This is a genomic window from Janthinobacterium sp. SUN033, assembly GCF_030397595.1.
Taxonomy (GTDB): Bacteria; Pseudomonadota; Gammaproteobacteria; order Burkholderiales; family Burkholderiaceae_D; genus Janthinobacterium; species Janthinobacterium kumbetense.
On record NZ_JAPQNV010000008.1, the window covers coordinates 1 to 57,671 of the forward strand.

49 protein-coding genes (1 of these 49 running past the window's edge) are annotated in these 57,671 nt (G+C 62.9%); 27 read left to right on the forward strand and 22 right to left on the reverse strand.

What is annotated here, in order from left to right:
* Window positions 1-238 precede the first annotated feature (238 nt).
* From OX460_RS26765 to OX460_RS26785, 5 genes are read right to left on the reverse strand one after another with little or no spacing between them, the layout of a single operon-like run.
* Window positions 239-967, reverse strand: a complete 729-nt coding sequence (locus OX460_RS26765; RefSeq protein WP_289900474.1) for a DUF2135 domain-containing protein — start codon at window positions 965-967, stop codon at window positions 239-241.
* 29 nt (window positions 968-996) lie between these two features.
* Window positions 997-2,697 carry a DUF2300 domain-containing protein gene (locus OX460_RS26770; protein ID WP_289900475.1) on the reverse strand — a complete coding sequence of 567 codons (1,701 nt, stop codon included), beginning with the start codon at window positions 2,695-2,697 and terminating at the stop codon, window positions 997-999.
* Between the two features lie 5 nt (window positions 2,698-2,702).
* Window positions 2,703-7,238, reverse strand: a complete 4,536-nt coding sequence (locus OX460_RS26775) for an alpha-2-macroglobulin (protein ID WP_289900476.1) — start codon at window positions 7,236-7,238, stop codon at window positions 2,703-2,705.
* A gap of 8 nt (window positions 7,239-7,246) precedes the next feature.
* Window positions 7,247-7,921, reverse strand: coding sequence for a DUF1175 family protein (locus OX460_RS26780; RefSeq protein ID WP_289900477.1), 675 nt, complete (start codon window positions 7,919-7,921; stop codon window positions 7,247-7,249).
* A complete protein-coding gene (locus OX460_RS26785; RefSeq protein WP_289900478.1) occupies window positions 7,918-9,534 on the reverse strand; it encodes a DUF2138 family protein in 1,617 nt (538 codons plus the stop codon). The genes OX460_RS26780 and OX460_RS26785 overlap by 4 nt, the downstream gene beginning before the upstream one ends.
* Window positions 9,535-9,668: 134 nt before the next feature.
* Between OX460_RS26785 and OX460_RS26790 the strand changes: the two genes are divergently transcribed.
* The 9 genes from OX460_RS26790 (at window position 9,669) to OX460_RS26830 (ending at window position 18,362) form a co-directional block, all read left to right on the forward strand.
* Window positions 9,669-11,189, forward strand: coding sequence for a radical SAM protein (locus tag OX460_RS26790; protein ID WP_289900479.1), 1,521 nt, complete (start codon window positions 9,669-9,671; stop codon window positions 11,187-11,189).
* Window positions 11,190-11,246: 57 nt separating this feature from the next.
* On the forward strand, window positions 11,247-12,380 hold the full coding sequence (locus OX460_RS26795; protein ID WP_289900480.1) for an ABC transporter permease: 1,134 nt from the start codon (window positions 11,247-11,249) through the stop codon (window positions 12,378-12,380).
* Window positions 12,380-13,273, forward strand: a complete 894-nt coding sequence (locus OX460_RS26800) for an ATP-binding cassette domain-containing protein (protein WP_289900481.1) — start codon at window positions 12,380-12,382, stop codon at window positions 13,271-13,273. Before OX460_RS26795 ends, OX460_RS26800 begins: the two co-directional genes overlap by 1 nt.
* Window positions 13,273-14,232: an MlaD family protein gene (locus tag OX460_RS26805; protein WP_099666176.1), complete on the forward strand. Its 960-nt coding sequence runs from the start codon at window positions 13,273-13,275 to the stop codon at window positions 14,230-14,232. Before OX460_RS26800 ends, OX460_RS26805 begins: the two co-directional genes overlap by 1 nt.
* Before the next feature lie 12 nt (window positions 14,233-14,244).
* Window positions 14,245-14,871, forward strand: a complete 627-nt coding sequence (locus OX460_RS26810; protein WP_289900482.1) for an ABC-type transport auxiliary lipoprotein family protein — start codon at window positions 14,245-14,247, stop codon at window positions 14,869-14,871.
* The gene (locus tag OX460_RS26815) at window positions 14,868-16,055 is read left to right on the forward strand and encodes a VanZ family protein (protein WP_099666174.1); all 1,188 of its coding nucleotides are present in this window, start codon (window positions 14,868-14,870) and stop codon (window positions 16,053-16,055) included. The genes OX460_RS26810 and OX460_RS26815 overlap by 4 nt, the downstream gene beginning before the upstream one ends.
* A gap of 40 nt (window positions 16,056-16,095) precedes the next feature.
* Complete coding sequence (locus tag OX460_RS26820; RefSeq protein ID WP_034781335.1) at window positions 16,096-16,413, forward strand: ferredoxin; 318 nt, start codon at window positions 16,096-16,098, stop codon at window positions 16,411-16,413.
* A 35-nt stretch (window positions 16,414-16,448) separates the two neighbouring features.
* On the forward strand, window positions 16,449-17,102 hold the full coding sequence (locus OX460_RS26825; RefSeq protein WP_070280179.1) for an alpha/beta hydrolase: 654 nt from the start codon (window positions 16,449-16,451) through the stop codon (window positions 17,100-17,102).
* 114 nt (window positions 17,103-17,216) lie between these two features.
* Complete coding sequence (locus OX460_RS26830; protein ID WP_251351651.1) at window positions 17,217-18,362, forward strand: D-alanyl-D-alanine carboxypeptidase family protein; 1,146 nt, start codon at window positions 17,217-17,219, stop codon at window positions 18,360-18,362.
* Window positions 18,363-18,432: 70 nt separating this feature from the next.
* Here the strand turns inward: OX460_RS26830 and OX460_RS26835 are convergent, their stop codons facing one another.
* From OX460_RS26835 to OX460_RS26845, 3 genes are read right to left on the reverse strand one after another with little or no spacing between them, the layout of a single operon-like run.
* Window positions 18,433-19,830: a cytochrome c gene (locus OX460_RS26835; protein WP_289900483.1), complete on the reverse strand. Its 1,398-nt coding sequence runs from the start codon at window positions 19,828-19,830 to the stop codon at window positions 18,433-18,435.
* A gap of 14 nt (window positions 19,831-19,844) precedes the next feature.
* Window positions 19,845-21,632, reverse strand: a complete 1,788-nt coding sequence (locus OX460_RS26840) for a GMC family oxidoreductase (protein ID WP_289900484.1) — start codon at window positions 21,630-21,632, stop codon at window positions 19,845-19,847.
* A gap of 38 nt (window positions 21,633-21,670) precedes the next feature.
* Window positions 21,671-22,363: a gluconate 2-dehydrogenase subunit 3 family protein gene (locus OX460_RS26845; protein ID WP_289900485.1), complete on the reverse strand. Its 693-nt coding sequence runs from the start codon at window positions 22,361-22,363 to the stop codon at window positions 21,671-21,673.
* A 230-nt stretch (window positions 22,364-22,593) separates the two neighbouring features.
* On the opposite strand from OX460_RS26845, the gene OX460_RS26850 reads away from it, so the two are divergent.
* Complete coding sequence (locus OX460_RS26850) at window positions 22,594-23,157, forward strand: TetR/AcrR family transcriptional regulator (protein WP_218965297.1); 564 nt, start codon at window positions 22,594-22,596, stop codon at window positions 23,155-23,157.
* Between the two features lie 56 nt (window positions 23,158-23,213).
* Entirely contained in the window at window positions 23,214-24,140 is a 927-nt protein-coding gene (locus OX460_RS26855) for an aldo/keto reductase (protein WP_289900486.1), read from the forward strand.
* Here the strand turns inward: OX460_RS26855 and pssA are convergent.
* Window positions 24,137-24,877: a CDP-diacylglycerol--serine O-phosphatidyltransferase gene (gene pssA, locus OX460_RS26860; RefSeq protein ID WP_289900572.1), complete on the reverse strand. Its 741-nt coding sequence runs from the start codon at window positions 24,875-24,877 to the stop codon at window positions 24,137-24,139. The two genes, OX460_RS26855 and pssA, sit on opposite strands and share 4 nt — an antisense overlap.
* Window positions 24,878-25,146: 269 nt before the next feature.
* Here pssA and OX460_RS26865 point away from each other — a divergent pair, with 269 nt between their 5' ends.
* Window positions 25,147-26,097 (forward strand): CAP domain-containing protein, encoded by a 951-nt coding sequence (locus OX460_RS26865; RefSeq protein WP_354669846.1) that lies wholly within the window; start codon window positions 25,147-25,149, stop codon window positions 26,095-26,097.
* Between the two features lie 108 nt (window positions 26,098-26,205).
* Window positions 26,206-26,841, forward strand: coding sequence for an Hpt domain-containing protein (locus OX460_RS26870; RefSeq protein WP_099666169.1), 636 nt, complete (start codon window positions 26,206-26,208; stop codon window positions 26,839-26,841).
* 9 nt (window positions 26,842-26,850) lie between these two features.
* Here the strand turns inward: OX460_RS26870 and OX460_RS26875 are convergent, their stop codons facing one another.
* Window positions 26,851-27,051 carry a hypothetical protein gene (locus OX460_RS26875; protein WP_077408887.1) on the reverse strand — a complete coding sequence of 67 codons (201 nt, stop codon included), beginning with the start codon at window positions 27,049-27,051 and terminating at the stop codon, window positions 26,851-26,853.
* A gap of 179 nt (window positions 27,052-27,230) precedes the next feature.
* Here OX460_RS26875 and OX460_RS26880 point away from each other — a divergent pair, with 179 nt between their 5' ends.
* Window positions 27,231-28,928, forward strand: a complete 1,698-nt coding sequence (locus OX460_RS26880; protein ID WP_289900487.1) for a M1 family metallopeptidase — start codon at window positions 27,231-27,233, stop codon at window positions 28,926-28,928.
* A 23-nt stretch (window positions 28,929-28,951) separates the two neighbouring features.
* Here OX460_RS26880 and OX460_RS26885 read toward each other — a convergent pair whose 3' ends face one another.
* The 6 genes from OX460_RS26885 to rpmH all read right to left on the reverse strand — a co-directional run bounded on the left by OX460_RS26885 (window position 28,952) and on the right by rpmH (window position 33,419).
* On the reverse strand, window positions 28,952-29,251 hold the full coding sequence (locus OX460_RS26885; protein ID WP_289900488.1) for a hypothetical protein: 300 nt from the start codon (window positions 29,249-29,251) through the stop codon (window positions 28,952-28,954).
* 9 nt (window positions 29,252-29,260) lie between these two features.
* Window positions 29,261-30,640: a tRNA uridine-5-carboxymethylaminomethyl(34) synthesis GTPase MnmE gene (gene mnmE, locus OX460_RS26890; RefSeq protein WP_289900489.1), complete on the reverse strand. Its 1,380-nt coding sequence runs from the start codon at window positions 30,638-30,640 to the stop codon at window positions 29,261-29,263.
* Between the two features lie 184 nt (window positions 30,641-30,824).
* Complete coding sequence (gene yidC, locus OX460_RS26895) at window positions 30,825-32,555, reverse strand: membrane protein insertase YidC (protein ID WP_077408891.1); 1,731 nt, start codon at window positions 32,553-32,555, stop codon at window positions 30,825-30,827.
* Window positions 32,556-32,566: 11 nt separating this feature from the next.
* A complete protein-coding gene (gene yidD / locus OX460_RS26900) occupies window positions 32,567-32,827 on the reverse strand; it encodes a membrane protein insertion efficiency factor YidD (protein ID WP_010401993.1) in 261 nt (86 codons plus the stop codon).
* The gene (gene rnpA / locus OX460_RS26905; protein ID WP_099380766.1) at window positions 32,824-33,261 is read right to left on the reverse strand and encodes a ribonuclease P protein component; all 438 of its coding nucleotides are present in this window, start codon (window positions 33,259-33,261) and stop codon (window positions 32,824-32,826) included. The genes yidD and rnpA overlap by 4 nt, the downstream gene beginning before the upstream one ends.
* Before the next feature lie 23 nt (window positions 33,262-33,284).
* Window positions 33,285-33,419, reverse strand: a complete 135-nt coding sequence (gene rpmH, locus OX460_RS26910) for a 50S ribosomal protein L34 (protein WP_010401996.1) — start codon at window positions 33,417-33,419, stop codon at window positions 33,285-33,287.
* 513 nt (window positions 33,420-33,932) lie between these two features.
* On the opposite strand from rpmH, the gene dnaA reads away from it, so the two are divergent.
* From dnaA to OX460_RS26935, 5 genes are all read left to right on the forward strand, one after another.
* Window positions 33,933-35,327 carry a chromosomal replication initiator protein DnaA gene (gene dnaA / locus OX460_RS26915; protein ID WP_034781304.1) on the forward strand — a complete coding sequence of 465 codons (1,395 nt, stop codon included), beginning with the start codon at window positions 33,933-33,935 and terminating at the stop codon, window positions 35,325-35,327.
* A 141-nt stretch (window positions 35,328-35,468) separates the two neighbouring features.
* Complete coding sequence (dnaN, locus tag OX460_RS26920; RefSeq protein WP_034754341.1) at window positions 35,469-36,575, forward strand: DNA polymerase III subunit beta; 1,107 nt, start codon at window positions 35,469-35,471, stop codon at window positions 36,573-36,575.
* A gap of 81 nt (window positions 36,576-36,656) precedes the next feature.
* A complete protein-coding gene (gyrB, locus tag OX460_RS26925; RefSeq protein WP_099666165.1) occupies window positions 36,657-39,155 on the forward strand; it encodes a DNA topoisomerase (ATP-hydrolyzing) subunit B in 2,499 nt (832 codons plus the stop codon).
* A 144-nt stretch (window positions 39,156-39,299) separates the two neighbouring features.
* Window positions 39,300-40,220, forward strand: coding sequence for a GNAT family N-acetyltransferase (locus OX460_RS26930; protein WP_289900490.1), 921 nt, complete (start codon window positions 39,300-39,302; stop codon window positions 40,218-40,220).
* A gap of 201 nt (window positions 40,221-40,421) precedes the next feature.
* Complete coding sequence (locus tag OX460_RS26935) at window positions 40,422-41,483, forward strand: GGDEF domain-containing protein (RefSeq protein WP_289900491.1); 1,062 nt, start codon at window positions 40,422-40,424, stop codon at window positions 41,481-41,483.
* Here OX460_RS26935 and OX460_RS26940 read toward each other — a convergent pair.
* Entirely contained in the window at window positions 41,462-41,830 is a 369-nt protein-coding gene (locus OX460_RS26940; RefSeq protein ID WP_289900492.1) for a hypothetical protein, read from the reverse strand. The genes OX460_RS26935 and OX460_RS26940 overlap by 22 nt on opposite strands.
* 124 nt (window positions 41,831-41,954) lie before the next feature.
* On the opposite strand from OX460_RS26940, the gene OX460_RS26945 reads away from it, so the two are divergent.
* Entirely contained in the window at window positions 41,955-42,959 is a 1,005-nt protein-coding gene (locus OX460_RS26945; RefSeq protein ID WP_289900493.1) for a hypothetical protein, read from the forward strand.
* Window positions 42,960-43,123: 164 nt separating this feature from the next.
* On the forward strand, window positions 43,124-44,275 hold the full coding sequence (locus OX460_RS26950; RefSeq protein WP_289900494.1) for an AI-2E family transporter: 1,152 nt from the start codon (window positions 43,124-43,126) through the stop codon (window positions 44,273-44,275).
* A 13-nt stretch (window positions 44,276-44,288) separates the two neighbouring features.
* Here OX460_RS26950 and OX460_RS26955 read toward each other — a convergent pair whose 3' ends face one another.
* The 3 genes from OX460_RS26955 to OX460_RS26965 form a co-directional block, all read right to left on the reverse strand.
* Complete coding sequence (locus OX460_RS26955) at window positions 44,289-46,022, reverse strand: methyl-accepting chemotaxis protein (RefSeq protein ID WP_251351665.1); 1,734 nt, start codon at window positions 46,020-46,022, stop codon at window positions 44,289-44,291.
* Between the two features lie 350 nt (window positions 46,023-46,372).
* Window positions 46,373-47,989 (reverse strand): hypothetical protein, encoded by a 1,617-nt coding sequence (locus OX460_RS26960; RefSeq protein ID WP_289900495.1) that lies wholly within the window; start codon window positions 47,987-47,989, stop codon window positions 46,373-46,375.
* A gap of 41 nt (window positions 47,990-48,030) precedes the next feature.
* Window positions 48,031-48,945: a DMT family transporter gene (locus OX460_RS26965; protein ID WP_289900496.1), complete on the reverse strand. Its 915-nt coding sequence runs from the start codon at window positions 48,943-48,945 to the stop codon at window positions 48,031-48,033.
* Between the two features lie 101 nt (window positions 48,946-49,046).
* Here OX460_RS26965 and OX460_RS26970 point away from each other — a divergent pair, with 101 nt between their 5' ends.
* The 3 genes from OX460_RS26970 to OX460_RS26980 all read left to right on the forward strand — a co-directional run bounded on the left by OX460_RS26970 (window position 49,047) and on the right by OX460_RS26980 (window position 51,128).
* Complete coding sequence (locus OX460_RS26970; RefSeq protein ID WP_289900497.1) at window positions 49,047-49,835, forward strand: helix-turn-helix transcriptional regulator; 789 nt, start codon at window positions 49,047-49,049, stop codon at window positions 49,833-49,835.
* A gap of 116 nt (window positions 49,836-49,951) precedes the next feature.
* A complete protein-coding gene (locus OX460_RS26975) occupies window positions 49,952-50,551 on the forward strand; it encodes a MarC family protein (protein WP_077398149.1) in 600 nt (199 codons plus the stop codon).
* Window positions 50,552-50,582: 31 nt separating this feature from the next.
* A complete protein-coding gene (locus OX460_RS26980) occupies window positions 50,583-51,128 on the forward strand; it encodes a DinB family protein (RefSeq protein ID WP_289900498.1) in 546 nt (181 codons plus the stop codon).
* Here OX460_RS26980 and OX460_RS26985 read toward each other — a convergent pair.
* Complete coding sequence (locus OX460_RS26985) at window positions 51,093-52,283, reverse strand: MFS transporter (protein ID WP_289900499.1); 1,191 nt, start codon at window positions 52,281-52,283, stop codon at window positions 51,093-51,095. The genes OX460_RS26980 and OX460_RS26985 overlap by 36 nt on opposite strands.
* Complete coding sequence (locus OX460_RS26990; RefSeq protein ID WP_289900500.1) at window positions 52,280-53,461, reverse strand: serine hydrolase domain-containing protein; 1,182 nt, start codon at window positions 53,459-53,461, stop codon at window positions 52,280-52,282. Before OX460_RS26990 ends, OX460_RS26985 begins: the two co-directional genes overlap by 4 nt.
* Before the next feature lie 124 nt (window positions 53,462-53,585).
* Between OX460_RS26990 and OX460_RS26995 the strand changes: the two genes are divergently transcribed.
* From OX460_RS26995 to OX460_RS27005, 3 genes are all read left to right on the forward strand, one after another.
* On the forward strand, window positions 53,586-54,476 hold the full coding sequence (locus OX460_RS26995) for a LysR family transcriptional regulator (RefSeq protein ID WP_289900501.1): 891 nt from the start codon (window positions 53,586-53,588) through the stop codon (window positions 54,474-54,476).
* 207 nt (window positions 54,477-54,683) lie between these two features.
* A complete protein-coding gene (locus tag OX460_RS27000) occupies window positions 54,684-56,396 on the forward strand; it encodes a methyl-accepting chemotaxis protein (RefSeq protein ID WP_289900502.1) in 1,713 nt (570 codons plus the stop codon).
* A gap of 174 nt (window positions 56,397-56,570) precedes the next feature.
* Window positions 56,571-57,671 carry the 5' end (the start) of an AAA domain-containing protein gene (locus OX460_RS27005; protein ID WP_289900503.1) on the forward strand. Its footprint extends 2,238 nt past the window's final position, so the window shows 1,101 of its 3,339 coding nt (coding positions 1-1,101); it begins with the start codon at window positions 56,571-56,573; its stop codon lies off the right edge, out of view.

Below are 57,671 nucleotides of genomic sequence, written 5' to 3' on the forward strand. Positions count from 1 at the left end.
ACTTATCGACTGTTAATTGTTAAAGAACTGTATTCGGTTACTGCTTTCGCGCTATCGACAAAGCGTTGTGTTTGTCAGCTGCGAAGAAGGAAGAGTATGAAGCAATTTGCTACGTCCGTCAACCCCGTTTTTCAGCGCATTGCGCTTAAAAACTTTTCTCACTTCACGCTGCATTTGCATGCGTCGTTCAGCGAGGGGGCGAATTATAGCCAAGCAACAGCGTGTCCGCAAGAGCCATTTATGGCAAGACGAATGATTTCACCAAGGTCAATTCGCCGGCGGCCCGCATCGGCACCTGGAAGCTCTGCAGCTTTTCACGTGGCGTGCCTTCGTTGGTGATGACCGATATGCGGGCGACGGTCAGCATGGCGGTGTTCTCGCCGCTGCCGTAGTAATTCACATAGACGTGATAATTACCCTTCACAGGCGCCGAACTGGAGAAAATCTCCGGGCCATAGCCGGTGGTCACGTCCACATCCAGCGCGCCACCATCTTTCAGGACGCGATTGCCGTACCAGGCATGGCCGCCATCCGGCGTGACCACGTGCATATCGAGGTCGGTGCCGGCGCTGTCCCAGGACAGCACGATGCGCAGGCGCGCCTGGGTCTTGCCCTGGTAGCTGTCAACAAACTGGGCGCGCGCGCGGCTCCTGCCATCGGGCGAACGCACTTCCACGCTGTTCGAGCCGCTGCCAAAGCCATACGGACGGCCATAGCTGCCATCCTCTCCCACTTCCATCGGCATCGCCACGCCATTGACCACCAAAGTAGCGGGCTTACCCTTGACGGCGCCTGCGATGCGTCCCCGTATCTGCGCCGTCTCGGCCTGGCCCGGCTGCAGGTTGACCGACGCGGCGGGATAGTTGACCGCTTGCGTGTATTGCTCGCTGGCGCCGGCCGAATTGCGCCAGCCGCTCCTGGGGGCGTCGATGGTGACCTGGGCCTGCGCCCAGATTGGCAATAGCATTAGCGGAATCGAGCAGCGGATAGAGAAACTCACAGGGCCTCCAGGTTAAGGTCGACGAGCCGGCGGGCCAGCCGCTCGACATATTCTTCGTCCTGGCCGCGCGGATGGTTGCGCAGGCCAAGATGCAGGTATTCATGGGCCAAGGTGATGCGGTCTTCGCGCGTGGCCAGCGGCCGCATGAAGATACGGTTGCGCGACTGCTCCGAATACGGCGCGCCGCTCTGCAAGGCGCAGACCAGCGGCGCTGGCGACGGCGCCTCGTAGCCGGCCTCCCGCAGCAGCACGCGCTGCCAGCGCAGCACGGACCGCGCCAGCCAGTCCTCGTTCTGCGCCAGGCGCCGGCAACGTGCGCCGGTATTGCCAAAGGTACTCAGCGCGCCGCCAGGATATGCCGCCGCCAGCAATTCATCATAGTGCTTGCCTTGTCTGGCCTGGCGCACCGCCTCGCTCCACGCCATCGTGCCCTCGGACGGCTGGTTACTGTGATAGCGCACGGTGACGCCATCGACGATCAGCTGGTCGGTCCAGCGCGCAATCGCCAGCGCCGCCGGCGTGGCGGGGCTGGGACTGACGCGCTGGGTCGCGCTGCTGTCGGCGATCTGCTGGCAGCCCGCCACCGTCACCGCGTTCTGCTGCAGATACGTGCGCGCGGCGATCGCCAGCGCCTTGGCCGCTTCCGGCTCGCCGGCGTTCGCTTCGCGGTCGAGCACGCGCGCCACATATTCATTGACGCCGAAGCGGCCGCGCAATTGCGGACGGCCGCCCTTCTCCTGCAACAGCATCAATTCGCCCGTGCTGCGCAAGGCGAGGTTCTGGCCATTCTCGAATTGCACATGGTAGCGGCCATTCAGCGGGCCAGCTGCGGCCACGCCACGCTCGCCGCGCACGGCGCGCACGGCGCGGATCGGATAGCGCTTGAAGTAATCGACGACCACGCAGCCGCCATCGTCGGCCGCGCCCACTTTCGGCAAGCTGGCGGCCAGCCTGGGTGCCCACTGTGCGAAGACATTGCTGCTGCCACCCGCGCCGCCAAACCAGATCGGCGTGCCGTCGGCCAGCCAGCCGGCCGCGCCGCCGATACGCTCTTCTGCCTGACCCTTTTTCTGCTCGTGCCAGGAATACGTCTTTACGCGCAGCTGGCTGCCGAACCAGCGCGCCGTACCGGCGCCGCGTCCGTCGAGCACCACGCGCAGCAGCGCTGCCTCGGCATCCACGCGGCTGGCGACCGGGATGCTGTCCAGCGCGCGCAGCAGGCTATCGAGCCGTACCAACCGCCCCGGCGCAAGCTGCGCAGGATCGGATAGCCAGGCAAAGTCGCCTGCCGGCGCGCTCCCCAGGCGGCCGGTCCAGTAGTTGCGCCATGCCGCCGGCGCGATCATCAAGCGTCTGGGCGAGAAAAATGGGCCGCAGGACTGCGCCAGCGCCGCATCGTGACCGATGCTCTGGCCCGCATCACAGCAATACACCTCTTCCGGATCGCGGCCACCGCAGCGGTAATCCGGCATCGCCACCTTGTTATCCGTCGCGTATATATATACGAACAGCTTCCACAGGCTGGCCAGCGGTATTTGCCGCGCGCCGTCAAACGGCGGCGAGAGGGGCTGCGCGGCGCCCCCCTGGCGCAACTGCCGCACTTCCGTCTTACCATCGCGCCACCAGGCCATGTCCAGCGATGCAGACCACGCAGGTACGGCCAGCAGCAGGGTTGCCGTCAATGCAGGAAGTGCCACGCGCATCACTCGACCTTCAGCGCGCGCGTGGTCTTGCCGCCGCCTTCGAAGGCTTTCTGCTCCGGCTGGTACATGCGGTAAAAGCGCGCTGGCGGCAGCACATAGCTGCCCTTCTGCGCAAAGCGCAGCAAATGGCGCACCGTCACGTCGCCGGCCAAAGGCTCGATCGGCACGGCGTAGCCGTCGCGGCGTTCGGTGTGGCGCGCGCGTTCCAGCGCGGCCGGCTTGTCACCCGCCATGACCATGCCCCATGTCGTCGATTCGACCACGGCGCCAGGTGGCAGCGCCACTTCCAGCAAACCAAAGCGGTGCTTCGCTCCCGGTGCAGCCTTCAAGGTGATTTCATCGAGATACAGCGCGTCCGTGCTCAGCGCCTCGCCCGGCTTGACCAGCTCCGTCGTGTAGCCGCCCTTGCCCGCCTTCATGCGCAGGATGCGGCGCTCGACGGCAACCGGCAAGGTTTGCGCTTCGACGGCGTGGCTGTCGTACTGCAGCACGGCCACCGTGCCCGCAGGCGCCGGTGCCGCGAGACGCAGTTTGTCAGGCTGGCCCTTGGCGTCGCTCCAGCGCCAGACCGGCTGGCCGCTGCGACTGTCGCGTTTTTGCCAGGCGCCGTCCAGCGTGACGGCCGGCCCCTTGCCGAACGATGCGCCGCCCAGCTTCTTTTGCACCCACATCAACGTCATCGCGCGGTCCAGGGTCGGCATCTCGGCACGCACGCCAGCCAGCACCGCGTCGGCCTGCGATGGCGGCACTTCGCCGGCCAGCATCAGCAAGGCTTGCGCCACCGGCGCTTTCGATTCGCGCAAGACTTGCCAGGCGCTGGCCACTTGCAGTTGCAGCCCATGCGGCAAGGCGATGCCATTCTGGCCGGCCACCAGCGCCACCAGGCCCAGCGACATCGCTTGCGCTTCGCGGTCAAGGGCTCCGCCCAGCAGCAGGCTGCTACTGTCGCCCGCCTGGCGCGGCTTGCCGCCCAGGACGGCGATGGCGCTGTCGTCCACCAGGCCGGCTGCCAATGTCTGCGTGGGCAAGCCCATTTCGCGCGCCATCCACAGCACCAGCGCGCGGTCGCCCATCGCATCCTTCAAGCCATGTTCGCTGTAGACGGCCAGCAGCTTGTTCCAGTGCTCGGGCGGCAGCTCGATGCGCAGCGCGCGCGCCGCGTACCAGTCGGCGTAATAGGCGTAGGCCGTCATCAAGGCATTGCCGGCCGTGGCGTTGCCCCACCAGCCGAAGACGGCGTTGGGGCCCGCCATCGACACTAGGCGCAGGCGCTGCGCCGTCAGCAGCGTTTGCAGACGCTCACCCGCCGCGCCGGCGTCCGGCCCCAGGCTTTGCGTGGCCAGCGCCAGCGGAATCAAACGGCTCGCCGTCTGCTCCACGCAGCCATATGGATAGTCGATCAGGTCGTCGGCGATGCGCGCGAACTGGCTGGCTGCTCCTTGCGCGAACGAGACGCGGATATTGCGCGCGTCCGTCGGCAGCTTGAGCGGAATATCAGTAGTGGTCCCATCGAGCGGCAGCACCAGGGTGCGCGGACTGCTCCAGGCGGCGGGCAAGGTTTGCATGGCCGTGTCCAGCGCGTCGACCACTTTGCCATTCTGTTTCAGCTCCAGGCGCAGCGGCCCGGTAGCGCCAGCAGCGAGCGGAAACTCGACGTAGTTGACGCCCGGTTTGGCGGACAGTTTTTCCGTCTTCGGCTGCGCCCCGCCGGAGAGAACGACGTCGAGCGCCTGCTCCTTGCCAGTCTGGTTGAACACGGCCACCGAGGCACGCGGCGCATCGCCGGCGCGCATCCAGTCGGGCGCCGTCCACTTGGCATAGAAGTTCTTGTCCGACCGCAGATAGGCCGTGCGCTGGCCCACGCGCCCCTGCTCGTCCATCGCGCGGCCCGTGATACGCCAGCGGGTCAGCGCGTCCGGCATGGTGAAACTCACGCGCGCATTGCCATTCGCGTCGGTCTTGAGCGATGGCGCCCAGTACGCCGTATCGATATTGTCGCGGCGCGGACGTTCGAGCACCTTGACGCCGCGCTCGTTGTAATTGTGGCGCGCGGGCGCACCGGCGGTGCGGCCCTGCGCCATGTCGTAGCTGATGAAAGACAGGCTGGCCGTGGTGCGCACGTTGTTGCGGCGCGGATGGTAGAAGAAGTCGCCGATATCCGGCGCGATTTCCGGCTGCAGCACATAGATCATTTCATCGACCACGCCCAGCGCCACCATGGTGCTCAGCGGCTTGCCGTCGAGGGTGGCCTTGACGTCCAGGGTCACCTTCTCGCCGGGCTGGTAGACCTCCTTGTCGCTCTTGAATTGCAGCGCGATGCGCGGCTCGATCACTTGCAGACCGGCATTTTCGAAGACGAAGTCGCCATTGCGCGTATACGCCACCGAGAACGTCATGTTCGGGCCATGCTCCTCCCTGACGGGGATGCGCACGCGCCACTGCCGCGGCGCCACGCGCTTCGCCTGGTACCAATCCGCGGCGCCGGCCATCAAGCCATGGTGCTCCACCTTGTCGCGTTCGAGCGTCAACAGCGCCTGGTCGACCTTGTCGGAGAACGTGATCAAGGCTTCGGCGGTGTCGCCCGGACGATAGCGGGCGCGGTCGAGCACGATCTCGATGCTGCCCGGCGTCGTTTGCACGCCATCGCCGGCGACCCAGTGGCTGGCGGCGGCCAGCAGGTTGCCCCGTTCGTCGCGCAGCGCCAGCTGATACGAACCCGATGCGGGGAATGTCACGTCCCAACCCTTGGCGTTTGGATCGAATGCGCCCTCGGTCTTGCCTTGTTTTTCCAGCTGCACCATCTCCCAGCGCACGGGCTTGGCCGCGCCCTGGCCGTCGGCCAGCAAGTCGAAGTGCACGGACTGGCCCGGATCGGAAAACTGGCGCGCGGCCTTCAACTGGTAGCTGCTGCTCGAGCGTTCTATCATCAGCTCGCGCGTCGCCTTGACGCGGTAGGCCGCGCCATCGGTCGCCAGCACAGTCAGGATGTAGCGCGAAGGGTCGGCGGCGGGCGGCAAGGTGAAGTCCACATTGCCGCTGCCGTCGCTCGTCACTTCCTCGGTTTTCAAGGCCACCGGGAACAGGCCGCTGTAACGCAACTCGCCCTCGACCATGGTGTTTTGCTGGCCGCGCAGCGACAGGGTCATCTTCGCGTTTTTCACCGGCTTGCCATCGGGGTAGCGCAGCGCGATGCTGCCCTTGACCGCCTCGCCCGTCTTGAACTCCGGCTTCGATGGCTGGACGTTGATTTCAAAGTGCGGCTTGATGTATTCGGCCACGCGGAAGGCCGCGCCATATGCGCCATCCTTGTAATTGAAGCGCAGTTCATAGCCGCCGGCGGTGGCTTCCGTCGGCAGGCGGAAGCGCGTGTCGGCGCCCGTGTCGCCGGACAGCTGCAGCGTTTGCGTCAGCAGCGGCGTGCCATTCGGATTGAGCACGGTCAAGCTTAGCGGCGCGCTGGCCGCCGCCTGCGAGTTGCGCGCCGACGTGAATTCGCGGCCCACAAACTTGACGTTGACCTCGTCGCCGGGTCGGTACAGGGGCCGGTCCGTCACCGCATAAATCTTGGTGTTATAGATTTCGCTGTCATAGTAAAAATTCTCGGACACGAACACGCCGCCGGCACGGTCCTGGCCCAGCACATACGTGTGTTCGGGGCTGCCGCGCTCGAGCGATGCGACACCATCGGCGCCGGTGGTGGCCGACTGCAGCACGCCGGTGCCGTCGGTCCACGCCACGCTGGCGCCGGCCACGGCGGCGCTGTTGTCGCGCCGCGCCGTCCACACCAGCATCTGGCCGGACGATACCTTGGTGACGGCCACCGTATCCGACACGAACACCAGGGTGGTGGCGCGGTGTTCGCCGATGATCGCTTCGATCAGGTACAAGCCAGGCTGGCGTTTGCCCAGCGGAATCATCACGTTACCGGCACCGGCGACGATGAAATCGCTGCTCGATCCATCGAGCTTGACGCCTTTCGGCGGTGTGATGGCCTTGGCTTGCCAGATCGGATAGCGGAAGCTGTCGACCAGCTCCATGCCCTTGATCGGCTTGTATTGCGGATGGTTGGCGAACACAGTGCGCCGGCGGATCGCGTCATTCGTCGCCAATTGCGGCTGTTCCTTCGTTACCGCGAGGCGCGCCTCGCCGGAAAACAGCTTGCGCCAGGCCAGGCGCGACTGCTTCCACCAGCTATCCCACAGAAAGCTCAGGGTATTGGCCAGGCCTTCGCCCTGGTAATTGCCCTCGACCTGGATGCGGTGCAGATTGCGCTGCTTTTTCAGGAATTCCATCGGTTCGGGCACGCGGTAGACGACGATGTCGGCGCCCGAATACGCTTCCAGGTTCATGCGCCCCATGTCGCGGCCCGGCACTTCCAGGCGCACGCGCGCTTCATCAAGACTGCCGTAACTGGCGTCCGACAGCAGGAAGAAGGGTTCGCCCTTGAAGGTGGCGTAGTTGCTCGGTTCGCGTTCCTGCGCCGAGGCGCCGCCAATGAGGACCAACGCCAGCAGGCTGGCAAATAACAGTTTCATGAGAAGCTTCATGACAGGAACGCCAGCCGGAACACACCGGCGAAATTCGGATTGTTGACCACAGGTTGCCACCGCGTGTCCTTCCAGCTCGTAAGTTCTTTGATATCGACGGTCCGCAGACCATTGTCGTCGGGGGTGACGGTGCCGGTGTGGTAGGCGATGCGCGCCCCCATCCAGACCATCAGATGCTGTTCGTCGCCCTGGTCGAAAAACAGCAGGTCGCCGGGCAGCGCCTGGCTGATTTCGCGGGCGATGAAACGGCTGTTGTGCTGCACCAGCGCCAGTGCCGTGACGAAGTGGCCGACCGTGCCATCCGTCTGCACCCAGCGGTTGCGCAGGGCCGCCTGGGCCGCGCTCAATTCCAGTTCGGGCGGCAGGCGCCGGTCGCTGGCGATACCGTTCGCGCGCAGCCATTTCGCATCATGCACGGTGAGCGCCTCATTGACGGCAAAGCGCACGAGGCCCGCGCAATCGCGGTGCGTCCAGCGTGGCGACGGTCCCCGTTCGATCTGCACATTGACAATGCGCAACATCCAGGCCTGGAAGGCGCGGCCCTGGGCCTGCGACAGCTGCACTTGCGGTTCGGCGGCCGCGCGCAGGGCCCACGCCCGGGGCGCAGCCACGGTGGCGGCGCAAGCCGCGAGCCAGCGCAAGGCCGCGCGGCGCGCGTGCCGCACCGTCATCGCGCAGTCTCCTGCCATTCCAGCGCTTCCCATGCGGTGCCGCTGGCTGGCTGCCGCTTGAGCACCATGCGCAGCGGCGGATATTTTTTCAAGGCGTTCAGGCGCGGCACCAGGTGTTCGTTGGCGGCCGCGCGCAGTACCGGTTCGTTATTCGCCGGCAGGGTGTCGAAGGCTTCCAACTGGATCAGCCGGGCCAGCGATGCCGGGGCGATCAGGCCGATGGTATGCGCGCCATCGGGCAGCAGGTCGCTGGCCGCCGGGGCCTGCTTGCGGCGCACGGCCAGCACCTGGTCCACCAGCTTGCCGTCGGCCGAGAAGACAACCGTATTGCCGGCCACGGCCAGCGCCGGCGTGGACTGGCCCAGTGCCGTGGCGACGCTGCGCTCCCAGCGTACGAACTCACCTTTACTATCCTTGCCGGTCGTCTTGCGCACGGGGTCCTTGCCGCCGATGGCCGCCTCGAACAGGCTGCCATATGCAGCGTCATCCCCGGCCTGTGCACTGCGCGTGGCGACAAACACCGGCGTATGCAGGCGCGACGTGCCGTACCAGCAGGCGGCGGCCGGCCCTTGCAAGTGCCCGGCCAGCGGCACCACCGGCTCGGAAGTCTTGCTCCCCAGGCGCTTGAGCACGGGCTGCAGTGCGGCCCAGTCCACCGGCACGCTGAAGCAGGCGCTGGGACTGTGCGGCAGCACGGGCCACAGGGCACTGCTGTCATAGCCGCCGTTTTTCAGCTTGTCGGCATTGAGCAGCACCTTGGACTGCCAGGCGCCCTTTTGAAAATCGAAGCGCAGCGCTTCGAGCGCGCCGAAGAAGGGCTGGTAGCCGAACGACAGGAAGTCCGCCTTGACGGCGATGCTGTGGCCCTCGGGCGGGGCGCCGTCGAGATGGAATTGCGCATGAAAGACGTTCTGTTTGGCGGCTTCCGGCGCCAGCAGGCTGGCCACGGTTTTCTCGGCCGTGCCATCGCCGCTCTTGCCGTCGCTGCCGCCGTACAGCATGCCGGGATGGGACAGGATGACCAGGCGCTGGCCGTGCGCGGCAAACAGCAAGGTGCGCTGGTAGGCGTAATTGAGCGCATACACGGGCACCTGGCCGCCATCGACGCGCAAGCTGCCGGCCACGCGCATTTGCGTATCCTTCAAGGCGATCTTGCCCGCTTCCTCGAGCAGGCGCGTCAGCTGGTTGCGCGATACGGCAATGGCAAAATGCTTGAGCGAGCCATCGGCGTCGCGCCACAGGGCCACTTCCGCGGGCTGGTCCAGCACCATGCGCAGCAGCTGGTCGCCCCAGCCCAGTTCATGTTCGTAGGCGATGCGGCGCAAGCTGCCCTTGAGCCCCAGCCGGTCTTCGCTCTGCTCGTAATAGAACAGGAAATCCTCGCGCAGCACGTCGCGCGCCAGCGGCACCGTCAGCAAGTCGCGCGGCAAGGTCGACAGGCTTTTCGTGCGGACCAGCGCGTCGGGCCTGGATAAGTCCAGCTTCAGGCCGTTGACCGGCCCCAGCATGCCCCAGCCGAAGACCCGGTAACCGACCAGCGCGGCAGCCACCACGGCCACGCCAGCCAGCGCCCCGAGCAGAATTTTCTTATTGAGTACTTTTTTCGCCAGCACCGTATATCCCTTTTACCCGCCGTAGCATTGACAAGTTAGTAATTATTGACAAATGGTAACATGGCATTTGTGGCCGCAGCGCACAGCTGACGCGACAGCGTAAAATAGCGGTTTCGCCGTTTCAATCGCCTCCCATGACCATCCTGCTCTCCACTCTGAACGCCCGCTACACCCACGCCTCGCTGGGATTGCGCTATTTGCTGGCCAATATGGGGCCGCTGCAAGCGCAGACGCGGCTGCAGGAATTCGTCATCGGCACGAAAACCACGGAACTGGTCGAGCGCATCCTGCAAAACAAGCCCCGCATCATCGGTTTTGGCGTGTATATATGGAACGTCGAGGAAACAACGAAGCTGGTGGCCATGCTCAAGCGCGTGGCGCCCGAGGTCATCATCGTGCTGGGCGGGCCGGAAGTGTCGCATGAGGCGGGCGAGCAAGAGATCGTCAAGCTGGCCGACTACCTGATCACGGGCTGGGGCGACGTCACCTTCCCCAAGCTGTGCGGCGAGATCCTCCACGGCCCGAAGCCGCTGATGAAGATCCATGCGGGCGTGCAAGCCCCGCTGGCGGAACTGCAACTGCCCTACTCCCTGTATACAGACGACGATATCCGCCACCGCACGATTTACGTGGAAGCGTCGCGCGGCTGCCCGTTCAAGTGCGAATTCTGCCTGTCGGCGCTGGACAAGACGGCCTGGCCCTTCGCGCTGGAGAACTTCCTGGCCGAAATGGAGTCCCTGCATGCGCGCGGCGCGCGCCTGTTCAAGTTCGTCGACCGCACCTTCAACCTGAACATCAAGACCAGCCTGAAGATCATGCAGTTCTTCCTGGACAAGATCGAGGCGAATCCGGACGATCCGATCTACGCCCACTTCGAGCTGGTGCCCGACCACTTGCCCGACGCCTTGAAGGAAGGCATCGGCAAATTCCCGCCCGGCGCGCTGCAATTTGAAATTGGCATCCAGAGTTTCAATCCGGACGTGCAATCGCTGGTCAGCCGCAAGCAGGACAATCAAAAGGCGGCCGACAACATCCGCTGGCTGTGCGAAGAATCGAACGCCCACCTGCACGTGGACTTGATCGCCGGCTTGCCGGGCGAGGATGAAGCGAGCTTTGCGGCCGGTTTCAACAAGCTGGTGGCCCTGAAACCGCATGAAATCCAGTTCGGCATATTAAAACGGCTGCGCGGCACGCCCATCATCCGCCATACGGAAAACTATGGCATGGTGTTCGACCCGCACCCGCCGTACACCATCCTGGCGAACAAACAGCTCGATTTCATGAGCATGCAGCGCCTCGTGCGCTTCGCCCGCTACTGGGACCTGGTGGCCAACTCGGGCCGCTTCGCCAATACGGTGCAATGGATGCTGGGCGATGCGCCGTTTGAAAACTTCATGGACTTTTCGAACTGGCTGTACGCCCACACGGATGCCACGCACCGCATCGCCATGGAGCGCCTGGCCAAGCTGGTGGCGCAATGGCTGCAGACGCGCGGCATGAGCGCGCTTGAAGCCAATGCCCTCGTGGCCAGCGACTATGCGGGCGGCGCGCAGGCAGCCGCGCACGCCAAGCCAGCCGAAGTGAGTACTAGCAATGCCAAGGTGCGCCCGGACGTCGCCCTGCCGCAGCGGCAGGCGCGCCACCTCGCGTCCTGAGGGGCCGGCGATTGAACAGCGGTGGCGGTCTGCGCCATTCTCCCTTAAACTGGCACGATGCCGACTGTACAATCGCCGAAACTGACCCTCTCCCAGACCAGCTCCCAACAGGGAGCCCTTGTCACTGCCAGCGGCACCTGGCAGGTGCACGCGCTGGCGCATGACAATGCGATCAAGGCCATCGATGCCCAGCTCAAGCCCTTGCAGGGCGATGCGAAGGCGCAATGGGACCTGTCGGCCATCGACAGCATGGACCATATCGGCGCCCAGCTGTTCTGGAATGCCTGGGGCAAGCGGCGTCCCGCGCAACTGACCCTGGCGCCGTCGCAGGAAGAGTTTTTCCGGCGCATCGAGGAAACGGGGCCGCTGGAAACGCCGCCCTCGCGCGCCAACCGCCTCACGCCCGTGATGAAGCTGGGCATGGCTATTTTGCTGTTTTTCCAACATTTGAAGGGTTTTATCGCCCTCGTAGGCCAGGTGACGCAGGATATCGGCCGCTTCGCGCGCCATCCGATGCGCGGGCCGTGGCGCGAAATTTCCGCCAATATCTTCCATGCGGGCTTCCAGGCGCTGGGCATCACGGCCCTCGTCGGCTTTCTGATCGGCGTGGTGCTGTCCTATCTGTCCGCGCAGCAGCTGCGCGCCTTTGGCGGCGACATTTACCTGGTCAACCTGCTGGGCATGAGCGTCATCCGCGAACTCGGGCCGCTGCTCGCCGCCATCCTCGTGGCCGGCCGCTCGGGCTCGTCGATCACGGCCCAGCTGGGCGTCATGCGCGTCACGGAAGAGCTCGACGCCATGCTGGTGATGGGCATTTCGCACGGTTTCCGCCTGATCATGCCGAAAGTGCTGGCCCTGGCCATTTCCATGCCCCTGCTCGTCATCTGGACGGATACGGCTGCGCTGATCGGTGGCATGGTGGCGGCCAAGGTAGAACTGAATCTTTCGGCGCGCTATTTCATCCAGAAGCTGCCGGACGCCGTGCCGCTGGCCAATTACATGATCGGCCTGGGCAAGGGCGTGATTTTCGGCATGCTGATCGCGCTGGTCTCGTGCCACTTCGGCCTGCGCATCAAGGCCAACACGGAAAGCCTGGGGCGCGGCACCACCACCGCCGTCGTCACGGCCATCACCGTGGTGATCCTGGCCGACGCCGTGTTCGCCATCGTCTTCAATGGAGTGGGCTACTGATGGCGGACAACGATATCGCTTGCGGCACGGGCAAGGAAGGCCAGTTCAACCTGCATGGCGACGCGCCCGTGGTGGAAATCACCAATCTGTGGACCAAGTTCGGCCGCACCGTCGTGCACCAGGACTTGAACCTGGAAATCGAACGGGGCGAGATCCTTTCCATCGTGGGCGGCTCCGGCACAGGCAAGACGGTGCTGCTGCGGCAGATGCTGGGCCTGGAACATCCGGCGCGCGGATGCGTCAAAGTCTTTGGCGAAGATATCAACCAGGCAAGTTCCGACCAGCTGCAGCAATTGCGCAACCACTGGGGCATGCTGTTCCAGCAAGGCGCCCTGTATTCGGCCCTGACCGTGTTCGACAACGTGGCCCAGCCGATGCGCGAATTGCGCGTGCTGCCCGAGGCGCTGGTGCACGACGCGGTACTATTGAAGATGAATATGGTGGGCCTGGGCCCGGAACATGCGCTGAAAATGCCGTCGGACTTGTCGGGCGGCATGATCAAGCGCGTGGCCCTGGCCCGCGCCCTGGCGCTGGAACCGAAGCTGCTGTTCCTCGACGAACCGACGGCCGGCCTGGATCCGGACCTGTCGGAAAGTTTCGTGTCCCTGATCCAGTCGCTGCACCGCGAACTGGGCTTGACGGTGGTGATGGTCACGCATGACCTCGACACTTTGTTCGCCCTGTCCACGCGCATCGCCGTGCTGGCGGAAAAACACGTGATCGCCATCGGCCCCACGCGCGAGGTGATCGAAGTCGACCACCCGTTCATCAAGCAATTTTTCCTCGGCGACCGCGGCAAGCGCGCGCTGGCCGTCCTCGACGAGAAACAGGCGGCCGGCAAGGCGGCGCAGCCGGGCGACGACGCCGGCACAGACAAGAAAGCGGAGAAGTAATGGAAAACAGATCACATGCCCTGATGACGGGATTTTTTACACTCACCCTGCTGGTGGCCGCCATCCTGTTCGGCGTCTGGTTCAACCGCGACCGCGTGGAACGGGTGCCGTACCTGCTCGCCACCACCCTGTCCGTGCCTGGCCTCAATCCGCAGGCGACCGTGCGCTACCGGGGCCTGGAAGTGGGCAAGGTCGACGCCATCGACTTCGACACGCAAAAAGCGGGGCAAATCCTCGTGCACATCAGCGTGGCGCCCGACACCCCCGTCACCAACACCACCTTTGCCACCCTGGGCTACCAGGGCGTGACGGGTATCGCCTACATCCAGCTCGACGACGAGCACGTGGGTTCGACACTGCTGGGCACCAGCAAGGACAAGCCCTCGCTGATCCCCCTGCGCGCGGGCTTGCTCGACCAGCTGGAAAAGCGGGGCAAGCGCATCCTCGACCAGGCCGAACAGATCACCAACAAGGTCAACAACCTGCTCAGCCCCGACAACCAGGCGGCCATGCTGGGCGCCTTCAACGAAGTGGGCAAGGCGGCCAAGGCCTTCGGCGCCATTCCGCAGCAGCTGGAACCGACCCTGACGCAATTGCCGCAGCTGACGGAACAAACGCGCCAAACCTTGACGGCCGTCAGTACGGCCAGCAAGAACGTGTCGGACTTGACGGCCACATGGAAAAAGCTGGGCAACGATATCCAGGCGCCCGGCGGCGTGCTCGAGAAGGTCAATGGCACGGTCGACCGGGTCGGCAATTCCGTGGAAACGGTGGCCAATGGCGTGTCGCTGGAAGTCTTGCCGCAGGTAATCGAGCTGAGCGGCGAGGCGCGTTCCTCGATGCGCGCCCTGAAAACCACCATGAGCACGCTCAATGAACAGCCGCAGAGCATCTTGTTCGGCGCCCCAGACATTCCGCCCGGCCCGGGCGAGCCCGGTTTTTCGGCGCCGGGCAAATAAGGAGATTGCACGATGAACTTCCCCCGCTTTTCCCCTGTCAGCGTGCTGACCCTGGCCACGGCATTGTTGCTCGGCGGCTGCGCCAGCCGCGGCCCCGTCCCCACTTTCTATGACTTCGGCCCGGCCGCGCCGACGGCAGCCGCGCAACCGGCCACGCCAGCCGTGCCCGTGCCCGTGCTGGTGATCGCCGACGCCAACGGCCCCTCCTGGCTCGACAGCCAGCGCATGTATTACCGCCTGCTGTACGCCGACGCGCAGCAATCGCGGCCGTACGCCTACAACCGCTGGAACACGCCGCCGCTGCAGCTGCTGAGCCAGCGCCTGAAGACGCGCGTGGCGCAAAGCGGCGTGAAAGTGCTGTCGACCACGGACGCGGCCGCCGGCATGCCCCTGCTGCGCATCGACGTCGATGATTTTTCGCAAAACTTCGATACGCAGACGCAGAGCAGCGGCCACGTCTCGCTGCGCGCCTCGCTGTTCCGCGGCCACCGCCTGATCGACCAGAAAACCTTCAGCCGCAGCGGCCCGGCAAGCAGCGCCGACGCGCAAGGGGGCGCGCAAGCGCTGGCGGCGGCCTCGGACGCCATCGCCGCCGACCTGCTGACCTGGCTGGGCACGCTGACCATCCCGAAAGAATGACGGCGCCAGCTTCCCCCGCCAGTCCGGCGGCACCACTGCCGCCCGCCCGCTCCTCGCCCGTGTCGCGCGCGACCCTGCTCGCCTACGTCTTCCTGATCGTGTACGCCAGCTGGTTTCCATTCACGGGCTGGCACAGCAATGGCTTGTCGCCGCTGACGTTCCTGGAAAACACGCGCATGCCCCGCTACTGGACGGGCTTCGACGTGGGCATCAACGTCGTCGGCTACATCCCGCTGGGCGCCTTGATCGTGTATTCGCTGTTTCCAAGGATCACAGGTTTCTTTGCCGTCATCGTCGCCAGCCTGTGCGGCGTGTTGATTTCCGGCAGCATGGAAGCCGTGCAAACCTATCTGCCCAGCCGCGTTTCGTCGAACCTGGACTTTTATACGAACTCGGCCGGCTGCTTCATCGGTTCCCTCATCGGCGCCTTGACGGCGCGCAAGCTGCTCGACCATAGCCATTTGTACCGCCTGCGCCAGCGCTGGTTTGCCCAGCACGCCAGCCAGGGCCTGGTGCTGGTGGCCCTGTGGCCGCTGGCGCAGATCTATCCGCAAGGCTATCTGTTCGGCCTGGGCCAACTGCTGCCCATCCTGTCGGACTGGCTGTCGCGCCTGGCGGGCATGGAGATCGACCTGGCCACCTACCTGCGGCCCGACGTAATCTTAACTGTCGAGCAATATTGGCTTTCAGAAACCATCATCACGGCCTGCGGCATGACGGGCGCCGTGCTTACCTTGCTGTGCCTGCTGCGCCGCGCCGCGCCCCGCGCCGTGCTGATGCTGATCCTCATCGCCGCCGCCCTGACCGTGCGCTCGATGGCCAGCGCGTTGCTGTTTTCGCCGGAAAACGCCTTCGTCTGGATCACGCCGGGCGCCCAGGGCGGTTTCCTGATCGGCCTGATCATGCTGGGCGGCCTGGCGTTCGCGCCGCACGTGGCGCAACGCCGCATCGCGGCCGCCACCTTGCTGCTGAGCCTGGTAATGGTGAATACGACGCCGATCAACCCGTATTTCATGTCGACCTTGCAAGGTTGGGTGCAAGGCAAGTTCCTCAACTTCAATGGCGCGGCGCAATTCCTCGCCTTGCTGTGGCCCTTCATGGCCCTGTGGTTCCTGTGCCTGCCCTCGCACCGCCTGAACCGGCAGGAAGACGCGCAGCGCCAGCGTCGCGAAGACCACCCATAAGCGTTATCATGGCGCATTGATGAATCAGCAGGAGAATAGTATGAGCGACGCACCGTATTTTGAACGCCACGTTTTTTTCTGCATGAATAAACGTGAAGACGGCCGCAACAGCTGCGGCGACCATGGCGCGGAAGCGGCGCAAAAGCATTGCAAGCGCCGCATCAAGGAGCTCGACATGAATGGCGCGGGCAAGATCCGCATCAACCAGGCCGGCTGCATGGACCGCTGCGAAGAAGGCCCGCTGCTGGTGATCTACCCGGAAGCGACCTGGTACACCTATGTCGACACCAGCGATATCGATGAAATCATCGATACGCACCTGGTGGGCGGCAAAATTGTCGAACGCCTCAAGATTTAATGCCAATTTAAGAGATACCCACCAGTATGAGCATCATGAACAGAAACTCGGAAAAATTTACCCTCGCCGGCCATGCAGGCAGCATGGAAGGCTTGCTCGATTTCCCGGCAGACACTCCGCGCGGCATCGCCCTTGTGGCCCATCCGCACCCGCTGTACGGCGGCACGATGGATAACAAGGTCACGCAAACCCTGGCGCGTGCGTTTGTCGCGCTCGGTTACGTCGTGGCGCGCATCAACTTCCGCGGCGTCGGTGCTTCCGAAGGCGTGCACGACCATGGCGCGGGCGAGACGGACGACATGCAGTTGCTGTATGAACACATGCGCGGCCTGTATCCGGGCTTGCCCGTGGCCCTGTCCGGTTTCTCGTTCGGCACCTTCGTGCAATCGAAACTGCAGGAACGCCTGGCCGCCGCCGGCACGCCCGCCGAGCGCCTGGCGCTGATCGGCAGCGCGGCCGGCAAGTGGGCCATGGCGGACATTCCCGCCGACACCATCTTGATCCACGGCGAACTGGACGACACGATTCCCCTGTCCGCCGTCTTCGACTGGGCCCGTCCACAAGACATTCCCGTGATCGTGATCCCCGGCGCCGACCATTTTTTCCACCGCAAGCTCAATCACATCAAGAACCTCGTGATTGCCCTGTGGCATGGTGACAAACCCGCAATAGCAGCAGATGATCATTGAAGTGTGGGCTTACTAGCGCCTCCACGGCTATAATTGATCCGTTTTTTCCACGCGGCCATGCAGGTAGCAACAGCATGGCCCTCAGCCTTCATCTTTTTCTCGCAGACCAGCCCCATGAAAAAACTTTTAGCGGCACTGGCCTCCAGTGTATTTTTCTTTTCCGCCGCCTACGCCCAAAGCGTTCCAGCCCCGACCATCGCCGCCAAGTCCTGGCTGTTGCTTGACGCCACCAGTGGCCAGATCATTGCTTCGCAAGATCCGGACGCGCGCATCGAGCCGGCTTCGTTGACCAAGATCATGACGGCTTACCTGACGTTTGCCGCCATCCGCGAAAAGAAACTGGCGCTGGACCAAAAAGTGAATGTGTCCGTGCGTGCCTGGAAAGTCGATTCGAGCAGCTCGAAGATGTTCATCGACCCGGCCACGCCCGTGTCGATCGACGACTTGCTGCACGGCCTGATGATTCAATCGGGTAACGATGCCGCCGTGGCCCTGGCTGAAGCCGTGGCCGGCGATGAAGGCACCTTCGTCGTGCTGATGAACCGCGAAGCGCAACGCATGGGTCTGAAAAACACGCGTTTTGCCAATCCGCATGGCTTGCCTAGCCCAGATAACTATTCCACTGCGCAAGACCTGTCCGTGCTGGCCAAGCGCGTGATCGCCGACTACCCGGAATTCTACAAAATCGATTCCGTGAAAAGCTTTACGTACAACAAGATCACCCAGCCTAACCGCAACCGCCTGCTGTGGCTGGACCCAACCGTGGACGGCATGAAGACGGGCCACACGGAAGCGGCCGGCTATTGCATGATCGCCTCGGCCCGCCGTCCAGGCGGCACGGGCGAGCGCCGCCTGATCTCTGTGGTGCTGGGCACCACATCGGACCAGGCCCGCACGCAGGAAAGCCAGAAGCTGCTGAACTGGGGCTTCCAGAACTTCGATACGGTCAAGCTGTACTCGAAAGGCCAGGCAGTGGCCACGCCGGAAGTGTGGAAGGGCTCGAAAGGCACCGTGAAAATCGGTTTCGCCCGCGATGTGCTCGTCACCGTACCAAAAGGCACGGCTGCCAAGATGAAACCTGTGCTGGAACGCAAGGACCCGCTGGTCGCGCCACTGGCTGAAAACGCGCCTGTCGGCAAACTGAAAATGATGGTCGACGACAAGGTCCTGCTGGAACTGCCGGTCGTTGCGCTGGAGACCATCAACCAGGCCACGATCTTCGGCCGTGCCTGGGATTCGATGCGCCTGTGGTTGAAATAAGCAGTTAGCGTCCCCCATAAAAAATGCCCGCAGATGCTGCGGGCATTTTTTTCGTCTTGCGTTACGTCAATTACTTCGCCGGCGCATCCTTCAAGTGCGGCTGGCGCGCCACGGGCGGGAAGGTGCCGTGGCGGCCCGCCGCAAACGTCGCTTCCGTCTGCGATGGCTCCACCGGCACGGACACCTTGCGCACCTTGGCCACCTGCGCCGCCGTCACGGGCGTGCCGCGGTTGCCCCAGCTGGTCTGGATGAAGGTCACCACCTGCGCAGTCTGCTCATCGTTGAAGATGTCGGCATACGGCGCCATCGTCAGCGCCGACGGCGCCGTGCGCGTGGCGGGCACGGCGCCTCCCGACAGCACGATGTTGATGGCCGACGTGGGATCGTTCGTCTGCAGCACGGCATTGCCGGCCAGCGCAGGGAAAGCCTTGTCGTAGCCCTTGCCGTCGGAACGGTGGCAACCGGCGCAACGGTCCAGGTACAGCTGCGCACCCGTGGAATGGACGATGCCGCTGAACAATTGCTTGCCCAGCTTGTCGTCCGCCACGAAGGCCGGCGTGGCCGGGTTCGATGGCGGCAGGGATTTCAGGTATTTCGCCATCGCCGCCAGGTCACCATCCGTCATGTGCTGCATGGAATGGGCCACCACGTCGTTCATGGCGCCGAACGAGGCCGTATGGCTGTTGCGGCCCGTTTTGAGGAATTCGGCGATCTCCGCCGCGCTCCAGCGCGCCAAACCGCCGCCATGTTCATTGCGCAACGAGGGTACGGACCAGCCGTCGATCACGCCGCCGCCCGCCAGGAAGGTGGTATTGCCCTCGTCCGTCAGCGATTTTTCCTGCATGCCCACGCCGCGCGCCGTATGGCAGGCGCCGCAGTGGCCCAGGCCTTGCACCAGGTAGGCGCCACGCAGCAATTGCGCGTCGCCCGTGACCGGCGTTTTATACGGCTGCGGCGTGGGAGCGAAGGCCCAGCGCCAGATGGTCAAGGGGAAACGCATCGACAATGGCCACGGGATGTCGGCCGCCTTGTTCGGCGTCGGGTCCGCCTTCACGCCATGCATGAAGTAGGCGTACAGCGCCTGCATGTCCGCCTCGCTCAGGCGCGAGTACGACGGATACGGCATGGCCGGATACACGGTATAGCCGTGCTTGGTCACGCCCGTGCGCATCAGCTTGTCGAAATCGGCAAAGCTCCAGTCGCCGATGCCGGCCTTCTTGTCCGGCGTGATATTGGTGGAATACACCTTGCCGATCGGCGTTTCCATGCCCAGGCCGCCCGCGAACGGATGGCCTTTCGTGCCGGCCGTGTGGCAGGCGATGCAGTCGCCGGCGCGGGCCAGGTATTCGCCCTGGCGTATCAGCTGGGCGTTCGGAGTGGTGGCAGCGGCCGTGGTGGCGGACCAGGCAGTGCCGGAGGCGAGCGCCAGCAGCAGCGCGCCCACGGTATGGGTGAATGTGTTGTTCATCTTCTTGTTCTTTATCAAGCGACCAGGGGACGGGGATCTTTCAAGTATTGCTCGCGGATGGCCTTGGCCGACCAGTAGGTCAGCGCGCAAGCGAGGCCCGTCGGGTTGTAGCCGATGCCGACCGGGAACACGCTGGAACCCACGGCAAACACGTTGTGCACGTCCCAGCTCTGCAGGTAGCGGTTGACGACGCTGGTCTTGCGGTCCGCGCCCATGGCCGTACCGCCCGCCCAGTGGGTGGTCTGGTAGTTGCGCAAGTCGAGGTGGTCGCCCACGTTCTTGACGGACACCTTGATCGATTCCGGATTCATGGCCTCGGCCACCTTCATCATCTTGTCGGTGACGAAACGGCTCATCTTGATGTCGTTTTCCTTCCAGTCAAAGGTAAAGCGCAGCAATTGCTGGCCATACTTGTCCGTGTAGGTGGGGTCGAGGTCGACATAGCAGTCGCGATACGTCATGTTGGCGCCGTGGCAGTCGAAGGAGACCGTGTTCAGGTAGCTCTTCTTGACGGCCTTTTTCCAGGCCGAACCCCAGGCGGGCGTACCGTCCGGCGTGGCGATGCCGGAAATCGGCTTGGAACCGGCCGGGTTGCACCAGGCGGGCGAGCCGCCGACAAAACCCAGCGGGCCATGGTCGAAGTTGTCGCCATTCCAGTCGTCGAGCGCGACGCCGGTGCCGCCGGCGCCGATGAAGGGGTTCGTGTTCGTGTCTTCCTTGAAGAAGGTCTGGATGGTGGACATCATCTGGTAGGCGATGTTGCGCCCCACCACGCCTTCATTGCTGACGGGGTCATACGGCTTGCCGATGCCCGACAATAGGAACAGATGCGCATTGTTGTAGGCAAAGGCGCTGGCGATGACCAGGTCGGCCGGCTGCTCGACGGCCTTGCCGTCCGCATTGATATAGGTCACGCCCGTCGCGCGTTTCTTGCTGCCGTCGAGATTGATGCGCACGACGTTGCAGTTGGCGCGCAATTCGAAGTTGGCCACCATGCGCAGGGCCGGCATGATGTTGACGTTGGGCGAAGCCTTGGAATAGTTGTAGCAGGCATAGCCGGAGCAGAAGCCGCAGAAGTTGCACGGTCCCATCTGGCAGCCGTACGGGTTCGTGTACGGGCCGGATGCGTTCGACGAAGCGTTGACGAACGGGTGGTAGCCGACGGCCTTGGCCGCGCGGCGGAACAGTTCGGCCGTGTACGGCACTTTTTGCGGCGCCAGCGCGTAATTGTCGGAGCGGTCGCCCTCGAACACATTGCCGTCGCCGACGACGATGCCGTTGACCTTATATGCCTGGCCCGAGGTGCCGAAGACTTTTTCCACAAAATCGAAGTGCGGCTCCAGCTCGGCGTAAGTCACGCCAAAGTCCTGGATCGTCATGCCTTCGGGGATGAATTTCTTGCCGTAGCGGCGTTCGTAGTGGCTGCGGATCTGCAGCTCTTCCGGCAAGACGCGCCAGTGCATGCCTGACCAGTGCAAGCCCGCGCCGCCCACGCCCGTGCCGGGCTTGAAGGCGCCGATCTGGCGGTAGGGCACGGCCACGCCCGTGATGCTGTGGCGGAAGGTGAACGTGCTTTTCGACATATCCTGGAACAGCTTGCTGCGCTGGATGTAGGTCAGCTCGTCGAGGGTCTTCGGATAGGCGCCGTCGGGATAGGTGTCGCGGTACTCGCCGCGTTCCAGCGCGACCACGTTCAGGCCCGCTTCCGTCAATTCCTTGGCCATGATGGCGCCGGTCCAGCCAAAGCCCACAATCACGGCATCGACAGGCTTCATTTTTACATCTGGTTTGATATCACTCATGATGGTTTTTCTTTTTCTTTGATCTGCTACAAAAAGTCTTATGCGATAGAAACAGGGGGCAGCGGGTATTTCTTGCCATACTGTTCCACCCAATCCATGTAGTCGGCGCGCGCGCCGGGGAATCCGACCATCTTCCAGGCCAGCATGTCCTTGTTGCCGCCGTGCACGGGATCGCAAAAGTAACCTTCGCGCGTGTTTTGCAGCAGCTGGTTGAAGAAGACTTTGGCCGGCACTTCGCCGATGTCCAACGTCCCCTTTTGCAATTGCGTGATGACGGCGTCGCGCTCGGCCCCGTTCAGCTGCACGAAAGGCTTACCGGACTGTTTATGGACGGCTGCGTTGACGCCGGCCAGGGCGCTCTTGTACAGCTCGCGCGGCGCCATGTGGAACTGGTAGCCGAACTGTTCGATCGACGGCACGAACGGTCCCTGCATGTACCACAGCGCGCCATACGCGTAGGGCGTGTTCATCTGCGCATCGATGAATTCATGCGCGCCCGATTCCAGCGCGCCCGGCCCTTCGCCGTCGGCGGGGATCAGGCGGTCGACCAGCGCCGTCAGGGTGGCCCATTCGGTGGCGTCGAAAAAGCGCGGTTTGTAGGCAGGCTGGTCCTTGGAGACGGCCATGGCCAGACCGCCGCCGGCGCCGGCCAGCAAGGCCACGGCAGGCGCGGCGCCGACGGCCTTGCGCAGGAAGTTACGCCGATGGGGCGAAATCCCGATGATTTTCATAGGTTTTCCTCAGGCGGCACGAGCCGCCACAGTGATGGATGTGGAAGTCAGAAAGAAAATGCGGACACGCGCCGCGGAGAGTGCAGATTTCACGTAGAGATGACTGGAGTATCGCGGCGCGGCGTACCTGCCTGTCGGTTAATTGATCAGGATGATTGACAAGCAGTTGCTTTGCATTTACGGTGCGCATCGTACCATAATTAAAAGAAACATTCAGAGACAGGTTAGACGTGATCAAAAAAGAGGCAGTGGCGCGTGGCCGCCCGCGCAAGGCAGGCGTGGAAGATGCGGTATTGGAAGCGATCGTCATGCTGGTGCGCCTGCATGGGCTCGACGCGGTGACGATACAGATGGTGGCCGACGCTGCCGGCGTGGGGCGCCAGACGATCTACCGGCGCTGGCCGCGCCGCGAAGACATGCTGCTCGACGCGCTCGTCAAGCGCACGGCGGAAAAGCTGCAGCGCGCGCTCGACATGCCGGACGGCCAGGAAATCGAGGCGATCTGCGCGCGCATCTTCGACAACCTGAACGCCGACGGCCGCTTCACCTGCGATTTATTGGTGCTGATCCACAACGATGCGGCGGCGCAACTGCGCTTTCGCGAGCAGATCGTCGCGCCGTGGATCAGCCTGGTGGTGCAGCGCCTGCTCAACATCGGCGTGCGCGCCGACCTCGACCTGCGCCTGTTCGCCTTCATGCTGCAATCGGCGCTCGTGTACCAGATGCAGCTGGGCGGCCAGCTCGATGCGGCCTTGCAGGAGCGGTGTTGCCGCTTTATCCGCAGCATGCTCTAGATTAGCTGGCTATAATCGTGGCGAGTCCCCTCACGCCACCATCAGAAAGCCAGCCCATGAGCCATGTATTTCCCGCCAGCCTGCAAGCGCCGCGCAGCCGTTTGAGCAGCAACGGTCCCGAACTGTCGCGCATCGTCGCCGGCATGTGGCGCATCGGCGAGTGGAATATGTCTGCGCAGCAACGCCTGGCCTTCATCGAGCAATGCCTGGCGCTGGGCGTATCGAGCTTCGACCATGCCGACATCTATGGCGATTACAGCGCCGAAGGCCTGTTCGGCGAAGCGCTGGCCCTGCAGCCGGGCTTGCGCGACAAGATGGAGCTGGTCAGCAAATGCGGCATCAAGCTGCTGTCGCCGCACCGTCCCGGCCATGCCATCCAGCATTACGACACGAGCGCGGCGCACATCACCAGTTCCGTGGAACACACCTTGCGCCAGTTGCAGACGGACCGCCTGGACTTGCTGCTGATCCACCGCCCCGACCCGCTGATGGATTTCGACGAAATCGCCGGCGCCTTCACGCAATTGCAAGCGGCGGGCAAGGTCTTGCACTTTGGCGTGTCGAATTTCAGCCGCCACCAGTTCGAATGCCTGCACCGGCGCTTCCCGCTGGTGACGAACCAGGTGGAATTTTCGCCGCTGCACGTGACGCCGCTGTTCGATGAAACTTTCGACGGCTTGCAGGACGTGGGCGTGGCGCCGATGATCTGGTCGCCGCTGGCGGGCGGGCGGCTGTTCCAGGGCGGCGATGCGAATGTGGAGAACTTGCGCAATGTCATCAAGCAGATCGCGGATGAACTGCAGCGTCCGTTTGCCAGCGTGGTATTCGCCTGGATCATGCAACTGCCATGCCGCCCCCTGCCGCTGACGGGCACGGGCCGCATCGAAGCCGTCGGCGTGGCCGTGGAAGGCACGCAATTTGCGCTCAGCCGCAGCGACTGGTTCGCCATCCTGCGCGCCGCGCGCGGGCACGAGGTGGCTTAGTCTATCTCGTCCGGGTCGTTGAATACCTGCGGCAACGCAATACCCCGCCAGCCCAGGTGCCACGCCAGGTTGAGCGCCAGGGTGGCGCCGATGTAGACGGCGAAGAACAGCGCGAAGAAGCTGGTCTTCAGCCACACCAGCAGGGCGACGGCGACGATCAGCACCAGCAGCGCGGCCAGGCTTTTCTTTTGCTTGGAGCTGGGGAAGCGCAAGGTCGACACCATCAGGCTGCCCACGCCCACCAGCAATAGCATCAGCAGATAGCTGTGCAGCATGGAATTGATGGGCGCCGGCCAGGCCACCACGACGGCCGCCACGCACGCGGCCCCGGCCGTGATCGGCATGCCGACGAAATACAGGGGATCCGTCCGTCCCACGTTCACATTGAAGCGCGCCAGGCGCATGGCGCCGCACGCGACAAAGAAGAAGCTGGCCATGCCGCCAAAGCGCAGCAGCAGCGGATCGTGCACGCCCATCTGCACGAAGCCATAGCAGTACAGCAATACGGCCGGGGCGCAGCCGAAATTCATCACGTCGGCGATGGAATCGAGCTGCACGCCAAACTGCGAGCTGGTGTTCGTCAGGCGCGCCACGTAGCCGTCGAGCGCGTCGAACACGCCGGCCAGCACCAGCAGCGCGGCCGCCAGCCGGTAATCGGCGGGGTTGCCGACACCGGCGTTATCGACGGAGATGACGATGCTGGCAAAACCGCAGGCTATCGAAAGCAAAGTCACCATGCTGGGCAAGGCGTATTTGGCGCGCTGCAGGCGCGACTTGGGCAATGTGTTCAAATTTGTGGGCAATCAAAGTAGCGGAAATGAGGCAACGCAGCGGCAAACGCTGCACTATGCTCATTCTACCCTGCGCAGCTGCGGCACCGTCTGCGCACGAGCACGCGACATATCTTGTCATCGATGCTCTACGGCACATAAAAATGCCTTAGAATCGTTTCACAGGGCAGCACGCCGGCCCCCACCGCTGCCCGCTTACCTATACAGGAGTCAACTTGATTGTCTCGTCACTGCGTTGGAAGTACTGGATACCCGCCCTGCTGAGTGCAGCCCTGCTGAGCGCCTGCGGCGGCGATAACGGCGGCAAGACGTCGCTGAACACCTCGACCCAGGCCGGGCAGCTGACACAGGAGCCAGGCGCTCCCGTCCTCAGCAACAATATCGCCACCGATGGTTTCAACTGGATCAATTACCGGCGCAGCCAGATCGGCCTGGCGCCGCTGGTGCGCAATAGCCAGATCGACAACGCGGCACTCGGCCACTCCAATTATCTGAACAGCAATAATGTGGTGGTGCACAATCAAGTCAAAGGCAAGCCCGGCTTTACCGGCGAAACACTGTATGACCGCCTGAGCGCGTCCGGCTATGGCGTCACTTCCGTCTGGGGCGAAGTCATCGCGGGCATGGCGACCAATTCCGGTTTCTACATGGCGGAAAACCTGATCACGGCCGTGTATCACCGCTTCCTCATCTTTGAACCGGTCTTCAAGGAAGGCGGCGCCGGTGCGGCCGTCAACAACAGCGGTTACGCGTATTTCACCACCGACCTGGCGGGCAACAGCCGCTACGGTCCCGGCTTGCCGGCCGGACAGATCGTCAGCTACCCGTTCGACGGACAGACCAAGGTCGCCACCAGTTTCGCCAGCAATGAAGAGGAACCCGATCCCGTGCCCAACCAGGACGTGGTCGGCTACCCCATCAGCGTCCATGCGAATTTCGACGCCACCCTCAGCGTGACGGCATTCACCGTGCGCCAGCGTGGCGCCGGCGCGGACCTGGCGGTACGCCTGCTCAGCAAGGAAACTGATGCCGTCAATACATCGCGCTCGGTGGCCGCCATCATCCCGCTGGCCCCCCTGCTGGCGGCCACCACCTATGACGTGAGTTTCATCGGCAAAGTCAATGGTGCGAGCGTCACGCGCAGCTGGTCATTCACGACGCGTTAGTCTGGCAGCGTCTGCCAAGCGGACGCAGTAGCGAGGGCAACTGGATGTAAAATAGTGGATATTGCATGAATGCAATTGACAAGTTTTGGGGCCCTCTGCACACCAGGCATGATGAAACCACACGCCACTTGCGATGATGATGCCGCCCTCGCGGCATCCGACATGGTCCGGATTCTCGATGTCGAGAACGGACTGGGCCGCATCATGGGCGACCGCATCCTGTACCTGAAAATCCTGCGCCGCTTCCTGCATGACCACGGCACCACGCCGTGCCAGATCCGCGCCGAATTCGACACGGGCAACTATGCCTCCGCGCGCCTGAAGGCGCATACCTTGAAGGGCGCCGCCGGCATGATCGGCGCGCACCACGTGCACGGCCTGGCGGAGACGCTGGAGTCGGCACTGCGCGCGCAGGCGCCCGACCTGGCCCGGCAGATGCTGCAGCTGGAACTGGCCCAGGATCAATTGCTGGGCGCGGTCAGCAGCATGCTGGGCACGCCGGAGGCGACCCACACGGCGGCGCAGGACGTGGCGCCCGATCCGGCCGCGCCCGCCATACAGCTGCTGCTGGCGCGCCTGGCCAGCCACCTGCGCGAAGGCGACGGCGCGGCCATCGACATCCTGGAAAACTCGGCCAGCCTGCTGGCGGCCAGCTTGGGCGTGCACGTCTACCAGGAAGTGGCGGCTGCCGCACATGAGTTCGACTACGACGGCGCGCTGGCGGCGCTGCTGCGGCGCCGCTAATTACCGAACTCAAGGGTGGTATTGCGCCTCTTCCGCGTAAGCCATGCCACAGCTCTTGCCGCAAAAGCGGCGCACGGCGTCGAGCGGCTTGTCGCAGTACCAGCACGCGCCTTTCGGCGGCAAGGTGGCGATCAATTCCGGCATGGCGGGCAATCGTCGCGCCACGACCTCATCCCCGCATTCCACGACATCCGGCTGTTTGCTGTCCATGGCGCTTCCTTTCCTAGCGGCACTTCAAGGCCGCTCAGCAAGATTACGTCAGCGCAGTTTGAAGCCCATGACATTTCTCAACGGCGGCCACGCTTGCCCCATCGGCGCCTTGAAATTTCCAAACGACAACGTTGTCACTTCACACTACAATCGGTGTTCCGTTCACTTGCGCGCCTGCCATGAAACACATCCCCCTGCTGCTCTCCTGCTTGCTGCTCAGCGCCTGCGCCACGCAGGCGCCCACCGCCTACACCCTCAATTCGGGCGCCGAACGCACGCCGGAACAGTTGGCGGTGGTGTTCGAACACGCCGACCTGACCTTGCGCATCGACCCGGCCAGCCGCAGCATCGCCGGCGACGCGCGCCTGACCTTCCTGGCGACGCAGCCGATCTCGCACTTCGCGCTGGACCTGGACCGCAACCTGCCCGTCGATGCCATCGAGATCGACGGCAAGGCGCTGCGGCCGCAAGACTATGCCAACCCGGACGGGCGCCTGAGCATGACCTTGCCGGCCACCCTCGCGGCCGGCGCGCGCACCACTATCCGCATCGTCTACCACGGCGTGCCGCACGTCGCCGTGAAGGCGCCGTGGGATGGCGGCATGGTGTGGTCGAGCACGGCCGATGGCGCGCCGTGGATCGCCAGCGCCGTGCAAGGCGAAGGCTGCGACCTGTTCTGGCCCTGCATCGACCACCCGATGGGCAAGGCCCAGCTGATCGACCAGCACATCCAGGTGCCAGCGCCGCTGGTGGCGGCCGGCAACGGCATCGCGCTTGGCATGGATGAGGCCGACGGCTGGCGCACCTGGCACTGGCGCGCCAAGCACCCGAGCACCTATGGCATCGCCCTCAACGTGGCGCCCTACCGCAGCTTGCAGGGCGAGTACGCTAGCCGCTACGGCAACCGCATCCCCCTGCAATTCTGGTATCTGCCGGAAAGCGAAGCCAAGGCGGGCGCCCTGTTCGCGGAATTGCCGCCCATGCTAGATTTTTTTGAAAGCGTCATCGGCCCCTACCCGTTTGGCGATGAAAAGGTCGGCATCGCCGAAACACCGCACAAGGGCATGGAGCACCAGACCATCAATGCCTATGGCAACAAATTCGCCAAGACCAGCTATGGCTACGACGAACTGCTGCAGCATGAATTTGCGCACGAATGGTTCGGCAACCAGCTCACCAACAGCAACTGGGACGATATGTGGCTGCACGAAGGTTTCGGCACCTACATGCAACCTCTGTACATGCAATATCTGCGGGGGGAGCAGGAATATTTTGCTGCGTTACAGCAAATGCGCGCCGGCATCGTCAACAAGGCGCCCATGGTCTCGGGCAAGCCGAAAAGCGAGGAAGAAGTCTACGACCTGAAAAAGGGCGGACCGGGCGGCGACATTTATGTGAAAGGGGCGCTGGTGCTGCACACCTTGCGCGGCCTGATCGGCGACGACGCCTTCTTCCGCGCCGTGCGCCTGCTCGTCTACGGCACGGAACAGCCGCAGCCGGGCCAGTTCCAGCCCCGCTATGGCAGCACGCAGGAATTCATGGCCATCGTCAACAAAGTCACGGGTAGCAATTACGACTGGTTCTTCCAGACCTATCTGTACCAGGCCGCGCTGCCGGAGCTGTCCGCCGTGCGGGACGGCGACACCCTGCGCCTGCTGTGGAAGACGCCTGCCGACCTCGCCTTCCTGATGCCGGTGGAAGTGCGTATCGGCAAGGAAATCCATACCGTTTCCATGGCGCTGGGCTTTGGCGAACTGCCCCTGCCGGCTGGCGCCACGTACACGCTCGACCCGCGCTCGCGCGTGCTACGGCGGGCCGAGCATATCGAAGCCTTCCAGACATTCAAGGAAGAGCAAGCCAAGCGCAAGAAGAGCTGAGCTGCCGCAAGCCAGGGCGGCCGTTACTTCCGGAAACTGCGCACCGCGTCATTGGCATTGTCGGCAATGACTTTTTCCAGCTTCGGCTGTCCCGCATACTTGGCGGACAGCCGTTTCCACTGCCGCTGCGCCTGGCCACAAAAAGCGGCCACGGCTTGCGTGATCTCGCGCTGGCGCGCCTTGTCATTGTCATCCCACTCGCCGGCAAAGTGTTCGCACATTTGCGCATGATCAATGAACTGCACCACGTCGCGCGGCAGCTTTTCCTCTGCCTGAACCAGCAAGGGCAGACAGCACAGTACGGCAGCGATCAATATTTTCATCGTGTGCCCTTACTTGCCGATGCAGAAACGGCTGAAAATCACGCCCAGCAGATCGTCAGGCGAAAACTCGCCCGTGATGCTCGACAGCTGCACTTGCGCCAGGCGCAGTTCTTCGGCAAACAAGTCCAGCGACTGGTCGTCCTGCGCCGCGTGTTCGGCGGCGATGTCCAGGTGCTTGCCGGCCGATTTGAGCGCGATCAAATGGCGTTCGCGCGCCAGGTACAGCGATTCGCCCGTCTGCTGCCAGCCGGCGATGCGCAACAGCTCGGCACGCAGCAAGTCGATGCCGATGTGCTCGTGCGCGGACAGATACACGTGGGTGGCGTCGGGCAGGCTGTCGACGCTGGGCTTGTGGCCCGACAGGTCGATCTTGTTCCACACGCGCACCACCGGCACGCCCTCGGGGAAGGCGGCGACGATGGTTTCATCGGCCAAGGTGGGGCCATGATCTGCGTCAAGCAAGTGCAGGATCACATCGGCCTTGCCGATCTCGCCCCACGTGCGTTCGATGCCGATGCGCTCGACGGCGTCGATGGTGTCGCCCGCGCTGCGGATGCCGGCCGTGTCGATGATGTTGAGCGGAATGCCTTCGATCTGGATGGTTTCGCTGACCTTGTCGCGCGTGGTGCCGGCGATCGGCGTGACGATCGCCACATCGGCGCCCGCCAGCGCGTTCAGCAACGATGATTTGCCCACGTTCGGCTGGCCCGCCAGCACGACATTGAGGCCTTCGCGCAGCAGCGCGCCCTGCGCCGCCTGCGCAAACACTTTATGCAACGCTGCGATGACGGCTTTCAATTGGCCGCGCGCATTCGATTTTTCCAGGAAGTCGATTTCCTCTTCCGGGAAGTCCAGGGTCGCCTCGACCAGCATGCGCAGTCCCGTCACCTGTTCGACCAGCGCGTGGATGGTGTTCGAAAACGCGCCCGACAGCGATTGCGAAGCGGACTTGGCGGCCGCTTCCGTGGAGGCGTCGATCAGGTCGGCCACGGCTTCGGCTTGCGCCAGATCAAGCTTGTCATTCAAAAACGCGCGACGCGTGAATTCGCCCGGTTCGGCCAAGCGCAAGCCGCTGTCACGGCCCGCTTCCAGCACGCGCGCCAGCAGCAGCTGCAGCACCACGGGGCCGCCGTGGCCCTGCAATTCCAGCACGTCTTCGCCCGTGTACGAATGCGGGCCCTTGAAGTGGATGGCGATGCCCTGGTCGATGATGGCGCCGTCGCTTTCCGTGAATGGCAGATAGGTGGCGTGGCGCGGTTTCAGTTGCTGCGCGCCGAACAGGGCGGCCATCAAAGGGGCGAGATTTTTGCCGGAGGCGCGTACCACGCCGATGCCGCCGCGCCCGGGAGCGGTGGCGATGGCGGCGATAGGGGAAGAGTCGAGTTTCATGGGGATATTGTAGATTATTCGGGGAAGGCTGCAGGAGCCGCACTATTTTCAGCGACAAACCGGGTGCACATGAAGGGGGTCAGTGGAAAACCGGCAAAACCCACTTTTTTTTGACATCGTACCCACTGGGTAGGATGTCAAAAAAAAGCCCGCGCGAGGCGGGCTTTCTGTTCGCTGGCCGGACTTACTTGACGGCAGGCGCGTATTTCTTGGTGATCACCCATTGCTGGCCGATCGACAGGACGTTGTTGACGACCCAGTAGAGTACCAAGCCCGACGGGAAGAAGAAGAACATCACCGAGAATGCCAATGGCATGAACAGCATCATCTTCGCTTGCATCGGATCGGCCGGGGCCGGGTTCAGCTTGGTCGTGATGAACATCGAGATCGCGTACAGCACGGGCAAGATGCACCATGGGTCATGCTGGGCCAGGTCGGTGATCCAGCCGATCCATGGCGCGCCGCGGATTTCCACGGACGCGTTCAAGACCCAGTACAGGGCGATAAAGACGGGCATCTGGATCAGGATCGGCAGGCAGCCGCCCAGCGGATTGATCTTTTCCGTCTTGTACAGCTCCATCGTGGCCTGGTTCATCTTTTGCGGATCGCCCTTGAAGCGTTCGCGGATCGCTTGCATCTTCGGCGTGACCAGTTTCATCTTCGCCATGCTGCGGTAGCCGGCGGCCGACAGCGGGAAGAACAGCAGCTTGATCAGGATCGTGAAGGCGATGATGGTCCAGCCCCAGTTGCCCAGCACGCTGTGGATCTGTTCCATGACCCAGAACATCGGCTTGGCGATGATGGTCAGCCAGCCATAATCCTTGACCAGTTCCAGGCCAGGCGAGACGTTTTCCAGCAGGTGCGCGATTTGCGGACCCGAGTACAGCTTGCTGTCCATGCTGGCCGAAGCGCCTGGCGCCAGGGTAGGCAGGGGCAGCACGTTGCCGATGGCGTACAGGTTGGGACCGACCTTCTTCGTGAAGATGTCGCGCTTGGCGTTCTCAGGCGGAACGAAAGCGGATACGAAGAAGTGTTGCGAAATCGCAAACCAGCCGCCATTCGCCGTCGCCGGGTGCAGGCCCTTCATGGCGTTGTCGTTGCCCTTCTTCTCGTCTTCCAAGGCCGCTTTTTCGATTTTCTCGAACGTCAGCTTCTGGTACTTGTCTTGCGGCGTGTACAGGGTCGGGCCCGTGAAGCTGCTGTTGAAGAAGGAGTCGCCGACCGGCTTGTTGCCGTCATGCGTCAGTTGCAGATACAACTGCGGCGTGACAGGGGCCGCGCCCACGTTGGACACGTCATGGCGCACGTCGATGACGTAATCGCCGCGCTTGAAGGTAAACGTCTTGGTCAGCTTGACGCCGCCTTCGACCGCTTCCATTACCAGTTGAATTTGCTTGCCATCGGCCAGGGTACGCACGCCAGGCTGTACGGTGAAACCGCTCGCATGGGTAGGGAAGGGACCGCCGACCAGGCCCGATTGCGCCAGGTAAGTGTGGTTCGCGCCTTCGTCGAACAGCACTTCGTTTTGCTTGCCGTCGTCAGGCTGGCATACCTTGAACAGGCCGAAGCAGCCGCCAAACCAGCCCGGATTACCCGCGCCCTTGAATTTCAGCAATTCCAGACGCTTGACCTGGCCGCCCAGGGTGTCGATATCGACCTTGATGACGTCGGTGGTGATGGTAATCACTTCGCGCTTGAACGCGGCGGGATCGACAGCGTCACCCGGCAGGGCAGGCACGCCTGCCGCGGCTGGCAAGGCAGCCGTCTTGGCAGGGGTCGCAGGCGCCTTGGCGGTTTGTTCCGTGTTCGCGGAGAACATCGACGGCTTGCCGTTCGAGATCATCCATTCGTTCCAGAGAATTACCAGCGAGACGGAAAACACGATCCACAGGATGGTACGTTTATTGATATCCATTAGGGTATTTGTCAGGAGTGGTTGCAACCGCAAGCGGTCGTTGAAGATTGTTTGCAATCGGCCGGCGGCACCGGGTCGACGCCCCCTTCATTCCAGGGGTGGCAACGGCACAGGCGCTTGGCAGCCAGCAGGCTGCCCTTGGCAGTACCGTGCACGCGCAGCGCTTCCATCGCGTAATGCGAACAGCTCGGATAGAAACGGCAATTCTGTCCCAGCATGGGGCTGATCAGCAACTGATAAGCGCGCAGCAGGAACAGCAGCAGGGTTTTCATGGCGCGGATGGTGGTGGCGCAGCAACAGAACGGGCCTGGGCGGCGATTTGCGCCGCGAACAGGCGGCTCAATTCCTCGCGCAGCTCGGCTTTGAGCTGCGTCGTGGTGGCCGGGCCATCCTTGCTGTTGACGGCGCGCGACAAACGCACCACGCAGTCGACCGGCGGCATCGCGCTGTTGCGAAACAGCTCGCGCGTGACGCGCTTGATCGTGTTGCGGGTCGCCGCGCGCGGCGCGAAACGCTTGGCCACAACGACGCCCAGCCGCGCATGCGGCAATTGATTGTGTCGGGTGTACAGCACAAAATGCGCTGTTTTTTGCGAAGGGCGCAAACGAAAAACGGATGAAAATTCATCCGTTTTAACGATACGCCGAACGCGCGCGAAGTCGTGTGAACCTTCGCGTTGATTGCCGACTGGAGTACAGCTAGCCACGCGATCAGCTGTCAACGACAAGCCTAGACGGCCAGACGTTTGCGGCCCTTTGCGCGACGTGCGTTGAGCACATCACGGCCACCACGGGTAGCCATACGAGCGCGGAAGCCGTGCGTACGCTTGCGGCGAACGACGGAAGGTTGGTAAGTACGTTTCATGTTGGTCTCGCTAAAAACAAAAAAAATGCAAAATCGGGTCTGACGTCCCGTCAGTTTTTGGTGCCAATGACAATCGCGCACTTATGCCAAGGCACAAGCTGGCCAATCTCATCGCCCGCTTAATCCACGCTTAGTCCATATTGTCGTTCCAAATGAATAAACACGGAATACGGGCGGGGAACCCTGAATTATTCAGCATATGCCCCCCTCTTGTCAAGGATTGCCGTGATCGCCCGGAAATTTACGCGCCGGCCCCCATCTGCCGGCAAGGCCCCGCCACAGGCCGCGCCAGCACTGCCTGTGACGGGATAACCGGGGGATAAGTCGCCTCTTATGCACACGGCGCCCCACCCCGCCACACAAAAATAACAGCCGTGCCTGTGGATAACTTTCGCAGTCGGGAGTAGAATAGCGCGTTACGTGTGGCGAGCCCTCGCGCGACGCCGGCCTTGCAACACGGTGAACGCAGGGCAGAATCGATACGCCCTCCCACACCTTTTCACATAGACATACATGGATAATTTCTGGCAGGCCTGTTCCGCGCAGTTGGAACTGGAGCTGACACCGCAACAATTCAGTGCGTGGATCAAACCGCTTATCCCTCTCGATTACGAAGAGGGCAAGCTGCGCATTGCTGCGCCCAATCGCTTCAAGCTCGATTGGGTCAAGACCCAGTTCGCCAGCCGCATCACTGCCCTGGCCATTCAGTACTTCGAAGCGCCGACGGAAGTGCAGTTCGTGCTCGACCCGCGTCTGGCCTTGCCGAAGAAACCCGTCACCGCCAGCACCCCGGCCAGCGATCCGAATGGCGGCGCGCCCAGCGCGCGCGCCGCGGAGCCGCAGCCGAGCGTGCCGGAACTGAGCATCGGCGCCGCGCCGCGCCGCGAGCAGAGCCGCATCAACACCGACCTGACCTTCGACAGCTTCGTGACGGGTAAGGCCAACCAGCTGGCGCGCGCCGCCGCCATCCAGGTGGCGAACAATCCGGGCGTGTCGTATAACCCGCTGTTCTTCTACGGCGGCGTCGGCCTGGGTAAGACCCACTTGATCCACGCCATCGGCAACCAGGTGATGGCCGACAATCCTGGCGCGAAGATCCGCTACATCCACGCAGAACAGTACGTTCGCGACGTAGTGACCGCTTACCAGCGCAAGGGTTTCGACGACTTCAAGCATTACTATCACTCGCTCGACATGCTGCTGATCGATGATATTCAATTCTTTGGCGGCAAGAGCCGCACGCAGGAAGAGTTCTTCTATGCCTTCGAGGCATTAATTGCCGCAAAGAAACAGATCATCATCACCTCGGATACGTATCCGAAGGAAATCACGGGCATGGACGACCGCCTGATCTCGCGCTTCGACTCGGGCCTGACGGTGGCCATCGAACCGCCGGAACTGGAAATGCGTGTGGCCATTCTGTTGAAAAAAGCCAAGCAGGAAGGCGTGACCTTCTCCGACGACGTGGCCTTCTTTGTCGCCAAGCACTTGCGTTCGAACGTACGCGAACTGGAAGGCGCGCTGCGCAAGATCCTCGCGTATTCGCGTTTCCATGGCAAAGATATCACCATCGATATCGTCAAGGAAGCGCTGAAGGACTTGCTATCGGTGCAGAATCGCCAGATTTCCGTGGAAAACATCCAGAAAACGGTGGCCGACTTCTTCAATATCAAGGTTGCCGACATGTATTCGAAGCGCCGCCCCGCGAATATCGCCCGGCCGCGCCAGATCGCCATGTACCTGGCCAAGGAATTGACACAGAAGAGCCTGCCGGAAATCGGCGAGCTGTTCGGCGGCCGCGACCACACCACGGTGCTGCATGCCGTGCGCAAGATCGCGCTGGACCGTACCAAGAACCCGGAATGCAACCATGAATTGCATGTGCTGGAACAAACGTTAAAAGGCTAAGCGCCGCTTGGGCAAGGCTGGCTCAAAACGTGCTTTACCCTTATTATCTGGGAGAGCGCCGCAGCCGGCCTGCCGGGGCTCCCCTTGCAATGATTGTTAAATTACTACGTTAAACTTCATACCTATACATTGAGGATAAATATGCAATTGGTCAAAACCACCCGAGATACCCTTCTCCGGCCACTGCAGATCGTGAGCGGTATTGTCGAGCGTCGGCACACTATGCCGATTCTGGCCAATATCCTCATCCGCAAAGACGGTGAAAATGTCTCCTTCCTGTCGACCGACACCGAAGTGCAGATCACCACGCACGCGGAAATCGGTTCCGGCGCGGACGTCACCGGCACCACCGTGGCCGCGCGCAAGCTGCTGGACATCCTGCGCGCCCTGCCCGAATCGGGCGACGTCACGATGACCCTGCTGAACAAGCGCCTGACCGTGCAAACGGGCAAGTCGCGCTTCGCCCTGCAAACGCTGGCGGCGGAAGAGTTTCCAACCGTGCAACAAGCGGAAAGCTACAACGCGTCCGTCACCCTGCCCCAGAAAACCTTGAAGCACCTGTTCAACATGGTGCATTTCTCGATGGCGCAGCAAGACATCCGCTATTACCTGAACGGCTTGCTGCTGGTTCTGGATGGCAATAATGTCATCGCCGTGGCCACCGACGGCCACCGCCTGGCGTTTTGCCAGGTGGCTACCGAGCAGACGTTTGCACGCCAGGAAGTGATTATTCCGCGCAAGACCATCATCGAACTGCAGCGCCTGCTGGAAGAGAACGATGAGCCGGTGCAACTGGACATCGCCGCCAACCAGGTGAAACTGACCTTTGCCGACATCGAGCTGATCTCGAAGCTGGTGGAAGGCAAGTTCCCCGACTACACGCGCGTGATTCCTAAAGGCTACAAAAACGACTTCACCATCGGCCGCGATGAACTGCTGCGCTCGCTGCAACGTGCCGCCATCATGACCAGTGACAAGTTCAAGGGCGTGCGCTGCATCATCACCCCGGGCAGCATGAAGATCAGCTCGACCAATGCGGACCAGGAAGAAGCCGTCGAAGAGCTGGAAATCGATTACGGCGGCGACTCCGTCGACATCGGCTTCAACGTGACGTATCTGCTGGACGTGCTGAACAACCTGAAATGCGAATACGTCAACATCGCGCTGGGCGACTCGAACTCGTCCGCCCTGATCTCCATCCCTGACAACGCGGACTTCAAGTACGTTGTCATGCCGATGCGCATTTAAGCGTAACCCAATGCAAAACTGGGGTCTGATCCGACAGGGTCAGGCCCCGCAATCAGCAATCGTTATTTGAGAAAGCAGTCCATGTCCGAGAATCCACAAGACACCCCGATCCAGGCCAAAACGGAAGAATACGGCGCCGCCTCCATCCAGATCCTGGAAGGCCTGGAAGCCGTACGCAAACGCCCGGGCATGTACATTGGCGACACCTCGGACGGCACCGGCTTGCACCATCTGGTATTCGAAGTGCTGGACAACTCGATCGATGAATCGCTGGCCGGCCACTGCACGGAAATCCACGTCACCATCCACAGCGACAATTCGATCTCGATCACAGACAATGGCCGCGGCGTGCCGACCGGCCTGAAAATGGACGACAAGCACGATCCGAAGCGTTCGGCGGCGGAAATCGTCATGACCGAACTGCACGCGGGCGGCAAGTTCGACCAGAACTCGTACAAAGTATCGGGCGGTTTGCATGGCGTGGGTGTGTCCTGCGTCAATGGTCTGTCGAAATTGCTGAAACTGACCATCCGCCGCGACGGCAAAGTGCATCACATGGAATTCGTGCGCGGCGTGCCGCAAGACCGCCAGATCGTCATGGTGGGCGACATCGCCACCTCGCCGATCAAGGTCATCGGCGAAACGGACAAGCGCGGCACCGACGTGCATTTCTGGGCCGACGAAGAGATTTTCACGCACGTGGAATTCCACTACGAAATCCTGGCCAAGCGTATCCGCGAACTGTCCTTCCTGAACAATGGCGTCAACATCAAGTTGTCGGACCAGCGCACGGGCAAGGAAGAAGTCTTCGCCTTCGAAGGCGGCACGCGCGGCTTCGTCGAATACATCAACAAGGCCAAATCCGTCTTACACCCGACCATTTTCCAGGCCACGGGCGAGCGCATGTCCGACCAGAACACGAATATATCGGTCGACGTGTCGATGCAGTGGAACGATGCCTACAATGAACAGGTGCTGTGCTTCACGAATAACATCCCGCAACGCGACGGCGGCACCCACCTGACGGGCTTGCGCGCAGCGATGACGCGCGTGATCAACAAATACATCGATGAACACGAGTTCGCCAAGAAGGCGAAAGTGGAAATCAACGGCGACGACATGCGCGAAGGCTTGACCTGCGTCTTGTCCGTGAAAGTGCCGGAACCGAAATTCTCGTCGCAGACGAAAGACAAGCTGGTGTCGTCGGAAGTGCGCGGCCCCGTCGAAGAGATCGTCGCCAAGACCCTGGCTGATTACCTGCAAGAAAAACCGAACGACGCCAAGATCATTTGCGGCAAGATCGTCGAAGCGGCGCGCGCCCGCGAAGCGGCCCGCAAGGCCCGCGACTTGACGCGCCGCAAAGGCATCATGGACGGCCTGGGCCTGTCGGCCAAGCTGGCCGACTGCCAGGAAAAAGACCCCGCCCTGTGCGAACTGTACATCGTCGAGGGTGACTCGGCAGGTGGCTCGGCAAAACAAGGGCGCGACCGCAAGTTCCAGGCGATTCTGCCGCTGCGCGGTAAAGTCTTGAACGTGGAAAAAGCCCGTTTCGAAAAAATGCTGTCGTCGGAGCAGATCACCACCCTGATCGCCACGCTCGGCACCTCGATCGGACCGGACGAATTCAACGTCGAGAAACTGCGCTACCACCGCATCATCATCATGACCGATGCGGACGTCGACGGCGCCCACATCCGTACCCTGCTGCTGACCCTGTTCTACCGCCAGATGCCGCAACTGGTCGAGCGCGGCCACATCTACATCGCGCAACCGCCGCTGTACAAGGTGAAGGCGGGCCGCGACGAGCGCTATCTGAAAGATGACGCCGAGGAAGCGAGCTACATGATGACCGTGGCGCTGAACACGGCCGTGCTGGTGCCGCGCGAAGGCGCGGAAGGCATTTCCGGCGAAACGCTGACGGAACTGGTGCGCAAGTTCAACCTGTCGAACACCATCATGACGCGTCTGACGCGCGTCATCGACCGCGCCGCCCTGACGGCCATCATGACCGGCGTGCAGCTGGACCTGTCGACCCTGGACCTGGCGGAAACCTCCGCCCTGGCCCTGCAGACGGCCATCAACGACAGCGCCGTGCGCGTGCATGTGCGTTCCGACGACTTGTCGGAAAAACACAAGCTGCACATCGAGCGCATGTACCACGGTAACGTCAAAGTGACGGCCATCGACGCTGACTTCGTGCAAGGCCCGGACTACGCCGTGCTGAGCAGCGGCGCCGCGACCTTCGAAGGCTTGATCGGCGAAGGCGCGTTTGTCCGCCGCGGCGAGGGCGAGCGCATCAAGGAAATCGCCGTGGTCGACTTCCACCAGGCCATGCAATGGCTGCGCGACGAAGCCGAACGCACCGTCTCGAAACAGCGCTACAAAGGTCTGGGCGAAATGAACCCGGATCAACTGTGGGAAACGACGATGGACCCGACCGTGCGCCGCTTGTTAAAAGTGCAGATCGAAGACGCGATTGCGGCAGATCAAATCTTCACGACCTTGATGGGCGACGACGTGGAACCACGCCGCGCCTTCATCGAAAACAACGCGCTGCGCGCAGGCAATATCGACGTGTAAGCCAGCTTCCCTGGTTTGCGTGACTGCCAAGGCGGCCCTCTTCAGGGCCGCTTTTTTTATGCCTGCCAGAATCCTGCCGCCCTATTGACATACTTGCTTTAAGCAAGCAATAATCTGCTATAAGCAAGTAAATGGAGGTGTCACATGCAGGCGGATCAACTCGGCGAACGCACGGAGATCGTGCGTCGTTTCAACCGTTTCTATACGCGTCAGATTGGCGTGCTGCATGAGCACTTGCTGGATAGCGTATTTTCTCTGACGGAAGTGCGCATCCTGTATGAATTGGCGCACCGGGAGCAGCTGACCAGCGCGGACCTGTGCCGCGAGCTGGGCTTGAACGCTGGCTATCTGAGCCGGGTCATTGCCGGGTTCGAAAAGCAGGGGCTGATTGCCAAGACGCGCTCGCCCACGGATGCGCGCGCGGCGCAATTGCAACTGACCGGGCAGGGACAGCGCACCCTCGCCCCCCTGATCGACGCCTCGCGGCGCGAAGTGGCCGCCATGCTGGAACGTTTGCCGCCAACGGCGCAGCAGGAGCTGGTCGCTGCCATGGAGCAAATCCAGGGTTTGCTGGGGGAACCATCGCCCAGCTATCTCCTGCGCAATCCGCAGCCGGGCGACATGGGCTGGATCATCCACCGGCAAGCCGTGCTGTATGCGCAGGAATATGGCTGGAACAACGAGTACGAGGCGCTCGTTGCCGACATCCTCGCCAAGTTCGTGCGGGAGTTCGACCCGGCCCGCGAGCGCTGCTGGATCGCCGAGAAGGACGGCAAGGTGATCGGTTCGGTCTTCATCGTGTGCCAGGACGACACTACGGCCAAGCTGCGCCTGCTGTATGTCGATCCCTGCGCACGCGGCCTGGGCATCGGCAGCCGCCTGGTCGACGAGTGCCTGCGCTTCAGCCTCCAGGTCGGCTATACAAAAATGGTATTGTGGACCAACAGCATCCTCACCGATGCGCGCCGCATCTACGACAAGGCCGGCTTCCAGCTGGTCGAGGAAGAGGCGCATCACAGCTTTGGCAAGGACTTGATCGGCCAGGTGCTGGCGCGCGACCTGTGACCACCCGCGCTCCCGCCGCCATATGCCACTGTGGCGGCGGAAGGACAGTGTCAGCCGTTTTCCACGCCACTCTCCCCACGGCCCCCAAGAAACCAGTACACTAGTTCCTGAGCGCAACTAATTTTGTGCGCGCGCCATGCCGCCTGCCGTTGCCGGGAGGCGTCCCTGCCGCAAGGCGTGTTGTCTGCCTGGACAAATGCAATGTTCACTTCGCGCAGCCTGTCTCCTGCCTTCTATTACCTGTTCTTTTCAGGAGAACGGGAGCAGCAACAGCGCTTTTTCAAGGAACTGCATTTCATTTCGATAGCCATCCTGACGTTTGGCCTGGCTTGCTGGCTGGTCACGTTCAGCCTGACCTTGCCGCGCGCTTCGCTCGATCATGCGCAGGCGGCGCTGGGCTTGACGGGCATGCTGGTCGGGCTGCTGCTGACTGTGTATGCGAAGTCCTTGCAAGCCATCATCGCCAGCGGCACCATCAGCGTGCTGTTCATCGCTTTCAGCTTTCGCGTGCTGATGCTGGGCACGGAAGATCCCGCTTTCTGGGTCTTGCCGCTGGGCGTGATGATCACCCTGACGACGGCGCCCATCTTCAGCGGCATTGCGTATTACCTGGGCGTATCGCTGTGCGTGTGGGCCATCCTGGGACTGGGGCAGTTTCCCGTGCATGCGGGCCAGGCCGACCAGCATTGGCCCGTGCTGGCCGTCACCATCAGCGTGATCATCGGCCTGGCGCTGAATATCTATTTTCTCGTCTTGCGCATCAACAACTACCGCGCCCAACGCGAGCTGGCGACCATGGCCTACAAGGATGGCTTGACCGGGCTCAACAACCGACGCATGTTTACGCAAAGCGCCCGCACCTTGCAGCGCACGGCGCATACGCCCGCGTATTTTTTAATGATCGACATCGACGACTTCAAGCAGATCAACGACGTGTACGGCCATGACGTGGGCGACGAGGTGCTGAAAAAGATCGCCGAGGTGATCGGTGAACTGTCGGGCGAGCACCTGTGCGGCCGCCTGGGCGGCGAGGAGTTCGCCGTCATTTACCTGGGTGAAAAGACCGCCGCCTGCGCCTTTGCCGCGCAGCTGGTCGACAGCGTCGAAGCGGCCTTCGTGCCGGAACGCAAGGTGTCCGTCAGCATCGGCATGGCGGAACTGATCAAGGAAGCCGACTTGTCGCACAGCTACCGGCGCGCCGATGAATCCTTGTACCAGGCCAAGAAAAGCGGCAAGAACCGCTACGTGCTCAACGCCGCCTGAACGCCACCGTCCGGCGCCGCATCGAGCAGCGCCAGCAAGGCTTGCGGCGAAATCTTCCAGGGATCGCGCCGCTCGGGGTCCACCTCATACCAGCTGTCCTGGCCACCGATCTTGAGAATGGTCAAGGGGATATCCTTGCTCTCGAAGAAGGCCAGCATGCGGCGGATCAAACGGCTCACCTTTGCGTGCTCGTCCGTATACAAAGAGCAAGTATAGAAACAGCCCTTCTCGCCCATGTGCAACAGTTTGGCCGAGCCGAGGCGCGAGCGCCCCAGATACTTGTGCAGGAACTCGGTCACTGCCGCATCGTCGACGGGAATACTGCAGGAAATAATGATCTGGGCCATGACAACGGGGGACAGTGATTCAATAGCCAAGCTTAGCAGAAAGAGATTCATTCCTGAAATGCTAAGATCGCGGCCCGCGCATGCCGGCAACCGGACCGGCCTGGCGTCTCGACAAGGATAGTCATTGAATACCCCAGGAAAAATCACTGTTCGCATGCTGTCGCTGTGCGCCGCCCTGTGCCTGCCGCTTGCCAGCATGGCACAAGCCATTCCTGCCGAGGATGCCGCCTTCGTGGCCGCCACCGTGCCCGTGCCGTCGCCGCCGCTGCGCCTGAGCGCGCATCCCGAAATCCGCGCCGATATCTTGAAACTGCTCGGCTACGCGCGCGGCAGCTATACGCAGGGCAACACCCTGATCGCGCGCCAGGTGCTCGACAGCATGCAATCGCTCGACGACATCACGCGCACCATGTTGCCCGACGGACGCTCCGTGCTGGCCTCCATCGATGCCAGCACGCACGGTGCATGGCGCGCCGCCATGCTGTTCGACCCGCAACGCAAGCTGCTGGCCCTGGGCCTCGTCAACGGCCATTGCCGGGCCGCCATCGGCGACGCCGCTCCAGCCTGCCTGCCGTCCACGCACGCCGTGCTGACGGTGTTCCTGCCGCCGGGCGCAGAGGACGAGATGGCCGCGCCGCTGCTCGTGTGGGCGCGGCAACTGCCGGCCATGCTGGCACAGGCCGCGCCGGAACGGCGGCAAAGCATTGCTGCGGTGGAATACATCACCACCCGCCCCGGCCAGCCCGGCTGGGAAGCGCGCGACGTGCCGCCCGGCTTTCCCGTCAGCTTGCAGCACCTGCTGCTGCCGAATGCGGAACTCAACGGCAGTTCCAGCGGCGGCAAGCTCATCGCACCGGCGGGCCTGGCGGGTTTGCCCATGCGCACACAAGCGGCCGAGGCGGGAGACGAGCCCCTGCCCGATGCCGACATCACCCTGCGCAGCTATGCCGATTTCCACTGGGTGCTCAACACCTACGCCACGCTGGCCAAGGGCGCGCAAGTGAAGGGCCATGACGACAAGGTCGTGTTCACGGGCAACGATGCGAGCGGCCGCTATACGGTGACCTTGCGCGAGCCCGACAAGGACGATGGCGTCTTCATCACCGTCGCCAGCTGGCGGACCCAATAAGCGGGGGAAGAATGGGAAAAGCATTGCCATTACGCACAAGAGCATGGCATTTTGGCATTTTGCGGTATGATTTCCGGCCGTGCGGCGCGGCCCGATCCCTGCCTTGCCCACCCTGCCCTTCAAGCCAGTCACGCTTGCGTCGCATCCTGCCCTAAGGAATTCATATGTTCGGTTTTAACTTGCGCGTTGCCAAGATGGTGTGGACGGCTTTCCTCATCGCCTTCCTGCTCTTTCTCACCTACAAGGTCTCGTCGACCCTGATCGTCGTGGTCTTTGCCATTTTCTTCAGCTACCTCGTGTATCCGCTGATCGGCCTGCTGGAACGCCATGGCCCGAAGCGCTTGCCGCGCACGGCTGCCATCGGCATCGTCTTCCTCGTGGTGATCTTGCTGGTGGCGATACTGGGCTCCATCTTCGGCGCCCGCATCGAGGAAGAAGCCAGCAAACTCAGCGCGCAATTGCCGACCCTGCTCAAGGGCAATAATTTTGCCGAGCGGATTCCTTTGCCGGAATTCATGGAACCGTTGCGCGCGCGCCTGCTGTCGTTCATGCAGACGCAGCTGAGCAGCGGTACGGGACAAGCCATGCCGCTGGCGAAGGAACTGGGCTTGACCGTCATGCATGCGGCCAGCAACCTGATCTATCTGGTGCTGGTGCCCGTGCTGAGCTTTTTGCTGATCAAGGAAGGCCCGGACATGCGCGACGGCTTGCTGTCCCTGCTGAACCGTCCCAACAAGAAACTGTGGGGCGCCATCATCGACGACCTCGACATCTTGCTGTCGCGCTATGTGCGCGCCCTGCTGCTGTTGTCGATCGCCACGTTTGTGTCCTACAGCATCGCCTTTTCCCTGATGGGCGTACCGTACAGCCTGCTGCTGGCCGGTGCGGCCGCCTTGCTGGAATTCATTCCGTTTGCCGGCCCGCTGGCGGCCGCCGTCATCGCCGTGGTCGTGGCCGGTTTCAGCGGTTTCGAGCACGTGTTCTGGCTGATCGGCTTTATCGCCGCCTACCGCTTGTTCCAGGATTACGTGGTCAACCCATACTTGATGAGCGAAGGCGTGGAAGTGAGCCCGCTGATGGTGATCGTCGGCTTGCTGGCCGGCGACCAGCTGGGGGGCGTGGTGGGCATCTTCCTGTCCGTGCCCGTGATGGCGGCCATCAAGATCGTCTTCGTGCGCGCCCGGGCGGCCTTGCAGGCGCGCCATGATGCACTGGAGAAAGCGGAACAGGCGGCAGAGGAAGCGCGCGCCCAGGCCTTGGCCGAGGCGGCGCGCTTGCAGGAACAGGGCAGCAAAGTTACCCTGGAAGCGCAGTAACGCAAGCAGTAACTTAGAACTCTTCCCACTCGCCGCTGTTGTCTGCGGCAGGCTTGGCCGGACGCGGTTTGGCGGCAGCGGCAGGGGCAGCAGCGGCACCGGCCGGCGCCAGGCGCAGCGCCGGGCGTTTCAAGGCCGTGCTGGCGGCGGCCACGACAGGCTTGCGCAAGGCAGGCTTGGCCGCTGCCGGACCGCTATGGTTGGCGTCGAGCTTGAAAATGCTGACCATTTCGGCCAGCGCCGCCGCCTGCTCCTGCATCGATTCCGAGGCCGCCGCCGCTTCTTCCACCAGCGCCGCATTCTGTTGCGTCACGGTATCCATTTCCGCCACAGCTTGATTGATCTGGCCAATGCCCAGTTCCTGCTCACGGCCGGCGGCGCTGATCTCGCCCATGATGTCCGTCACGCGGCGGATGCTGGAAACGATTTCATCCATCGTCGTGCCCGTCTGGCTGACGAGCGCGCTGCCGGCGCCCACGTTCTGCACCGACGCTTCGATGAGCACTTTAATATCCTTGGCGGCGCTGGCCGAGCGGTGCGCCAGGTTGCGCACTTCCGTGGCGACAACGGCAAAGCCACGGCCTTGCTCGCCGGCACGGGCCGCTTCCACGGCCGCGTTCAGGGCCAGGATATTCGTCTGGAAGGCGATGCCATCGATCACGCCGATGATGTCGGCGATCTTTTTCGACGATTCGCTGATGGTGCCCATGGTATCGACCACTTGCGCCACCAGTGCGCCGCCCTTGACGGCCACGTCCGATGCGGAGACGGCCAGCTGGTTCGCCTGGCGCGCATTGTCGGAATTCTGCTTGACGGTCGAGGTCAGCTCTTCCAGCGAGGATGCCGTTTCTTCCAGGCTCGACGCTTGCTGCTCCGTGCGGCTCGACAAATCCAGGTTGCCCGAGGCGATTTCATTGCTGGCCGTGGCGATGGCGCCGCTGCCGTCGCGCACGCCGCGCACGGTGCTCGACAGGCGTTCCTGCATTTTCTGCAAGCCCGTCAGCAAGGCGCCCATCTCGTCGTGGCGCGTGATGACGATGTCGTTGGCCAGGTTACCGTCGGAAATGGCGCCGAAATGGCGCAGGGCCTGGTCCAGCGGGCCAAAGATGGCGCGCAGCAGCAGGATGCTGGAAATGATGGTCAGCAAGGCGCCGACGATCATGCCGCCGATGGCCATGGTCACCTGCGTGTGGTAGCTGGACTGGCTTTCCGCATACATCGCGGCGGCCGACGTGGCCTGGTATTGGGTCAATGTTTCGGCGGCCTGGTCCAGGGTGCGGTACAGCGGCGTCAGCCCCTTCATCATCAAGCCGTCCGCTTGCTCGATGTTGCCTTCACGCAAAGCCTTGCTCATGACCAGCACGCCATTGTTGATATAGTCGCTGCGCTTCTTGTCCATATCGTCGGACAGGCGCTTTTCGTCCGCGCTTTGCGGCAAGCCCAGGTACACCTTCCAGGACTTGTTGGACGCTTCCAGGAATTGTTCCGCGCGGGCCAGGGTATCCTTGGCATCCGGCGCATCCGGGTGCACCATCACGCGGTCCATCGTGAAACGGGCGCGGCCCAGGGCAATTTGCGATTCGCCGATCGCTTGCGTCGATGCCAGCTGATTGCTGTAGACCTCGTTGAGGCTGTTGTTGGCCGATTTCAGGCTGATGATACTCATGACGCCCAGTACGGCGATCAGCAAGCCCAGCACACTCATGGTGGCGATCAGGCGCATTTTTATTGTTATGTTCGACAACATGCAGTTTCCTTGGTAAGGGCGCAACCATGCCTGCGCATGCCGGACGAGATAGCGGCAAACGCCAGATGGGCGGGTCACGTGAATTGTTCAGGACAGGTCGATACGGCGTGTGCGGCAGCAGGGGGGAAGGCGGCCCGCGCATATCGTCAGGAGTGCAATACAGGGCAACGAGGTTGAGGTTTCCCGTACTTTTAATTTCCTGACTGCAAGATACAGGGAAAGATTACCAGTAGCAACATCCAGCATGGATTTTCACGATTTGTAACAAGTGGATGATGTTTTTTGCGCAGAACTGGCATTCCGCTGTCGTGCGCGGTCGCGGCGGAATGCCATTTATGCTAGTCAGCAAGTTAATACATGGTTTCTTCGATCAGCTGGCCATCGTCGCGGAAATACTGGAAGCGGCCCGTTTTCCTGCCCATGTCGTAGGCGCCGATCTGCTTCGGTTTTCCGTTCTGGAAATTCTCGACGTTGACGCCATGCAACACGCCCTGCTGCCAGTTGCGGTGAAATTGCGGCAATTCGCCATCGGGATAAAACAGAGTTTCTGCGCCATCGCGCTCGCCGTCGACAAACGCCCCCTGGTAGCGCCGCTTGCCATCCGGATAAAAACTCTCCATCGGCCCTTCCAGCTTGCCCAGGCGGTAATGTTCGACCAGTTCCAGCTGGCCATCGGCCCCGTATTGTTCCAGCTTGCCTTCCGGTTTGCCATCGAGCATGGTCAGCACTTGCCAGCCGCCGTCCGGCGTCGCCTTCTTCCACGGCCCCTGCTTGACGTCGTCGACATAACGGCCGCCACCGCCAGGTTCCACCCACTGGCCCTGCTTCTTGCCGTTCACATAATTGCCCTGCCATTGCACCACACCATCGATGCGGCGCTCGCTGGGGCCGTCCAGGCGATCTTTCACGAAATGGTCGTAACCGGTGAAGCTGTGCATGTCCGCTTCGCGCCATTCGGCCACGCCAGGGCTTACTTCCCAACGGCCCGTGCGCTGGCCCTTGAGCATCTGTCCCGTCGTCGTTTCATCGCCGCTTTCATACGTCCATGGTCCTTCCGCTTTGTCGTCGACAAAGGCGCCAGACGAGCGGATGGTGTTCGGCTCTTCGTAGTGCCATACGCCGGTACGCTTGCCGTGCGCATACTGGCCGCGAGCAAACACGCTGCCCACGCAGCAATTCACGTCATATTCGATAAACAAGCCATCCTGGCTGGCGGCAAAATGCTGCGGCTGTGTTTCCCAGGTGATCCACTTGGCGTGATAACTGGGCGCGCGCCCCCCTTGCCAGCCCTTGCCCAGCAGATAGGTGACCGTGAGGAAATGACCGTCTTTCTCCTGGAAAGTTTTTTTATAGGCAAATGCGGGCTTATCGGCCGGCTTGCCGGGCAATAACTCGCCATCGATATTGAAATAGCCGACCAGGGTGCCATGGCCATGCTCGATGGCGTCGAATTCGGCCACGCCCGTGGGCGCGTAATCGATGCTGTAGTCGATCAACTGCAAACGGCCCAGCGCGGCGCGCACCCGCGCTTCATCCATGACCTTGGCGCCGCGCACGAGCGCGTCCAGGGTGGGCTGCAGGGCGGCGACCTTGAACATCTTGCCGCCGCTGGATTCGTAGCGGTAAGCATGCAAACCATACGCCGCGCCGCTGCCAGCGCTGCGGCTAAGCACGAACGTCGTTTCGCCTTCGCTGTCGAGGTCAACCTGGAACACGGCCGCGATGCTGGCCTTGCCATACTTGTCCAGGTTCATGCGCTTGTCGCTGATGCCCTTGCACTGGCAATAGTAGCCGTTGACTTCGCCGTTTTCCCGCAGGAAAGCCAGCACCACGCCGCCGTCGCGGCGCTCGACAACCTTGGCGGTGGCCATGGGGACGCCTTCATAGAAACGCGCCGCCTGCGCCGGCGCCGCATTTCCCAGCGCCAGCAGCGCCGCCATCGTGCTCATCCAAAATGTTTGCCGCATGTCAACTCCACTGCCGAAAAACCGCCATTATGCATGGCCATTCAGGCAAGACCGGACACGCGAGGACGCTGGCGCCACAGGGGCCGCTGCACCGTCTGCGCCAGCAGCACGCCCAGCAGCGAAATCCCGCCGCCGACCAGGTGGTACATATGCATGCTTTCGTGCAACCAGACGATGGCCAGCAAGGCCGTCAGCAAAGGCAGCAGGTTGACGTAAATGCTGCAGCGGTTCGGCCCCAGCAGTTTTACGCCTTCGATCCACAGGTAGGACAGCACGATGGACGAACCGATGCCCGCATAGCCAATCAGCGGCAAGGTGGTGGCGTCCAGCCTGGCGCTGCCGGGCGGCAACAGCAGGAACAGCGGCAGCATGCACGCCAGTGCCGCCAGCGCCTGGCAATAAATGGCTTGCCAGGCGGGAATCGATAAACGCCAGCGGCGCAGCAGCACGCCGTACAAAGCAAAGACCAAGCAAGCCAGCAGCATCAGCGCATCGCCCGCATGCACGCCCTGCTGCAGCAAGGCCAGCACGTCGCCGCGCCCCACCAGGTACAGCAAGCCGCCAAACGACAGCACACCGCCGGCCGCCATGCCCAGCGTCAAGCGTTCGCCCAGCAGCAGCACGCTGAGCAGGGCCGTCATCAGGGGCGCCAGCGCCGTGACAATGGCCATATTCGTCGCCGTCGTCGATTCGGCGGCGCGGTAGGACAGGCTCTGGAACAGGGCCATCGACATCACGCCGCACAGGGCCAGCTGCCACCACTGGCGGCGCAGGGCGGTGCGGTTGCGCCACAGGGGACGGGCGATAAACGGCGTCATCACCAGCAAGACCAGCACCAGGCGGTAAAAAGTGATAGCCGTGGGGGCGATGCTGGACGCGGCCAGTTTCGAGACGACGACGTTGCCGGCCCACAGCAGCATGGCCAGGAACGGGTACAGATAGGCGCGCACGGGCATGTGTTACTCCGGGAATAGTTGCGGGGAACCATCATGCCGCAGGCGCGCCGCGCTTTCTCGCGCTAAGATGTCCATACCTGTCGCAAAACTGACCCTCTTTCATGGATTGTTCCTCCGCCGCCTTTCAGGAATTGCTGCCCGTCACGGCGCGCGCCATGGCGCTGGCCGTCGACTATGCGCATGGCCACGTGATTTCCGTGCACCGCCACACGCATGCGCAATTGCTGTACGCCATCGAAGGCGTGATGACCATCGAAGCCCAGGGCGGGCGCTGGGTGGTGCCGCCCACGCGCGGCGTGTGGTTGCAGCCCGGCATCGCGCACCAGGTGCGCATGAGCGGCGCCGTGAAAATGCGCACCGTCTTCATCGATTGCGCCAGCTCGCCATTACTGCCGCGCCACAGTTGCGTGCTCGACATCAGCCCCCTGCTGCGGCAACTGATCGTGGCGGCCGTCGACATCGCGCCCGATTTCACGGAAGGCAGCCGCGACTGGCATCTGCTGCAATTGCTGTTGCACGAGCTCGACAGCCTGCCCGTGCTACCCCTGTATCTGCCGCTGCCCATCGATGCGCGCCTGCGCGGCATTTGCGCGCGGCTGATGGAGCAACCGGGCGAACAGCAGACGGTGGCGCACTGGGCGCAGGAATTAGCGATCACCGAGCGCAGCCTGCACCGCTTGTTCCAGAAACAGACGGGCATGCGCTTTGGCCAGTGGCGCCAGCAGGCGCGCTTGCTGCGGGCGCTGGAACAATTGGCGCACGGCAGCAAGGTCATCGACGTGGCCATGGACAATGGCTACACGAGCCAAAGTGCGTTCACCGCCATGTTCAGGAAGCACTTCGGCACCACGCCCACCGCGTTTTACCAGGCAAAAGTCATCGCTGCGTAAAAAAAATGCTGCTATGCATCAATAATCATGGGCGATAGCCGCCGCTCTTGTTATCATCGCAAGCCTTATCGCACCGCGCCCATCCTGGCAGCGGTGTTGACCTCAATCACACCACCATGACACAGAATTTCTTCCAGACTTTTATCCTGCTCTTGCTCGTCACCGATCCGTTCGGCAACGTTTCCCTGTTCGTCAATGCCCTCAAGCGTGTGCCGGTCGAGCGGCGCTGGAAAGTCGTGGTGCGCGAGTGCATGATCGCCTTCGGCATCTTGCTGCTGTTTATGTTCTTCGGTCGCCATTTCCTGAACGCCTTGCAATTGTCGGAAGTCGCCCTGCGCATCGGCGGCGGCGTGATCCTGTTCCTGATCGCCATGCGCATGGTGTTTCCGCAGCCCAACGCCGGCAATAGCGACCACGAGATGGGCGGCGAACCGTTCATCGTGCCGCTGGCCATCCCCGCGCTGGCCGGCCCGTCGGCCCTGGCGACCGTCTTGCTGTTTTCCTCGCATGAAATGAACGACGTCATCGCCCACGTGGCGGGCTTGACGGCCGTGGCCGCCGTCTGGCTGGCCGTCTTCCTGTGCGCGGAACGCTTGCAACGGGCGCTCGGTCCAAGGGTCATGACGGCGTTTGAACGCCTGATGGGCTTGATCCTGACGGCGATGGCCATTGAAATGTTGCTCGCCGGCATACGGGCGTTCCTGAAATCCGTTTAACATAGTCATTCATCCACTGAAGGAGTCCAGCATGAGCCGTTGCGCCCACCTTTGCCTGATGGCCGATTACAACCAGTGGATGAATGCCAAGGTCTACGCGGCGGCGGCCAGCCTGCCGCCCGAAGAGCTGCAACGCGAGCGGGGCGCCTTCTTCGGTTCCCTGCTGGCCACCCTGAACCACGTGATGGTGGGCGACACGCTTTGGCTGCAGCGCTATGCGAAGCACCCGGCCGGCTTCCCCCTGCTCGACCCCATCCGCGCCATCACGCCGCCCGCGTCGCTCACGCACCCGCTGTTCGCGGCCGAGGATTTTGCCGCCATGCATGCGCACCGGCAATGGCTGGACCGGCTCATCGTCGACTGGGCCGCCTCCATCCGCGAAGAAGACCTGGACCACTTGCTCGATTACCGCAACAGCAAGGGGCCGAACCGGCGCGAATTTTTCAGCCTGCTCATGCATTTCTTCAATCACCAGACCCATCACCGGGGCCAGGCCAGCACCCTGCTGTCGCAGGCGGGCGTGGACATCGGCGACACGGATCTACTGTTTCGCATCCCCAACCATATTCAAGACTGACGATGGGCGGTAGCGCCACGCCTTGAGCAAGATCAAGCCCAGCGCCAGCGCACCGAACAGCCCGCCGCAAGCCAGCGCCCCCGGCATGCCGTAGCGGGCGATGGCCACGCCGCCTGCCAGTGCGCCCACCGTCACGCCCAGGTTGATGGCGGCGATATACACGCCGATGGCGAACGCGGGCGCCTCGCGCGCTTCGCTGCTGAGCCACACTTGCGTGACGATCAGTCCGCTCGTGTGCGCCGCGCCCCAGAACAGCAGCAAGATGGCCAGCGCCGCCCAGCCGAGACCAGCTCCCGCATGGCGGTACAGCAGCCAGTACGCCAGCCCCAGCAGCAGTGGCTGTAGCACCACCGTGCGCAGCACATGCGTGCCCAACTGGCGCCCGGCGAACAGATTGCCCGCCACGCCGCCCACGCCAAACACCACCAGCGCCAGCCCCGTCTGGCGCGCCGACAAACCCGCCACCTGCTGCAGGTAAGCGGCCGCATACGCATACACGGCAAACATGGCGGCAAACACCAGCACGGCGGCGGCAATCGCGAGCCACAAGGCGGGTTTGCGCAGCACGGCCAGCTGGCGGCCATACGCCATCGGCGCCTCGCGCGGCGTGTCCGGCAAGAACAGGAACAGCCCCAGCGCGGCCAGCGCGTTGACGAGGGCGCAGGCAAGGAACGATGCCTCATAGCCATACTGCGCGGCGATCCAGGTGGTGAGCGGGATGCCCAGCACCATGCCCATGCTGGTGCCCGTGAACGCATGCGCGCCGGCCCGCGCCGCATCGCGTGGCGGATACAGGGCGGCAGCCGCCACCATGGCCAGCGAGAAATACACGGGATGGAACAGGGCCGGCACGATGCGCAGCGCCAGCAGCAGTTCGAAGCGGGGCGCATAGGCGGACGCCGCGCTGGCCAGCGCGAACACGAGCAGCGAGACGATCAGCACGTTCTTGCGGCGCCAGCACGTGGCCAGCAGCACGAGGAAGGGGCCGCCCACGGCGATCACCAGGGCGAACAGGCTCACCAGCGAGCCCGCCTGCGCGGCCGTCACGGCATAGCGCCGCATGATCATCGGCAAGATACCCACCACGCCAAACTCGATGCAATACACGCCGAACAAGCCCAGCGCGAGGAAGACGATAGGATGCGGGCGGGTCATTGCCCCTGCTCCACGCCATACACTGCCTGGCACAACTCCGTCACGAACGGCCCCGCCATGCCCTCCAATGCCGTATTCGTGAACGCCACCACGGACAATTCTTGCGCAGGATCAACAAACCACGAGTGGCCATACGTGCCGCCCATGCGCCAGCTGCCAGCCGACTCGGGCGTGGCGGCCAGTTGCGGGTCCGTCAGCACGGTAAAACCCAGGCCGAAGCCGCGGCCGGGCCAGAACGGCAAGTCGAAATCCCCCGTCTGGCTTTCGCCCATCTGGCGCGCCAGCGCTGGCGGCAACAGCGGCGCGCCGCCCAGCCGCAAGGTTTCCAGCAGGCACATGAAGTCGGGGGCGGAACCGACCATGCCGGCGCCGCCGGACGGGTAGGCGTGCGCATCGCGGGCACGGGCCGGCGACAAGGTAAAACCTGCCATGCCATCGAGAAACGGCAGATGGTCTTCCCCCACGTCCAGCAAACGGCGCGGCCGGGATTCTCCCGCTGCGCGGTCCGCATAGGCGACGGCCAGGCGCGCCGGGTCCGCAGTAAAAAAACCCGTGTCGCGCATGGCCAGCGGCGCCGTCACCAGGTGTTGCACGGCGTGCGCCAGCGGCAAGCCCGTCACCGCTTCGATCACGGCGCCCAGCACGTCGGTGGCGATCGAATACGCCCAGCGCTCGCCCGGCGCATATGCGAGCGGCACGCTGGCCAGGCGGCGCAGGTTATCCTCCAGGGAAATACGGGAGGCATCCATGCCGTCCGACACCCCGGCCTGCGCATACTCGCCGCCCGGCGGCTGGAAGAAACCGTAGTCGAGGCCAGCCATGTGCGTGAGCAAGTGCCGCACGGTCATCGCCGCCACGGCGCCGTCCGGCTGGCACGGCGCAAAATACGGCAGCCAGCGCGCCACCAGGTCGTCCAGCCCCAGGCGCTGCTGCCCCACCAGCGCCAGCGCGGCCGTCGAGACGATGGGTTTGCTGACGGACGCCAGGCGGAAGATGGCGTCCTCAACCATGGGCGTGCCCGCCTCGCGGTCCAGGTGGCCGGCCGCGCGGCGATACACGTCCTGGCCACGGTGGCGCACGAGCACCACGGCGCCCGCCAGGCGCTGCTGCTGCAAAACAAGGTTCAGCAAGGCATCGATGCGGCCGGACATGGCCGCGGGAGAGAAGTTGTACATCATGGCTGAGCCTTTCAAATGATCAGGCTGCCAAGGTAAGCCAGGCGCGATCAAAGAAAAACAGGCTATAGTTTCTGTCTGTGCGGACGCTGACATCCGCAATCAACGGTAATGAAACGGAAACGACATGGATAACCTGGCGGGATTCACGGCCTTCGTGCAGGCGGCCGAAACGCGCAGTTTCGTGGCGGCGGGCCGGGTGCTGGGCATTTCCGCCTCGGCCGTAGGCAAGAGCATCGCGCGGCTGGAACAGCGCCTGGACGTGCGCCTGTTTCAGCGCAGCACGCGCAGCATCGCGCTGACGAGCGAAGGCACGGTGTTTCTCGAACGCTGCCGGCGTATCCTGGGCGAGGTCGAGGCGGCCGAGCTGGAGTTGTCGAACAGCAAAAGCGCGCCCCGAGGCCGGCTGCGCGTCAGCCTGCCGCAAGTGGGCAGCCTGCTCAATCCTGTGCTGGCGGCCTTTGCGCGCGCCTATCCGCTGGTGGAGCTCGACCTCGATTTCAGCGACCGCCGGGTCGATGTCATCGAGGAAGGCTACGACGCCGTCGTACGCGCGGGCGAAAGCGCCGACAGCCGGTTGATGAGCCGCCAGCTGGGCCAGTTCCAGCTGCAGCTGGTGGCCGCGCCCGCCTATCTGGCGCGCAACGGCACACCGGCGCTGCCCGCCGACCTGGCGCAGCACACTTGTTTGCTGTACAAGTTTCCCAGCAGCGGCAAGGTCGAGGCCTGGCCTTTGGCCGAATGGCCCGCCTTGCAGGCGGCCGGCTTGCCGGCGCTACTGAACTGCAACAATGTCGAGACCCTGCTGCACTTTGCCGAAAGCGGCCTGGGCATCGCCGCCCTGCCCGACTTTGCCGTGCGCGCGGCGCTCGCTAGCGGCCGCTTGCAGCCAGTGCTGGACGCGCACCGCCGGCACGACGGGACCTTTCGCATCCTGTGGCCCAGCAGCCGCCACCTGACGCCGAAACTGCGCGCCTTCATCGACTTCCTGGCCACGCACGTGTTTCCGGAAAGCTGAGTCCGCGTCCGGCGCCGCGCTCGTTGTTTCCACACGACAACTTATTTAATTTGCTACCAATTTTTAAACTTTTCGGGGACTTGATACAAGTTTTTGTATTGCAGTGCGGAATTTTGAGGAACAATTACAGGCTGGTCGCCCTTACGTATAAACCCGTAGCCCTGGCCTGTCGACGTTTTCCTTCACTTCCGCAACACGAAAGCAATCATGTCACTCACACAATTCAAAATCGGCACCCGGCTCGGGATCGGGTTTGCTGTCGTCCTCGGCCTGCTGGTGGCCGTCTTGCTCGTCGGCCTGTATTCCATGGGGCAACTGAGCGCGCGCACGCACGACATCGTGGCCGACAAGAACGTCAAGATGGCGGCCGCCAATACCATGAGCGACAACGTGCGCAACATTACCCTGGCGATCACGAGCATTGTGGTGGCGCCGACGGAAGCGCTGGTGCAGGCGGAACTGGCCAAGATCGGCGAAGCGCGCAAGAAATACGGCGCCGCCAAGGAAACCTTGCAAAAGAAGATTTCGACGGACAAGGAAACGGCGCTGATGGCCGAGCTGGACGCGGCCCTGAAATCGGGCGCGCCGCTGAACAACAAGGTCATCGAGCTGCGCAATGCGGGCCAGACGGAAGAAGCGATCGCCTTTTTGACGCAGCAGGCGGCACCGAGCTTGAAGATCGTGCTGGGCGCGCTCGACAGCCTGGTCGCCTATGAAGCGCAGCAGGCGGCGCAGGCGGCGACGGACGCCGAAACGCTGAGCACGAGCGCGCGCGCTTCCATGATAGCCCTGGGCAGCGTGGCCGTGCTGCTGGGCGCCTTCGTTGCCTGGATCATCACGCGCTCGATCACCCAGCCCATCAATGCGGCCGTCAGCGTGGCCGAAACTGTGGCCTCGGGCGACTTGTCGTCGCACATCGTCGTCAATTCCAGCGATGAAACGGGCCGCCTGCTGGGCGCCCTGAAAGCCATGAACACGAGCTTGCTGGGCGTGGTGGCGCAAGTGCGCCACGGCACGGAGGCGATTTCCACGGCGTCGAGCGAAATTGCCGCAGGCAACCTCGACCTGTCGTCACGCACGGAAGAGCAAGCCAGTTCGCTGGAAGAAACGGCGTCGGCCATGGAAGAGCTGACCTCGACTGTGAAACAGAACGCGGACAATGCGCGCCAGGCGAACCAGCTGGCGAAAAGCGCGTCGGAAGTGGCCGTGCGCGGCGGCAGCATCGTTTCGCAAGTGGTCGACACCATGGGCACCATCAATGCATCGTCGCGCAAGATCGTCGACATCATCGGCGTCATCGACGGCATCGCCTTCCAGACGAACATCCTGGCCTTGAACGCGGCCGTGGAAGCGGCGCGCGCGGGCGAACAGGGACGCGGCTTCGCCGTCGTGGCCACGGAAGTGCGCAACCTGGCCCACCGTTCGGCCTCGGCCGCCAAGGAAATCAAGGAACTGATCGCCGCGTCCGTCGCCAACGTGGACACGGGTTCGCGCCTCGTCAATGAAGCGGGCCAGACCATGGGCGACATCGTCGACAGCATCGTGCGCGTGACCGACATCATGGGCGAAATCACTTCCGCCACGCACGAGCAGACCATCGGCATCGAGCAAATCAACATGGCCATTGCCCAGATGGATGAAGTGACGCAGCAAAACGCGGCCCTGGTGGAAGAAGCGGCCGCCGCTTCGCAAAGCATGCAGGAACAGGCGGGCGAGCTGGCGCACGTCGTGGGCTTCTTTAAAACCGGCAACCATGTCGCCAGCGCACCCAGGCTGACGCCGGTGCGCACCGCAGCGGCACCAGCGGCGGCGAAAATCGCGCCTCCCGCAGCCCGGCCCGCGCCCGCGCGCAAGGCCATCGCGGCCGCGCCGGCACGCCGCAGCAATGCCGGCGCCGAGAGCGAATGGGAAGAGTTTTAACCAATAGCAACATCCTCACCACGGGAAAGCCAGGCAGGAAGTTGCTGCCTGGCTTTTTTTCGTCCGCAATCGCCACTTTTTTTGCGGCAAAGCCCGCGCAATAGGCAAAAGTGCAAAACGTGCACCGCGCATACGCTTTACAATCCTCGCTCGCTTTACAAAATATTGGTCATCATGAATCAGGCAGAACAGCAGCGCCTCCTGGCTATCCTGGAGTATTGGCACAAGATCGAATTCTTTATCCCGTTTGACCTGAATCAAATCACGGACGTTGAAGACCCGTCCACCGTGCGCCTCCTGCAGCGCGAACAGCTGGCGCAATTGCCGCCGCAGTTCGCCACGCAATGGCAAGTGCCGTCCGACCGCGAGATCGACGGCTTCAGCCTGTTCCTCGGCGTGTTCGACAAGGCCGAAATCAACAAGGCTTGTCCGCCGGCCAACGGCCCTGAAAACATGGCCGAAACAGAAAAAACAGAACTGCTGGGACGCTCGTGCTTTGCCCGCCTGAACCTCAATGCGCTGGGCGAGCCACAGTTCGATCCCGTGTCCGTGTCGACCTTGCCGTGGGCCCTGGGCCGCGCCCGCACGCCGGACTGGTCCGGCCTGAGCCTGGACGCCTTCAGCGACAGCCAGCTGGCGCTGCAAGACAGCCTGCGCAACTTCGCGGCAAGCCGCGCGCCGCAGCCCGTGACGGACGAGGCAGGCAATGTCTCGTCACCCCTGTCCGGCATGGAAATCGCCGCGCTGGCCGACCTGCTGATGGACTGGGCCGGTTTCCGCCCGTCCGCCGGCCAGCCGCTGGCCGTGCTGGAATTGCGCACGCGCAAGAAACGCGTGGCCGCGACGGACGCCGATACGCTGGAGACCAGCCAGAACCGCACGCTGGACTTCGGCGACGCGGTGGAACCTTCGATCGATATCCTCAACAGTTTTTACCTGGACGACCTGGAACAGATCATCCGCGCCTTGCGTGGCGGCAAGCTGCCCGCGACGGTCGCCGCCTACCTGACGCCGCTGGCGCAGGATGAGCGCATCGACCTGTACAGCCCGGCAGGACGCCAGGCGCTGGCCGCCATGCTCAATCCGGCCAACATGAACCGCGGGCACTGGCTGGAAGACGCCAGCTATGCCATGAGCCTGATGCAGCAGTTCGCCATCCATGGCGCGCGCACGGGCTTGCACGAGCGGGGCATCTTTTCCGTCAACGGCCCGCCCGGCACGGGCAAGACGACCTTGTTGCGTGAATTGTTCGCCGACAACATCGTGCGCCGCGCC

Excerpts from the sequence above, each read along its gene's own strand:
- OX460_RS26880 (WP_289900487.1), top strand. The coding sequence starts at position 27,231 with ATGAAACACATCCCCCTGCTGCTCTCCTGCTTGCTGCTCAGCGCCTGC.
- OX460_RS26845 (WP_289900485.1), bottom strand. The coding sequence starts at position 22,363 with ATGAAAATCATCGGGATTTCGCCCCATCGGCGTAACTTCCTGCGCAAG.
- OX460_RS26885 (WP_289900488.1), bottom strand. The coding sequence starts at position 29,251 with ATGAAAATATTGATCGCTGCCGTACTGTGCTGTCTGCCCTTGCTGGTT.
- OX460_RS26950 (WP_289900494.1), top strand. The coding sequence starts at position 43,124 with ATGTTCGGTTTTAACTTGCGCGTTGCCAAGATGGTGTGGACGGCTTTC.
- OX460_RS27000 (WP_289900502.1), top strand. The coding sequence starts at position 54,684 with ATGTCACTCACACAATTCAAAATCGGCACCCGGCTCGGGATCGGGTTT.
- OX460_RS26935 (WP_289900491.1), top strand. The coding sequence starts at position 40,422 with ATGTTCACTTCGCGCAGCCTGTCTCCTGCCTTCTATTACCTGTTCTTT.
- mnmE (WP_289900489.1), bottom strand. The coding sequence starts at position 30,640 with ATGAAACTCGACTCTTCCCCTATCGCCGCCATCGCCACCGCTCCCGGG.
- OX460_RS26980 (WP_289900498.1), top strand. The coding sequence starts at position 50,583 with ATGAGCCGTTGCGCCCACCTTTGCCTGATGGCCGATTACAACCAGTGG.
- OX460_RS26940 (WP_289900492.1), bottom strand. The coding sequence starts at position 41,830 with ATGGCCCAGATCATTATTTCCTGCAGTATTCCCGTCGACGATGCGGCA.
- OX460_RS26810 (WP_289900482.1), top strand. The coding sequence starts at position 14,245 with ATGAACTTCCCCCGCTTTTCCCCTGTCAGCGTGCTGACCCTGGCCACG.
- rpmH (WP_010401996.1), bottom strand. The coding sequence starts at position 33,419 with ATGAAACGTACTTACCAACCTTCCGTCGTTCGCCGCAAGCGTACGCAC.
- OX460_RS26775 (WP_289900476.1), bottom strand. The coding sequence starts at position 7,238 with ATGAAACTGTTATTTGCCAGCCTGCTGGCGTTGGTCCTCATTGGCGGC.
- OX460_RS26985 (WP_289900499.1), bottom strand. The coding sequence starts at position 52,283 with ATGACCCGCCCGCATCCTATCGTCTTCCTCGCGCTGGGCTTGTTCGGC.
- yidC (WP_077408891.1), bottom strand. The coding sequence starts at position 32,555 with ATGGATATCAATAAACGTACCATCCTGTGGATCGTGTTTTCCGTCTCG.
- pssA (WP_289900572.1), bottom strand. The coding sequence starts at position 24,877 with ATGGTGACTTTGCTTTCGATAGCCTGCGGTTTTGCCAGCATCGTCATC.
- OX460_RS26995 (WP_289900501.1), top strand. The coding sequence starts at position 53,586 with ATGGATAACCTGGCGGGATTCACGGCCTTCGTGCAGGCGGCCGAAACG.
- OX460_RS26780 (WP_289900477.1), bottom strand. The coding sequence starts at position 7,921 with ATGACGGTGCGGCACGCGCGCCGCGCGGCCTTGCGCTGGCTCGCGGCT.
- OX460_RS26955 (WP_251351665.1), bottom strand. The coding sequence starts at position 46,022 with ATGTTGTCGAACATAACAATAAAAATGCGCCTGATCGCCACCATGAGT.
- OX460_RS26930 (WP_289900490.1), top strand. The coding sequence starts at position 39,300 with ATGCAGGCGGATCAACTCGGCGAACGCACGGAGATCGTGCGTCGTTTC.
- OX460_RS26830 (WP_251351651.1), top strand. The coding sequence starts at position 17,217 with ATGAAAAAACTTTTAGCGGCACTGGCCTCCAGTGTATTTTTCTTTTCC.
- OX460_RS26825 (WP_070280179.1), top strand. The coding sequence starts at position 16,449 with ATGAACAGAAACTCGGAAAAATTTACCCTCGCCGGCCATGCAGGCAGC.
- OX460_RS26960 (WP_289900495.1), bottom strand. The coding sequence starts at position 47,989 with ATGCGGCAAACATTTTGGATGAGCACGATGGCGGCGCTGCTGGCGCTG.
- gyrB (WP_099666165.1), top strand. The coding sequence starts at position 36,657 with ATGTCCGAGAATCCACAAGACACCCCGATCCAGGCCAAAACGGAAGAA.
- OX460_RS26840 (WP_289900484.1), bottom strand. The coding sequence starts at position 21,632 with ATGAGTGATATCAAACCAGATGTAAAAATGAAGCCTGTCGATGCCGTG.
- OX460_RS26975 (WP_077398149.1), top strand. The coding sequence starts at position 49,952 with ATGACACAGAATTTCTTCCAGACTTTTATCCTGCTCTTGCTCGTCACC.
- OX460_RS26970 (WP_289900497.1), top strand. The coding sequence starts at position 49,047 with ATGGATTGTTCCTCCGCCGCCTTTCAGGAATTGCTGCCCGTCACGGCG.
- OX460_RS26800 (WP_289900481.1), top strand. The coding sequence starts at position 12,380 with ATGGCGGACAACGATATCGCTTGCGGCACGGGCAAGGAAGGCCAGTTC.
- OX460_RS26965 (WP_289900496.1), bottom strand. The coding sequence starts at position 48,945 with ATGCCCGTGCGCGCCTATCTGTACCCGTTCCTGGCCATGCTGCTGTGG.
- OX460_RS26795 (WP_289900480.1), top strand. The coding sequence starts at position 11,247 with ATGCCGACTGTACAATCGCCGAAACTGACCCTCTCCCAGACCAGCTCC.
- yidD (WP_010401993.1), bottom strand. The coding sequence starts at position 32,827 with ATGAAAACCCTGCTGCTGTTCCTGCTGCGCGCTTATCAGTTGCTGATC.
- OX460_RS26820 (WP_034781335.1), top strand. The coding sequence starts at position 16,096 with ATGAGCGACGCACCGTATTTTGAACGCCACGTTTTTTTCTGCATGAAT.
- OX460_RS26855 (WP_289900486.1), top strand. The coding sequence starts at position 23,214 with ATGAGCCATGTATTTCCCGCCAGCCTGCAAGCGCCGCGCAGCCGTTTG.
- OX460_RS26765 (WP_289900474.1), bottom strand. The coding sequence starts at position 967 with ATGCTATTGCCAATCTGGGCGCAGGCCCAGGTCACCATCGACGCCCCC.
- OX460_RS26805 (WP_099666176.1), top strand. The coding sequence starts at position 13,273 with ATGGAAAACAGATCACATGCCCTGATGACGGGATTTTTTACACTCACC.
- OX460_RS26875 (WP_077408887.1), bottom strand. The coding sequence starts at position 27,051 with ATGGACAGCAAACAGCCGGATGTCGTGGAATGCGGGGATGAGGTCGTG.
- OX460_RS26790 (WP_289900479.1), top strand. The coding sequence starts at position 9,669 with ATGACCATCCTGCTCTCCACTCTGAACGCCCGCTACACCCACGCCTCG.
- dnaA (WP_034781304.1), top strand. The coding sequence starts at position 33,933 with ATGGATAATTTCTGGCAGGCCTGTTCCGCGCAGTTGGAACTGGAGCTG.
- OX460_RS26990 (WP_289900500.1), bottom strand. The coding sequence starts at position 53,461 with ATGATGTACAACTTCTCTCCCGCGGCCATGTCCGGCCGCATCGATGCC.
- OX460_RS26835 (WP_289900483.1), bottom strand. The coding sequence starts at position 19,830 with ATGAACAACACATTCACCCATACCGTGGGCGCGCTGCTGCTGGCGCTC.
- dnaN (WP_034754341.1), top strand. The coding sequence starts at position 35,469 with ATGCAATTGGTCAAAACCACCCGAGATACCCTTCTCCGGCCACTGCAG.
- OX460_RS26870 (WP_099666169.1), top strand. The coding sequence starts at position 26,206 with ATGATGAAACCACACGCCACTTGCGATGATGATGCCGCCCTCGCGGCA.
- OX460_RS26815 (WP_099666174.1), top strand. The coding sequence starts at position 14,868 with ATGACGGCGCCAGCTTCCCCCGCCAGTCCGGCGGCACCACTGCCGCCC.